Origin of the sequence: Citricoccus sp. (genome assembly GCF_035445025.1) — a bacterium.
Classification (GTDB): domain Bacteria; phylum Actinomycetota; class Actinomycetes; order Actinomycetales; family Micrococcaceae; genus Citricoccus.
Genome location: NZ_DAOMPX010000024.1, coordinates 1 through 46249, shown reverse-complemented (window position 1 = coordinate 46249; position 46249 = coordinate 1). Strand labels below are relative to the sequence as shown.

At 71.5% G+C, this 46249-nt stretch carries 32 protein-coding genes and 2 tRNA genes; 15 read left to right on the top strand and 19 right to left on the bottom strand.

Annotated features, from left to right (window positions below; all coding sequences use genetic code 11):
* Together PLJ28_RS09415 and PLJ28_RS09410 are read left to right on the top strand one after the other, a co-directional pair.
* Nucleotides 1-473: hypothetical protein (locus PLJ28_RS09415; RefSeq protein ID WP_324590058.1), on the top strand; the 473-nt coding region annotated here is incomplete at its 5' end.
* Nucleotides 474-604: 131 nt separating this feature from the next.
* On the top strand, nucleotides 605-2419 hold the full coding sequence (locus PLJ28_RS09410) for a polysaccharide pyruvyl transferase family protein (protein ID WP_298045329.1): 1815 nt from the start codon (nucleotides 605-607) through the stop codon (nucleotides 2417-2419).
* A gap of 93 nt (nucleotides 2420-2512) precedes the next feature.
* Here PLJ28_RS09410 and PLJ28_RS09405 read toward each other — a convergent pair whose 3' ends face one another.
* From PLJ28_RS09405 to ilvD, 8 genes are all read right to left on the bottom strand, one after another.
* Nucleotides 2513-3616 carry a branched-chain amino acid aminotransferase gene (locus PLJ28_RS09405; RefSeq protein ID WP_324590057.1) on the bottom strand — a complete coding sequence of 368 codons (1104 nt, stop codon included), beginning with the start codon at nucleotides 3614-3616 and terminating at the stop codon, nucleotides 2513-2515.
* A 179-nt stretch (nucleotides 3617-3795) separates the two neighbouring features.
* Nucleotides 3796-4923, bottom strand: coding sequence for a 3-isopropylmalate dehydrogenase (locus tag PLJ28_RS09400; protein WP_298045332.1), 1128 nt, complete (start codon nucleotides 4921-4923; stop codon nucleotides 3796-3798).
* A gap of 150 nt (nucleotides 4924-5073) precedes the next feature.
* Nucleotides 5074-6705 carry a methionine--tRNA ligase gene (metG, locus tag PLJ28_RS09395; RefSeq protein WP_298045334.1) on the bottom strand — a complete coding sequence of 544 codons (1632 nt, stop codon included), beginning with the start codon at nucleotides 6703-6705 and terminating at the stop codon, nucleotides 5074-5076.
* A 4-nt stretch (nucleotides 6706-6709) separates the two neighbouring features.
* Nucleotides 6710-8317 (bottom strand): phosphoglycerate dehydrogenase, encoded by a 1608-nt coding sequence (gene serA / locus PLJ28_RS09390; protein WP_010145504.1) that lies wholly within the window; start codon nucleotides 8315-8317, stop codon nucleotides 6710-6712.
* 153 nt (nucleotides 8318-8470) lie between these two features.
* Nucleotides 8471-9499: a ketol-acid reductoisomerase gene (gene ilvC / locus PLJ28_RS09385; RefSeq protein WP_183524726.1), complete on the bottom strand. Its 1029-nt coding sequence runs from the start codon at nucleotides 9497-9499 to the stop codon at nucleotides 8471-8473.
* Between the two features lie 59 nt (nucleotides 9500-9558).
* Nucleotides 9559-10071, bottom strand: coding sequence for an acetolactate synthase small subunit (gene ilvN, locus PLJ28_RS09380; protein ID WP_183524723.1), 513 nt, complete (start codon nucleotides 10069-10071; stop codon nucleotides 9559-9561).
* Between the two features lie 3 nt (nucleotides 10072-10074).
* Nucleotides 10075-11913, bottom strand: coding sequence for an acetolactate synthase large subunit (locus PLJ28_RS09375; RefSeq protein ID WP_370577095.1), 1839 nt, complete (start codon nucleotides 11911-11913; stop codon nucleotides 10075-10077).
* A gap of 466 nt (nucleotides 11914-12379) precedes the next feature.
* Nucleotides 12380-14140 (bottom strand): dihydroxy-acid dehydratase, encoded by a 1761-nt coding sequence (ilvD, locus tag PLJ28_RS09370; RefSeq protein WP_221243339.1) that lies wholly within the window; start codon nucleotides 14138-14140, stop codon nucleotides 12380-12382.
* Between the two features lie 129 nt (nucleotides 14141-14269).
* Here ilvD and PLJ28_RS09365 point away from each other — a divergent pair, with 129 nt between their 5' ends.
* The 8 genes from PLJ28_RS09365 (at nucleotide 14270) to PLJ28_RS09330 (ending at nucleotide 24089) form a co-directional block, all read left to right on the top strand.
* On the top strand, nucleotides 14270-14734 hold the full coding sequence (locus tag PLJ28_RS09365; protein WP_298045337.1) for a hypothetical protein: 465 nt from the start codon (nucleotides 14270-14272) through the stop codon (nucleotides 14732-14734).
* 137 nt (nucleotides 14735-14871) lie between these two features.
* Nucleotides 14872-14947: transfer RNA gene (locus PLJ28_RS09360), tRNA-Lys, on the top strand.
* Nucleotides 14948-15201: 254 nt separating this feature from the next.
* The gene (locus PLJ28_RS09355; protein ID WP_324590056.1) at nucleotides 15202-16875 is read left to right on the top strand and encodes a peptidoglycan DD-metalloendopeptidase family protein; all 1674 of its coding nucleotides are present in this window, start codon (nucleotides 15202-15204) and stop codon (nucleotides 16873-16875) included.
* Nucleotides 16876-16893: 18 nt separating this feature from the next.
* Complete coding sequence (gene bcp / locus PLJ28_RS09350) at nucleotides 16894-17370, top strand: thioredoxin-dependent thiol peroxidase (protein WP_183524700.1); 477 nt, start codon at nucleotides 16894-16896, stop codon at nucleotides 17368-17370.
* A 63-nt stretch (nucleotides 17371-17433) separates the two neighbouring features.
* Nucleotides 17434-17515: transfer RNA gene (locus PLJ28_RS09345), tRNA-Leu, on the top strand.
* 94 nt (nucleotides 17516-17609) lie between these two features.
* Complete coding sequence (locus PLJ28_RS09340; RefSeq protein ID WP_298045340.1) at nucleotides 17610-19310, top strand: ABC transporter substrate-binding protein; 1701 nt, start codon at nucleotides 17610-17612, stop codon at nucleotides 19308-19310.
* Between the two features lie 42 nt (nucleotides 19311-19352).
* The gene (locus tag PLJ28_RS09335; protein ID WP_183524694.1) at nucleotides 19353-20837 is read left to right on the top strand and encodes a malate:quinone oxidoreductase; all 1485 of its coding nucleotides are present in this window, start codon (nucleotides 19353-19355) and stop codon (nucleotides 20835-20837) included.
* A gap of 27 nt (nucleotides 20838-20864) precedes the next feature.
* The gene (locus tag PLJ28_RS09330) at nucleotides 20865-24089 is read left to right on the top strand and encodes an efflux RND transporter permease subunit (RefSeq protein ID WP_298045341.1); all 3225 of its coding nucleotides are present in this window, start codon (nucleotides 20865-20867) and stop codon (nucleotides 24087-24089) included.
* Nucleotides 24090-24158: 69 nt separating this feature from the next.
* Here the strand turns inward: PLJ28_RS09330 and PLJ28_RS09325 are convergent, their stop codons facing one another.
* The 3 genes from PLJ28_RS09325 to PLJ28_RS09315 are packed head-to-tail and all read right to left on the bottom strand — an operon-like array spanning nucleotide 24159 to nucleotide 29448.
* The gene (locus PLJ28_RS09325; protein ID WP_183524688.1) at nucleotides 24159-25028 is read right to left on the bottom strand and encodes a transglutaminase-like domain-containing protein; all 870 of its coding nucleotides are present in this window, start codon (nucleotides 25026-25028) and stop codon (nucleotides 24159-24161) included.
* Nucleotides 25029-25048: 20 nt separating this feature from the next.
* On the bottom strand, nucleotides 25049-28192 hold the full coding sequence (locus tag PLJ28_RS09320; RefSeq protein ID WP_183524685.1) for an AAA family ATPase: 3144 nt from the start codon (nucleotides 28190-28192) through the stop codon (nucleotides 25049-25051).
* Nucleotides 28189-29448 (bottom strand): exonuclease SbcCD subunit D, encoded by a 1260-nt coding sequence (locus PLJ28_RS09315; protein WP_183524682.1) that lies wholly within the window; start codon nucleotides 29446-29448, stop codon nucleotides 28189-28191. Before PLJ28_RS09315 ends, PLJ28_RS09320 begins: the two co-directional genes overlap by 4 nt.
* Nucleotides 29449-29520: 72 nt before the next feature.
* On the opposite strand from PLJ28_RS09315, the gene PLJ28_RS09310 reads away from it, so the two are divergent.
* Nucleotides 29521-30645: an ADP-ribosylglycohydrolase family protein gene (locus tag PLJ28_RS09310; RefSeq protein WP_183524679.1), complete on the top strand. Its 1125-nt coding sequence runs from the start codon at nucleotides 29521-29523 to the stop codon at nucleotides 30643-30645.
* Nucleotides 30646-30759: 114 nt separating this feature from the next.
* Here PLJ28_RS09310 and PLJ28_RS09305 read toward each other — a convergent pair whose 3' ends face one another.
* From PLJ28_RS09305 to clpS, 8 genes are all read right to left on the bottom strand, one after another.
* A complete protein-coding gene (locus PLJ28_RS09305; protein ID WP_324590055.1) occupies nucleotides 30760-35673 on the bottom strand; it encodes a peroxidase family protein in 4914 nt (1637 codons plus the stop codon).
* A 743-nt stretch (nucleotides 35674-36416) separates the two neighbouring features.
* The gene (locus tag PLJ28_RS09300) at nucleotides 36417-37583 is read right to left on the bottom strand and encodes a 3'-5' exonuclease (protein WP_183524673.1); all 1167 of its coding nucleotides are present in this window, start codon (nucleotides 37581-37583) and stop codon (nucleotides 36417-36419) included.
* Nucleotides 37583-38266: an RdgB/HAM1 family non-canonical purine NTP pyrophosphatase gene (rdgB, locus tag PLJ28_RS09295; protein WP_183524670.1), complete on the bottom strand. Its 684-nt coding sequence runs from the start codon at nucleotides 38264-38266 to the stop codon at nucleotides 37583-37585. Before rdgB ends, PLJ28_RS09300 begins: the two co-directional genes overlap by 1 nt.
* Entirely contained in the window at nucleotides 38263-39072 is an 810-nt protein-coding gene (gene rph / locus PLJ28_RS09290) for a ribonuclease PH (protein ID WP_255459406.1), read from the bottom strand. The genes rdgB and rph overlap by 4 nt, the downstream gene beginning before the upstream one ends.
* A gap of 22 nt (nucleotides 39073-39094) precedes the next feature.
* The gene (locus PLJ28_RS09285; protein WP_183524667.1) at nucleotides 39095-39910 is read right to left on the bottom strand and encodes an MBL fold metallo-hydrolase; all 816 of its coding nucleotides are present in this window, start codon (nucleotides 39908-39910) and stop codon (nucleotides 39095-39097) included.
* The gene (murI, locus tag PLJ28_RS09280) at nucleotides 39907-40938 is read right to left on the bottom strand and encodes a glutamate racemase (protein ID WP_298045344.1); all 1032 of its coding nucleotides are present in this window, start codon (nucleotides 40936-40938) and stop codon (nucleotides 39907-39909) included. The genes PLJ28_RS09285 and murI overlap by 4 nt, the downstream gene beginning before the upstream one ends.
* 32 nt (nucleotides 40939-40970) lie before the next feature.
* The gene (locus PLJ28_RS09275; protein WP_298045345.1) at nucleotides 40971-41693 is read right to left on the bottom strand and encodes a DUF2017 family protein; all 723 of its coding nucleotides are present in this window, start codon (nucleotides 41691-41693) and stop codon (nucleotides 40971-40973) included.
* The gene (gene clpS, locus PLJ28_RS09270) at nucleotides 41693-42049 is read right to left on the bottom strand and encodes an ATP-dependent Clp protease adapter ClpS (protein WP_221243338.1); all 357 of its coding nucleotides are present in this window, start codon (nucleotides 42047-42049) and stop codon (nucleotides 41693-41695) included. The genes PLJ28_RS09275 and clpS overlap by 1 nt, the downstream gene beginning before the upstream one ends.
* A gap of 64 nt (nucleotides 42050-42113) precedes the next feature.
* Between clpS and PLJ28_RS09265 the strand changes: the two genes are divergently transcribed.
* From PLJ28_RS09265 to PLJ28_RS09250, 4 genes are all read left to right on the top strand, one after another.
* Nucleotides 42114-43454, top strand: a complete 1341-nt coding sequence (locus tag PLJ28_RS09265; RefSeq protein WP_298045347.1) for a nicotinate phosphoribosyltransferase — start codon at nucleotides 42114-42116, stop codon at nucleotides 43452-43454.
* A gap of 74 nt (nucleotides 43455-43528) precedes the next feature.
* On the top strand, nucleotides 43529-44200 hold the full coding sequence (locus PLJ28_RS09260) for an isochorismatase family protein (protein WP_183524657.1): 672 nt from the start codon (nucleotides 43529-43531) through the stop codon (nucleotides 44198-44200).
* Nucleotides 44201-44469: 269 nt separating this feature from the next.
* The gene (locus tag PLJ28_RS09255; RefSeq protein ID WP_183524654.1) at nucleotides 44470-45816 is read left to right on the top strand and encodes a hemolysin family protein; all 1347 of its coding nucleotides are present in this window, start codon (nucleotides 44470-44472) and stop codon (nucleotides 45814-45816) included.
* The coding region (locus PLJ28_RS09250) for a CNNM domain-containing protein (RefSeq protein ID WP_324590054.1) at nucleotides 45816-46249 on the top strand (434 nt) is incomplete at its 3' end. The genes PLJ28_RS09255 and PLJ28_RS09250, both read left to right, overlap by 1 nt.

Genomic DNA, 46249 nt, shown 5'->3' with positions numbered 1-46249 from the left:
CCGGCGTGGGCATCCCCGTGCCGTCGAACCGGCCGGTGGGCCGCTTCCGGGCGAGCGCGTTCGACATCGCCCTGCACCTGCCGGTGACCAAGCCCCGCAAGGGCATGGAACTGCGCTGGGACGGAGAGCTCCACATCGAGGGCGAGGGCGTCAAGGACCTCGGGTTCACCCTGACCTCGGACTGGTCCAACCCCAAGGCCGTGGGCAAGATCTTCGTGGACATCGAGGTGGCGGGCCGGATCTTCTCCCTGGACCTCGCCCGCGACCACGGGACCGTGGTGCTGCACCTCGTGCACCAGGCCGGCGTGGCCCTGCCGTTCACCTTCCGGCTGCGGGTCGCCAAGACCGCCTTCGCCTCGAAGGCGTGGCCGAAGGCCTCCGCCGTCCAGCTGCAGCTCGTCTCGGTGGCGGACAGCGCCGAGGGCCTCGGGCCGGTCCTGTCCGCCTCGGCGGGCACCATCCAGGCCTCCTGACCCGCCCAGACGTCCCTCCGCCGCCTTCCGCCGCGGCCCGCCCTCGACCGGGGTGGGCCGCGGCGCCGTGTCACGCGCCGGGCGGCACGCCTGACCGGCCCGGGTCTCCCCCATGAGTAGATTGAGGAATTATGAGTGACTTCCCCGCATACGGTCAGCAACCCCTCCCGACGCTGGTGAGCTTCTACGCCGGTGACCAGTACTACCACGACGCCGCCGCCCGCCTCCGGGAGGACTGTGAGCGGTTGGGGATGCCGCACCACATCGAGGAACTGCCTGCGGAGGGCCTGGACTGGGGTGCCATCACCCGAGAGAAGATCGGTTTCTACCGCCGGATGCACGACCGGTTCGGGGCCATCCTGTGGGTGGACGTCGATACCCGCTTGGTCGGCCTGCCGGAGGTGCTTCGAGGTTCTCACTTCGACCTCGTGGGCTTCGGCGGCCGGTTCCGTTACATCCGCGAGTACGACCCGTATCAGACGGCACGCTTCTGGGTGCCGTCTTACCTCTACTTCGGTCCCACGCAGGCCGCGAGCGACTTCCTGGACCTCATGCTCGACATCGAGGGTGAGACCGAGGAACGGGTCACGGATGACTACATCCTCCAGGAGGCGTGGAGCCGTCATGAGCTGCCCCTGTCCGTCGGCCTGCTGCCGCCGGACATGATGCTGCGCCCGACCGAGACGCCGACCCATCGGAGTGTCTTCCTGCACGGGCACAGCGGCAATGTCAGCTCCTTCCGCGACCAGGTGGTGCAGCACCAGAACGCCGCGGACAACCCGGCGGTCCGTTCGCGGGTGCTCGGCGCGGAGGCCGTCGATGCCATGAAGGCCGGGAACCGGTTCGCTGCCATCCGGCTGGCGGAGCGGTCCCTCGACTCCCTGCCCACGGATCCCGACGCGGCGATCCGCCTATCGAGGTACCTCAAGCTGGACCGTCAGCACGAGGAGTCAGTGGCGGTGCTGCGGAGTCAGCTCCAGGAGAACCCGACGCTGGATGCGACGAGGCAGGAGCTCGCCGTCCGCCTCAAGGAGCGCCACGACTTCGCCGGTGCCCGGCGCGAGGCCGAGCACGTCCTGACGGGCGCGAGCAGTGCCGCCGCGGCCCGCGCGGCCGAGCTCCTCGACGAGATCGGGCGGGACGAGCGCGCGCGCGACCTGGGTATCGGACCCGCCCGGCGCCTGAGGATGTGGTGGATGAAGACCCCCTACCCCGGTAACTTCGGCGATGTGCTGAGCCCGTGGGTGGTCGAATGGGTGACCGGTCAGCCGCCGGCCTTCGGCCAGCGGGACCGTAGCCTGCTGGCCATCGGTTCCGTCATCAAGTTCGCGCGGGAACGGTCGACGGTCTGGGGTTCGGGGACCCCGCGCCGCGGGGACGCGATGGACCCCAATGCCCGCTACCTGGCCGTCCGCGGCCCCGTCACCCGCGAGGAGGTCCTGGCCGGAGGCGGCTCGTGCCCGGAGGTCTACGGCGACCCCGCCCTGCTGCTGCCCCGTTTCGTCTCAGGACACCAGGGACCCAAGCAGCACGAGGTGGGCTTCATCAGGCACGTCTCGCAGGACAACCTCGACCTGCACCTGGACGACGTGGCCGACATCCGCCTCAGCGGCGTCGGGGAGGGCTTCCTGCGGTCGGTGGTGGACCAGATCACCTCGTGCGAACGGATCGTCTCGACGTCCCTGCACGGGGTGATCGTGGCCAACGCCTACGGCATCCCGGCTCGCTGGGCGGTCATGGGGGACGCCTCGGAGGCCATCAGCGGCGACGGGACGAAGTTCGAGGACTACTTCCGCTCGGTGGGGCTGGAGCCTCAGGCGCCCCTCGAGGTCTCTCGCCATTCCCCCATCACACCGTCCCTGGCCGATGGCCTGCCGGACACGGTCGAGCTGGACTTCGACGGCGACGCACTCGCCGGCGCCCTGCGCGAGGGCCTGGGGCTCTAGGCAGGACCGCGACGGCCCGCCCCGGTGGCTGCTCCCGCGGGAGCGGCCACCGGGGCGGGCCGTATCTCGTGCGTCCCGGGCGCCCCGGCGTCCTCAGGCCAGCCGGTGGAGCCAGCCGTGGCGGTCCTCGCCGTGGCCGGTCTGCAGGTCCAGGAGTTCACGGCGGATGTCCAGCGCCACGGAGTCACCCGGGGTGACGGCCGGGGAGTCGAAGTGCTCCTCGCCGTCCACCAGGCGGCCGATCGGGGTGATGACGGCCGCCGTGCCACAGGCGAACACCTCGGTGATCTCACCGCCGGCCACCCCGTCGCGCCACTCCTGGAGCGTGATGCGCCGCTCGACGACGTCCAGCCCGCGGCCCCGGCCCAGCTGCAGCACGGAGGATCGCGTGACGCCCTCCAGGATGGTGCCGGTGAGCTCGGGGGTGACGAGGGAGCCGTCCTTGAAGACGAAGAACACGTTCATCCCGCCCAGTTCCTCCACGGCGTTGTCCCGGACGGGGTCGAGGAAGAGGACCTGGTCGCAGCCCTGGGCCGACGCCTCGAGCTGCGCGGCCAGGGACGCGGCGTAGTTGCCGCCGAACTTGGCCGCACCGGTGCCGCCGTGACCGGCGCGGGCGTAGTCCCGGGACACCCAGATGGAGACGGGCTTGAGCTCGCCCCCGAAATAGTTCCCCGCCGGGGAGGCGATGACCTTGTACGCGATCTCGTGGGCCGGGCGCACGCCGAGGAATGCCTCGGAGGCGTACATGAACGGCCGCAGGTACAGGGACTGCCCCTCGCCGTCCGGAACCCAGCCGATGTCCGTGGACACCAGCAGGCGCAATGACTCGAGGAAGTCCTCCTCCGGCAGTTCCGGCAGGGCCAGCCGCCGCGCGGAGCGGTTCAGGCGTGCCGCGTTGGCCCGGGGCCGGAACGTCCACACGGTGCCGTCCGGGTGGCGATAGGCCTTCAGGCCCTCGAAGATCTCCTGGGCGTAGTGGAGGACGGCCGTGGCCGGGGACAGGCTCAGCGGCCCGAACGGCTCGATCCGCGCGTCGTGCCAGGTCCCGCCGCTGTGCTGCCCGTCGCCGCCCCAGGTCCAGTCGATGGAGACCATGTGGTCGGTGAAGTGCTGCCCGAAGCCCGGATCCGCCAGGATCTCACGGCGCCGCTCCTCGGAGACGGGCGAGGACTGGGGATGGACGGCGAATTCCATGGACACGACGGATTCCTTCTCTCGTAGTACCCCGGGTGCCACGCAGGCCGGCGCCGGCCGCGCCCAGGGCATTGCTTCGCGTTCTCGGTGGCCAGCGGGTCCGCTGATGCGCCGGGAAGGTGCATCCATCATATGACCTGCCCGGAGGGCGGTTCAGACGCGGGATGCCTCGACGCCGCTCAGACGGCGGCGGCGATGGCGTCGCCGACCTGCGCCGTGGTGCGCGGTCCCGACTGCGGCGTGCCGGACTGGCCGCGGGCGGCCATGTCCGCCCACACGGCCTCGTTGATGCGCCGGGCGGCATCGGTGCGGCCGGCCTGCTCCAGGAGCAAGGCCCCGGAGAGGATGGCGGCGGTGGGGTCGGCCTTCTGCTGTCCGGCGATGTCCGGGGCCGAACCGTGGACCGGCTCGAACATGGACGGTGCGGTGCCGGAGATGTTCAGGTTCCCGGACGCGGCCAGGCCGATGCCGCCCGTGACGGCGGCGGCGAGGTCGGTGAGGATGTCCCCGAACAGGTTGTCCGTGACGATCACGTCGAACCGCGAGGGGTCGGTGGTCATGTGGATGGTCGCGGCGTCCACGTGCATGTAGTCGTGGGTGACGGACGGGTACTCCGCGGCCACGGCCTCCACCGTCCGCCGCCAGAGGTGCCCGGCGTACACGAGCACGTTGTGCTTGTGCACGAGGGACACGTGCCGGCGCGGCCGGGTGGCGGCCAGCGCGAAGGCGTGGCGGACGACCCGCTCCACGCCGTAGGCGGTGTTGACGGAGACCTCGGTGGCGATCTCCTGGGGCGTGCCGGTCCGGATGGCCCCGCCGTTGCCGACGTAGGGCCCCTCGGTGCCCTCGCGCACGACCACGAAGTCGATGTCACCGGGCTCCGCCAGCGGGCTGGGAACGCCAGGGTAGAGCCGCGCCGGACGCAGGTTCACCCCGTGGTCCAGGCTGAACCGCAGCTTCAGCAGGAGCTCGCGCTCGATCAGCCCGGAGGGGATGCGGGTGTCGTTCGGGGCGGCGCCCACGGCACCGAACAGGATCGCGTCGTGGGCGCGCAGCCGCTGCAGGGTCTCCTCGGTGAGCGTCTCCCCGGTCTGCAGCCAGTGCGCCGCGCCGAGTGAGTAGTCGGTGGTGCGGATCTCCGCGTCACCGGAGGCCTCCGTGGCCGCCCGCATGACCTTGAGCGCCTCGGCGGTGACCTCCGGCCCGATGCCGTCCCCGCCGATGACGGCGATGTCCAGGACGTCCTGGACGGAGCGGGTGGCGGTCTGGGTGCTGGCCGGGCGAACCGTATCGGCGACGTTTTCCATGCTCTCAGGCTAGGCCCGCCCGGGGACACTGGTCCACCATGTGGTCACACTGTCCACCATGCGGACAGGCACCGGTCCCGCCGTGGGACGCGGCCGACCGGCGTCCGGTCCCACGGCGGCCCGCCAGGGAGCGGGGACGAACCGCTGGTCCTAGCCGGCCTCTGGCTCCTCGTGGCGCGGGAAGACCGGGACCGGCGCCGGCAGGGAGGCCCCCGGCACCAGGGCCTCGTCCCAGGCCGCGAAGGACCGCGGCCCGGCACCGGAGGCACCGGTGCGGCCGGCGTCGCCGGAGGCCTCCACCCCGAGCAGGTCCAGCAGGCGCGTGGCCGATCCCGGCATCACCGGCTGGACCAGCAGCGCCACGCGGCGCACCGTCTCCAGCGTCGCGTACAGCACGGTGGCCATCCGCTCCGGGTCGGTCTTGCGCAGCACCCAGGGTTGCTGATCGGCGAAGTAGGCGTTCGCGTCGTTCAGGACGGCCCACGTGGACTCCAGGGCGTGGTGGAAGTCCTGCACGGCGTAGTCCGCCCGCGAGGTCTCCAGCAGGGACGAGACGGACTCCAGCAGGGCGCGGTCGGCGTCGGTGTACTCCCCCGGCTCCGGCACCGTGCCGCCGAGGTTCTTGGCCACCATGGACAGCGAGCGCTGGGCCAGGTTGCCCAGGTTGTTGGCCAGGTCCGCGTTCTTGCGCCCCACCACGGCGTCGTGACTGTACGAACCGTCGGCGCCGAAGGGGAACTCTCGCATCAGGAAGTACCGCACGGCGTCCAGCCCGTAGTGGGCCACCCACTCCGCCGGGGCCACGACGTTGCCCAGCGACTTGGACATCTTCTGGCCCTCGTTGTTCAGGAAACCGTGGATCATCACCCGCCGCGGCAGCTCGAGGCCGGCGCTCATCAGGAAGGCCGGCCAGAAGATGCAGTGGAACCGGGAGATGTCCTTGCCGATGATGTGCAGGTCGGCCGGCCAGTAGCGCGCGAAGCGCTCCGAACCGGTGTCGGGGAATCCGGCACCGGTGAGGTAGTTGGTCAGCGCGTCCACCCACACGTACATCACGTGCTCCAGGGTGGGCTGGACGGGCTGCCCGTCCGGGCCCTTCGCGGTGCCGTCCGCCGGCGCCGGGACGTCGATCCCCCAGTCGAAGGAGGTCCGGGAGATGGACAGGTCCTCCAGCCCGGACTCCACGAACCGGATGACCTCGTTGAACCGGTACTGCGGCGCGGCGAACTGCGGGCGGCTGCGGTAGAGCTCCAGCAGCGGCTCCTGGTACTTCGAGAGGCGGAAGAAGTAGCTCTCCTCCTCCGTCCAGGTCACCTCGGTGCCGGTCTCCGTCGCATAGCGCACGCCGTCCTCGCCCACGTGCGTCTCGTCCTCGCCGAAGAACCGCTCGTCGCGCACCGAGTACCAGCCGGAGTAGCTGCCCAGGTAGATGTCACCGGCGGCCTCCATGCGCCGCCAGATGGCCTGGACGGACTCGCGGTGGTCGGCGTCCGTGGTCCGGATGAACCGGTCGTAGGACACGTCCAGGACCTCGTCGTCCACCTGCTGGAAGGCCGCCGCGTTGCGGGTGGCCAGTTCCAGCGGGGTGATGCCCTCGGCCTCGGCGGTCTGCTGCATCTTCTGGCCGTGCTCGTCCGTGCCGGTGAGGAAGAACACGTCCTTGCCGTCGAGGCGCTGGAACCGGGCCATCACGTCCGCGCCCACGTACTCGTACGCGTGGCCGACGTGCGGCTCGCCGTTCGGGTAGGAGATGGCGGTGGACAGGTAGTAGCTCTGGGCCATGCGCTCAGTGCTCCAGGTCGAGCAGGTCGATCCCGGCGACCCTGGAGGCCCCGATGGACTCGCCCAGCTGCTCGGCGACACCGGCCGGCAGGGCCGCGTCCAGGGTCAGCATGGCCAGGGCCTCGCCGCCCTCGGACTGGCGGGAGACGTCCATGCCGGCGATGTTCACGTCGGCGTCGCCCAGCACGTTGCCGATGGTCCCGATGACGCCGGGACGGTCGGTGTAGCGGAAGACCAGCAGGTGCTCGGCCAGCGGGACCTCGATCTCGTAGCCGTCGATCCCGACCACCTTCTGGACCTGCTTGGGCCCGGTCAGGGTGCCGGACACGGACAGCTGGGTGCCGTTGGAGGTGGCGCCCTTGACGGTGACCGTGTTGCGGTAGGCCGGGGACTCGGAGGTGGTCGTCAGCCGGGTCTCCACGCCCCGCTGCTCGGCCAGGACCGGGGCGTTGACGTAGGAGACGTGGTCGGAGACCACGTCCGTGAACACGCCCTTGAGCGCGGCCAGCTGGAGGGACTTGACGTCCTTGTCCGCGATCTCACCGGCGACCTCGAGCTCCACGACGGTCAGCGAGTCACCGGTGGACAGCGCCGTCAGGATGCGGCCGAGCTTCTCGGCCAGCGGGATGCCCGGGCGGACGTCCTCGTGGATGATGCCGCCGGCCACGTTGACGGCGTCCGGGACGAGCTCGCCGGCCAGGGCCAGTCGCACCGACTTGGCCACGGACACGCCGGCCTTCTCCTGGGCCTCCGAGGTGGAGGCCCCCAGGTGCGGGGTCACCACGGCGTTGTCGTGGGTGAAGAACGGCAGGTCGATGGCCGGCTCGGAGGAGAAGACGTCGATGGCCGCGCCGCCGACGGTGCCGGCCTCGAGGGCGCGGTTCAGCGCGTCCTCGTCGATCAGCCCGCCGCGGGCCACGTTCACCACGTAGGCGGTGTCCTTCATGATCGCGAACTGGTCGTCGGAGATCATCCCGATGGTCTCCGGGGTCTTCGGCATGTGGATGGTGATGAAGTCGGCCTGGGCCAGCAGCTCGTCCAGGTCCAGCAGGCGGGCACCGATCTGCTGGGCCCGCGCGGAGGTGATGTACGGGTCGTAGGCGAGGATCTCCATGCCGAACGAGCGCATCCGCTCGGCCACGAGCGAGCCGATGCGCCCCAGCCCGATGATGCCAAGCTTCTTCTCATACAGCTCGACGCCGGCGTACTTGGAACGCTTCCACTCCCCGCCCTTCAGGGCGCGGTTGGCCGGGGCGATGTTGCGGGCGACGCCGAGGATGTGGCCGCAGGTGAGCTCGGCAGCGGACAGCACGTTCGAGGTCGGGGCGTTGACCACCATGACACCGGCCTGGGTGGCCGCCTTGGTGTCCACGTTGTCCAGCCCGACGCCGGCCCGGGCGATCACCTTGAGCCGGGAGGCGGCCCCGATCGCCTCGGCGTCCATCTTCGTCGCCGAGCGGATCAGCACCGCGTCGGCCTCCGGCAGGGCGGCCAGCAGCTGGGCACGGTCGGCACCATCGGTCGTCCTGATCTCGAAATCCGGACCCAGGGCGTCCACGGTGGCCGGGGAGAGTTCTTCAGCGATGAGGACGACGGGCTTGGTTTCAGACACGGGAGGTTCACCTTCGGATAGACATTGACGCCGGCTCGGAACGTGGGTCGGCCGATCTTGATTCTAGGACCTGGAAGCACGGCGGCCCCCCGTGTGCACGAGGGGCCGCCTTCACGCCCGGGATCACCCCGGGCGCCGGTGGGGTGGTACGGCTCAGCGGGCCGCGGTGCCCTCGGTGTAGTCGTCGTCGGAGTCCTTCAGCCAGGAGAACATCTGGCGCAGCTCGCGGCCGGTCTTCTCGATCGGGTGCGCCTCACCGGCGGCACGCAGCTTCTTGAACTCCGGTGCCCCGGCGGCCTGGTCGTCCATGAAGCGCTTGGCGAAGGTGCCGTCCTGGATGTCGGCCAGCACGGCCTTCATGTTCTCCTTGACGCTCGGGTCGATGACACGCGGGCCGGAGACGTAGTCGCCGTACTCGGCGGTGTCGGAGACGGACCAGCGCTGCTTGGCGATGCCGCCCTCGACCATGAGGTCCACGATCAGCTTGAGCTCGTGGAGCACCTCGAAGTAGGCGACCTCGGGCTGGTAGCCGGCCTCGGTCAGGACCTCGAAGCCGTACTGGATCAGCTGGGAGGCGCCGCCGCACAGCACGGCCTGCTCGCCGAACAGGTCGGACTCGGTCTCCTCGGTGAACGTGGTCTCGATGACGCCGGCGCGGGTGCCGCCGATGCCCTTCGCGTAGGACAGGGCCAGGTTCTTGGCGTTGCCGGTGGCGTCCTGCTCGACGGCGATCAGGGCGGGCACGCCGCGGCCGGCCTCGAACTCACGGCGGACCACGTGGCCCGGGCCCTTCGGGGCCACCAGCGCGACGTCGACGCCGGCCGGGGGCTGGATGTAGCCGTAGCGGATGTTGAAGCCGTGGGCGAAGAACAGGGCGTCACCGTCCTGCAGGTTCGGGGCGATGTGCTCCTGGTAGACGGCGCCCTGGACCTGGTCCGGGGTGAGGATCATGATCAGGTCCGCCTCGGCAGCGGCCTCGGCCACGGAGACGACGCGCAGGCCCTCGGCCTCGGCCTTGGCGCGGGACTTGGAGCCCTCGGCAAGGCCGATGCGGACGTCCACGCCGGAGTCACGCAGGCTCAGCGAGTGGGCGTGGCCCTGGGAGCCGTAGCCGATGACGGCGACGGTGCGTCCCTGGATGATCGAGAGGTCGGCGTCGTCTTCGTAGTACTTGGTGGTCACAGGAGATCTCCTCGGTGTGTTGTTCGGTGGTTGTCGGGAAGTGGGTGGGGACCCGAAGGTCAGTTCCGGGTCAGGGCGCGGTCGGTCATCGACTTGCCGCCCCGCCCGACGGCGATGGTCCCGGAGCGCACGAGCTCGCGGATCCCGAAGGGCTCGAGCACCTCCAGCAGCGCGGCCAGCTTGTCGGCCGCGCCGGTGGCCTCGATGGTCACGGAGTCGGTGGAGACGTCCACCACGGAGGCGCGGAACAGCTCGACGGCCTGGACGACCTGGGACCGGGTGGCCGCGTCCGAACGGACCTTGACCAGCAGGTGGTCGCGCTGGACGGAGTTGTCGGCGCTCAGCTCGACGATCTTGATGACGTTGACGAGCTTGTTGAGCTGCTTGGTCACCTGCTCGAGCAGGTCTCCCTCGGCGTCCACCACCACGGTGATCCGGGACAGTCCCTCGATCTCGGAGGTGCCCACGGCCAGGGAGTGGATGTTGAAGGCGCGGCGGGCGAAGAGGCTGGCGACGCGCGTCAGCACGCCCGGCACGTCCTCGACCAGTACGGACAGCGTGTGTCGTGCCATGGGTCAGTCCTCCTCGTCCCAGTCCGGGGTCATGTCCCGGGCCACCTGGATCTCGTCGTTGCTCACGCCGGCCGGAACCATGGGCCACACCATCGAGTCACGCGAGACCACGAAGTCGACGACGACCGGGCGGTCGTTGACGGCCAGGGCCTGCTCGATGGTGGCGTCCAGGTCCTCCTCCCTCTCGCAGCGCAGCCCGAGGCAGCCGTAGGCCTCGGCGAGCTTGACGAAGTCCGGGACGCGGATGGTGTCGTGGCCGGTGTTCAGGTCGGTGTTGGAGTAGCGGGACTCGTAGAACAGCGTCTGCCACTGCCGGACCATGCCCAGCGAGGAGTTGTTGATGACGGCCACCTTGATCGGGATGTTGTTGATCAGGCAGGTCGCCAGTTCCTGGTTGGTCATCTGGAAACAGCCGTCGCCGTCGATGGCCCAGACCACGCGGTCCGGGTCCCCGACCTTGGCGCCCATGGCGGCCGGCACGGCGAAGCCCATGGTGCCCAGGCCGGCGGAGTTCAGCCACTGGTGGGGACGCTCGTACTTGACGAACTGGCTCGCCCACATCTGGTGCTGGCCCACGCCCGCCACGTACACGGCCTCGGGGCCGGAGTGCGCGTCGAGGCGCTCGATGACCTTCTGCGGGGACATCAGCCCGTCCTCGGTGGGGGCGTAGCCCATCGGGTAGGTCTCGCGCAGCCGGTCCAGCACGGTCCACCACTCGCCCAGGTCCGGGGCACCCGACTCGGCGTGCGCGTCCCGCACGGCGCCGGTGAGCTCCGGGATGATCTCCTTGACCGAGCCGACGATCGGCACGTCCGCCGGACGGTTCTTGGAGATCTCGGCGGGGTCGATGTCCGCGTGGATGACCCGCGCCTTCGGGGCGAACGTGGACAGCTGGCCGGTGACCCGGTCGTCGAAGCGCGCGCCAAGGGTGATGAGCAGGTCGGACATCTGCAGGGCCGAGACGGCGGCCACCGAACCGTGCATCCCGGGCATGCCCAGGTGCTGGCGGTGGGAGTCCGGGAAGACGCCGCGGGCCGTGAGGGTGGTGACCACGGGCGCCCCGGTGAGCTCGGCCAGCTCCCGCAGCTCCGCACTGGCGTGGCCGCGGGAGACGCCGCCGCCCACGTAGAGCACCGGCCGCTCGGCCTGCTGGATCAGCCGGGCTGCCTCGCGGACCTGCTTGGAGTGGCCGCGGACCACCGGACGGTAGCCGGGCAGGTCGATCCTCGGCGGCCAGGAGAACTCCATCTGGGCCTGCTGGGCGTCCTTGGCCACGTCGACCAGCACGGGGCCGGGACGGCCGGTCGTGGCGATGTGGAACGCCTCGGCGAGTGCCTGCGGGATGTCCTGGGCGTCGGTGACCAGCCGCGAGTGCTTGGTGATCGGCATCGTGATGCCCACGATGTCCGCCTCCTGGAAGGCGTCCGAGCCGATCGCCGCGGAGGCGACCTGGCCGGTGATGAACACGCAGGCCTCGGAGTCCATGTGGGCGTCGGCGATCGCCGTGACGAGGTTGGTGGCCCCCGGGCCCGAGGTGGCGATCGCCACGCCCGGACGGCCGGTGGCCAGGTAGTAGCCCTGTGCCGCGTGGCCGGCGCCCTGCTCGTGGCGCACCAGGACGTGACGGATCGTCTGGGAGTCCATCAGGGGGTCGTAGGTGGGCAGGATGGCCCCGCCCGGCAGGCCGAAGATGTCCGTGACGCCCAGTTCCTCCAGGGAACGCACGATCGCCTGCGACCCGGTCATCGTGACCGGTTCGACGACACGGTTCGGCCCGGGGACCAGGCTCTCGCCCGCAGGCTCGTTCCTGTCCCGCGGCTCGCGGGATGCATGTGAGGTCATCACCGCTGGGGTGATCCGGGGTCCGTTACTCATTGCTGTGCCTTCTTGCCTAGCTCTTCTGGCGCTGTACTGGAGCATCCGGGGTACCTGTGCGGTACCCCGGTCACCTCTGGTGCCCGCCGGCGGGTGTCCCCCGCGGCGTCCGCCGGAGTGGCGGAGGAGTCAGTGGCGCTGATGTGGTGGCCAGCGTCATGCTTGCATCTCCAACAAATAAACCCCGACGTCGGCCGGTCGGCCCGCTCGGGGTTTGGCGCGTGGCGGCGGGCGGACCCGCTGATCCGAACCGTAGTTCAGGCCACGCGCTGGATAACGACAACTAGTCGCATGTTGGACATGGTGACCAGTATCCCCGAGGCACGCCGTCCGGCGTCAATCCATCCTCTCACGGTCTCACATCGTGAGACGGGCGTCCGCTCCGTGGACACGCCGGGTCATCCGGCGTGTCCACGGACACGGGGCGCACCGGTCAGCCCAGGTACGCGCCCTCGGCCGCCGAGTGCACGAGCTTGGCGTACTTGCCCAGGACCCCCGTGGTGAACTTCGGGGGCACCGGCTCCCAGCCCTCCCTGCGGCCCTCGAGCTCCTCGGCCGGGACCAGCAGGTCCAGCGTGCGGCCGGCGATGTCCACCCGGATCCGGTCGCCGTCGCGCACCAGGGCGATCGGGCCGCCGTCGGAGGCCTCTGGGGCGATGTGCCCGATGCACAGGCCCGTCGTGCCGCCGGAGAACCGGCCGTCGGTGAGGAGCAGGACGTCCTTGCCCAGCCCGGCCCCCTTGATGGCGCCGGTGATGGCGAGCATCTCGCGCATGCCGGGACCGCCCTTGGGACCCTCGTAGCGGATGACCACCACGTCACCGGCCTTCAGCTCGCCGGCCTCCAGGGCGTCCATGGCCTGGCGCTCGCGCTCGAACACGCGGGCGGTGCCCTCGAACACGTCGGCGTCGAAGCCGGCGGACTTCACCACGGCGCCCTCGGGTGCCAGCGAGCCCTTCAGCACGGCCAGGCCGCCGTTGTGGTGCAGGGGGTTGTCCAGGGCGCGCAGCACCTTGCCGTCCGGGTCCGGCGGGTTGATCCCGGCCAGGTTCTCGGCCACGGTCTTGCCGGTGACGGTCAGGGCGTCACCGTGGACCAGGCCCGCGTCCAGCAGGGCCTTCATGACCACGGGCACGCCGCCGACCTTGTCCACGTCGGTCATCACGTACTGGCCGAAGGGCTTGAGGTCGCCCAGGTGCGGGACCTTGTCACCGATGCGGTTGAAGTCGTCCAGGGTGAGGTCCACGCCGGCCTCACGCGCGATGGCCAGCAGGTGCAGGACCGCGTTGGAGGACCCGCCGAACGCCATGGTCACGGCGATGGCGTTCTCGAAGGCCTTCTTGGTCATGATGTCCCGGGAGGTGATCCCCAGGCGCAGCAGGTTGACCACGGCCTCACCGGACTTGCGGGAGAACGCGTCGCGGCGCCGGTCGGCCGACGGCGGGGCGGCGGAACCGGGCAGGGACATCCCCAGCGCCTCACCGATGCAGGCCATGGTGTTGGCGGTGTACATGCCGCCGCAGGCACCCTCCCCGGGGCAGATCGCCCGCTCGATGGTGTCCAGGTCCTTCTCGCTCATCAGTCCCCGAGCGCAGGCGCCCACGGCCTCGAAGGCGTCGATCAGGGTGACCTGCTTCTCCGTGCCGTCCTCGAGGGTGGCGTAACCGGGCATGGTGGATCCGGCGTAGATGAAGACGCTGGAGACGTCCAGCCGGGCGGCCGCCATCAGCATGCCCGGCAGCGACTTGTCGCAACCGGCCAGCAGCACGGAGCCGTCCAGCCGCTCGGCCTGCATCACGGTCTCCACGGAGTCGGCGATGACCTCGCGGGAGACCAGCGAGTAGTGCATGCCGTCATGGCCCATCGAGATGCCGTCCGAGACGGAGATGGTGCCGAACTCCAGCGGGTACCCGCCACCGGCGTGCACCCCCTCCTTGGAGGCCTGGGCCAGGCGGTCCAGGGAGAGGTTGCACGGGGTGATCTCGTTCCACGAGCTGGCGATGCCGATCTGCGGCTTCGCGAAGTCCTCGTCCCCCATGCCGACGGCGCGCAGCATGCCGCGGGCCGGGGCACGCTCCATGCCGTCGGTCACCGCGCGGGAGCGTGGCTTGATGTCGGGAGCCGCGGCGTCGTCGCCGCCGGCCCCGCCGGCTGCACCGCCGGGAAGGGTCGTGTCTGCGCTGGGGGTGGTCATGGCGACCATCCTAGGACCGCCGCCGGCGTGCCGCGCGGCACGTGACGGCCGGGGCCCGCGAACCTCCCGGCAGGTCACCGGCGTCCGCGAGCCTCCCCGCAGGTCACCGGCGTCCGTAGAATGGGCGTCATGAACGGCGAAGACCTCAAGCGCATGCTCCGGGAGGCCTTCGACGCGAGGGTCTTCAACTACGGGGACTTCAACCTCGTCTACGGCCAGCCCTCCGGCGCCGGCGACCCCTGGGTGATCGGCTACCGGCACCAGCCCCTGGAGCTGTTGCTGTGCCCCGTCGACCTCGAGGCCCTCCCCGAGGTCCCCGTGGGGCCGGACATCGCCACGGTCTCCCTGGGCAACGTCGCCACCCTGGCGGACACCGGCAGCGGGTACCAGGTGGAGACGGTCACCGGCTTCCGCACCTGGTTCGAGGTCAGCGGCACTCCCCGGATCCTGCTGCCGGAGAACCTGCGTCCCACCGGACCCGGGCCGGAGGACGACGGCACGGTCATCCTGGGCCAGGAACCGGACGCCGAGGACTTCCACGAGTTCATGTCCCACTTCATGGACACCCTGGAGTCGTACTACCGGACCTGTTGACCCACCCCCTCGACTCACCCGCGGCGGCGCCGGCCGACCGTGACGGAGATCTCCCGCCCCTCGATTTCGCATCCGCCCCCGACCTCTGCTAAAGTTTTTCCTCGTTGCACGGACCGATTATCGGTCCACGGAACACTGCGCCTCTAGCTCAACTGGCAGAGCAATTGACTCTTAATCAATGGGTTCCGGGTTCGAGTCCCGGGGGGCGCACCACAGCTCGCATCCATCGCAGACGACAAGGCCCCGGTCAGGTGACCGGGGCCTTCTCGTGTCCCCGCGAGGTCCGGGACCACGCGGGTCGTCCGCTGGTCGCACTCGAATCGTACGCACTGCGACGGGACCTGCGTCCCGCCCACTCCCCTCGTACACGTCCAGGCCTACCTCACGTCACCGAAGCGTGCCACGATGTCGCTGTAGCGGCACCGGGTCGGGTGTCGCAGGTCCCCCCGTGAAAGGCCGCCAGCACCGTGTCTCGACGATTCGCGCCCGCACTCGCCACCACCACCGCACTGGTCGTCCTGGCCGCCACGGGCGGGATGGTCCCGAGCGCCGCGGTGCCGGGTGCACACGCCGAGCGCGCCATGACCTACCTGGCCCCGTCGTCACCGCAGCGATCCGCGTATGCGGGCGCCGGCGTCGTGACCGCTCCCGACGCGGTGGTCGAGGCAGCCTCCCGGGCCGGCCTGGCGGAGGGCACGGCGGAGCGGACCCGGGTGCGCCTGGTCCAGTCCTCCTCCGGGCAGGCCGCACTCGACCGCTACGCCGGCGAGGTCCCCCCCTACGTCAACGCCGCGCCCCTGGCCCTGGTCGGGCGAGCCTTCGACCACCCCGTGGCCGGCCCCTTCACCCTGAGCTCGGCCTTCGGCTGGCGGAAGAACCCCACCCACGTCGGCCCGACCGCGCAATTCCACATCGGCCTGGACTACGCGGTGGCCTGCGGAACGCCGGTCCTGGCCGCCGCGGACGGCACGGTCGTCTCCGCCGGGGAACGGGGTACCGGCGGACTGCGCGTCGACATCGACCACGGCGACGGGCTGGTGACCTCCTACCGGCACAACTCCCGGCTCCTGGTCTCCCCGGGTGACCGCGTGGGCCGTGGCGACGCGATCAGCCTGTCCGGGACCACGGGCAACTCGACGGGATGCCACCTGCACTTCGACACCACCCTCGAGGGCCTGTACGTCGACCCGGTGCACCTGCTGCCGGAGGTCGCCGGACAGCCCCGGGCGCTGGACGCGGTGGACCTGGAGCGCATCCGCGCGGCCGCGCGAGAGGACGCGCCCGCCGTCGCACCGGAGCGCAGGGAGGCCGCCCCGCGGACCGGGCAGCCGGCCGCGCCGGGGCCGATCGCCCGGGAGGCCGCCCCGCGGACAGGGACCCGGGGTGATCACGCCCGGGCCCCGGAGGCACCAGCGGCAAAGGACCGGTCACCGCGTCCCCCCTCCGCCGGGCCGTCCGGGACGCCTGCCTCGCCCGGTGCATCCCCCACCACGCCCACGGCGACGCGGCCGGCCGAGCGAGGCCCGAAGCCCTCGGGCACCACGAAGCCGGTGCACCCGAGGCCCACTCCGCCGGCAGTCACCCCGAAACCCAAGCCCACCGCGCCGGGGACCCCCGCCGCCACGGAGCCGGCCGAACCCGCCCAGCCGACACACCCCGGACCGAGCGCACCGGCCACGCCGACGCCGACGAAGCCCTCCACGCCCGACCCCGCCCAGCCCACGCCGTCCACGCCCACCGCGCCCGGCCCCGCCCAGCCCACACCGACCAAGCCCGCCCAGCCCACGCCGTCGCCGTCGCCGACCGAACCCGTCACGCCCACGCCGTCGCCGACCGAGCCCACCGCACCGGAACCGTCGGTGCCGGCCAGTCCCCCTGCTCCCGTCTCGCTGACCGAGGAGGAGGCGGCGCGGTGGTGCCTGCCCCTGGACGACGACACGGAGCAGGCCAGGCCGGACTTCACCACGATCTTCACCGGGGACTTCGCGGACCTCGTCGGACTCGTCGCCGTCCTCGACGACGAGGGTGGACCCGAGCCCGTGACCGAGGAGACCCTCGTGGAGGTCTCGCCCTCGGCCCTGTGGCTGGAGTCCCTCCCCGCCTGCTCCGATGCCGAGTTCCTCGAGACCGCACTCGGCTGAACGCCTACAGTGGACCGCATGACTGCTCCACACCGCCTGGCACCGGGCGACGCCGCTCCCGCCTTCACGCTGACCGACCAGGACGGCACCGCCGTCTCGCTGGCCGACTACGCCGGCCGCACGGTGATCGTGTACTTCTACCCCGCCGCCGCCACGCCCGGCTGCACCACGCAGGCCTGCGACTTCCGCGACAACCTCGCGTCCTTCACCTCCGAGGGCTTCGCCGTCCTCGGCATCTCCCCGGACGGGCCCGCCAAGCTCCGGAAGTTCGCCGCGGACGAGGACCTGACCTTCCCGCTGCTCTCCGACGAGGACCATGCGGTGGCCGAGGCGTACGGCGCATGGGGAGAGAAGAAGAACTACGGCCGCACCTACGAGGGACTCATCCGTTCCACGGTCGTCGTGAACGGAGACGGCGCCGTGGAGCTCGCCCAGTACAACGTGCGGGCCAGCGGTCACGTGGCCAAGTTGCGCAGGGACCTGGGACTGGCCTGACCGGCGGGCGGTGACGGCCCTGCACCGGGTAAGATGGGCCGTTGTCCCCGCCCGCGGGGGCGCGCGGGCGTGGCGAAATTGGCAGACGCGCTGGATTTAGGTTCCAGTGTCTTCGGACGTGGGGGTTCAAGTCCCCCCGCCCGCACGATTCGTGCTCCAGGACAGTCCGGTCCCTGCGCCGGCTCCTCCTCAGGGCGGGTCGCAGCCGGAGGACACGTCAGACGAGGAGGCCCGTCCGGGTGGACATCTCACGCCGCACCGTGCTGAGTTCCCTGGCTGCGGCCCTGGCCCTCCCGCTGACCGGGTGCGCCACCCAGATCCGCGGTGAGTCCTCCCCCCATGACGCCACCGCGCCGGTCCCTCCGGCACCCACTCCCCCGGTGCCGTCGACGGTGCCGGTGACCATCGGGGTCCCGTCCCGGCCGAGGACCCTCGACCCGGCGCTGGCCGTGGACGCCGAGTCGCACCGCAGCACCCGGCAGGTGCTCGAGAACCTCCTCGGCGTGGATCCGGACACCGGTGCGCCGATCCCCCGGCTGGCCAGCGACTGGCAGGTCACCGACGACGGGTTGCGCTACACGTTCTCCCTGCAGCCCGGTGTCGACTTCCAGGATGGCACCCCGCTGGACGCGCAGGCCGTGGTGGCGAACTTCGAGCGCTGGGCCCGCCTGCCCGAACTGCTGGGCGGGCAGCGCATGGCCGCCCTGCCGCAATTGACCTTCCCCTCCGTCTTCGGCGGCTACGCCGGCCAGGACGGATGCCGCTACCGGGCGTGCGAGGCCGTCGGGGAGCGGACCGTCAGCCTGGTCCTCAGCGATCCCATCGTGTTCCTGCCCGCCGCGCTGACGGCCCCCGCCTTCGCCCTCAGCTCCCCGGCGTCCTGGGCGACGTTCGACGATGCCCTGCCCGCCACCCCGGCCGACCGCCTGCCCCCGGCGCGGCCGGCCGGCACCGGCCCGTTCCGCTGGGGTGAGCAGGACGACGGCGACCGGCTGGTGCTGGAGGTGAACGCCGGGTACCGGGGTGAGCCGACCGCCGTCGGGCCCGTGACGCTGGCCGTGGTCCCCGGGGCCGGTCAGCGGCTCCGGGAACTGCGCCGCGGCCGGCTGGACGCCTTCGACTTCGTCGCCCCGGACACCCTGCGTCCCCTGGTCCAGGGCGGGGCACAGGTCCTGCAGCGGGATCCGCTGTCCGTGCTGTACCTGGGGATGAACTCCCGGCACCCGATCCTGGGACAGCTCTACGTGCGCCAGGCGGTGGCCCACGCCGTCGACCGGCGCGCGCTGGTCGAGGAGTACTTCCTGGCCGGCTCGGCCCGGGCCCATGAGTTCGTGCCGCCGTCCCTGGGCGTGGCGAACCCGGAACTGACCACCTACGACTACGACCCGGCGGAGGCCACCCGCCTGCTGGAGCTGGCCGGTTACCGCGGGCAGCCCCTGGACTTCGTCTACCCGGTGCACACCTCGCGGCCCTACCTGCCCGCCCCCGAGGCGGTGTACGCGCGGATCGCCGGTGACCTGGCCGCGGCCGGCTTCGTGCTCAATCCCGTACCGGTGCCGTGGGACGAGGGGTACCTGGACCGGCTCGGGGCGGACCGGACCCGGGCCTTCCACCTGGCCGGGCGCACCGGGGAGTACCGTGATCCGCACCACTTCCTGGCCCCGCTGTTCGGCCACGACTCGGCGGAGTTCGGCTACCGGAACCCGACCGTCATCACGACGCTGGCGGACGCCGTGTCCGCCCGGAACCCGGAGAACCGGACGGCGTTGTACCGCAAGGCCGCGGAGTCACTGGCCCTGGACCTGCCGGCACTGCCCCTGGCCTACCCGATCTCCGCCGTCGCCACGGGCCACACCCTGGTCTCCTACCCGACCTCCCCCGTGCTGGACGAACGGTTCGACCAGATCGTCCCGGTGGACGGACCGGCCCCGGCCCAGTAGTAAAGTCGACTCAGACCACTGTTCGAAAATCGGGAGAGAAACGTGAGCCAGCAGACTGCCCCAACCACCTACGACGTCGTCCTGGTGGGAGGTGGCATCATGAGCGCCACGCTGGGTACGTTCCTCCAGCAGCTCCAGCCCGACTGGTCCATCGCCCTGTACGAGAACCTGAACCAGGCCGGCCTCGAGGCCTCGGACCCGTGGAACAACGCCGGCACCGGTCACGCGGCCCTGTGCGAGCTGAACTACTCGCCGCTCGGACCCGACGGCAGGGTGGACCCCACCAAGGCCATCGGCATCAACGAGCAGTTCCAGGTCTCCCGCCAGTTCTGGTCCCACCTGGTCAACGAGGGCCGGCTCGGTGACCCCAAGACCTTCATCAACCCGCTGCCGCACATGAGCTTCGTGTGGGGTGACGACCACGCGGACTACCTGAAGACCCGCCACGCCTCCCTCAGCGCGCAGCCGCTGTTCGAGACCATGGAGTACACGGAGGACCCGTCCGTCATCCACGACTGGGCCCCGCTGCTGATCGAGGGCCGCACGGACGGCCAGCGCCTGGCGGCCTCCCGCCAGACGAACGGCACGGACGTGGACTTCGGCTCGCTGACCCGCCAGCTCACCACCAACCTGTCCAACTCGGGCGTGGACGTGCGCTTCGGCCACAAGGTGACCTCGGTGGACCGCGGCTCCGACGGCCGCTGGGAGCTCAAGGTCAAGAACAAGGCCGCCGGCGAGACCTTCACCGCCCGCGCACGCTTCGTGTTCCTCGGCGCCGGCGGCGGAGCGCTGCACCTGCTGCAGTCCTCCGGCATCCCCGAGGCCAAGGGCTTCGGCGGTTTCCCGGTCTCCGGCAAGTTCCTCAAGTGCACCGACGAGACCATCGTGAACCAGCACATGGCCAAGGTCTACGGCCAGGCCTCCGTGGGCGCCCCGCCTATGTCCGTGCCGCACCTGGACACCCGTTTCGTGGACGGCCGGCGCTCGCTGCTGTTCGGGCCCTACGGCGGTTTCTCCTCCAACTTCCTCAAGTCCAGCTCCTACCTGGACCTGCCGTTGTCCGTGCGTGCGCACAACCTTCTGCCCATGCTGAACGTGGCCAAGGACAACCTGGGCCTGGTCAAGTACCTCATCACCGAGGTCACCAAGAGCCAGACGAAGAAGGTCGAGACCCTGCAGGACTTCTACCCCGAGGCCGAGGCGGGCGACTGGGAGATGATCACCGCGGGCCAGCGCGTGCAGGTCATGAAGAAGGATCCGAAGAAGGGTGGCGTGCTGCAGTTCGGCACCGAGGTCGTCACCTCTGCCGACGGGACGATCGGCGGCCTGCTGGGTGCCTCCCCGGGCGCCTCCACCGCGGCCCCGATCATGCTCAAGCTCCTGGAGACCTGCTTCCCGGCCCGGATGGACGCCTGGACCCCGAAGCTGAAGGAGATGATCCCCTCGCTGGGCCGCAAGCTCAACGAGGACCGGGTGCTGATGAACGAGGTCGAGCAGGCGACCAGCGCCGCACTCAAGCTGGCCTGAGCGGCCGGCATCTGCGCCTGACGACCGATGGGTGCCCTGGCACGCTTCTCCCTGTCCAACCGCGCCCTCGTCGCCCTCGTCACGGTCCTCACCGCCGTCTTCGGCGTGCTCCTGGCCGGTCAGCTCAAGCAAGAGCTCATCCCCTCCCTCGAGCTGCCCGTGGTCTCGGTGAGCACCGTCATGCAGGGCGCGAGCCCGGAGGTCGTCGACCAACAGGTCGGTGAGCCGCTGGAGACCGCCCTGCAGGCGGTGGAGGACCTGGAGTCCTCCACCTCGACCTCGACCACGGGGCTGAACACGATCGCCCTGCGGTTCGAGTACGGCACGGACCTGAACCGGGCCCGGGCCCAGGTCGACCGAGCGGTGGCGAACGTCTCCGAACGACTGCCGGACGGCACCGAGACGAGCTCGTTCGCGGGATCGATCTCGGACTTCCCGGTGGTCTTCATGGCGGTGGGCTCCACGGACGGGGCCACCGGGCTCAACGAGCTGCGCTCGGAGGCCGAACGCCTCGTCACCCCCCGGCTGCAGAAGCTCGACGGCGTCCGCAGCGCCACGGTGACCGGTGGCACGGACCAGCACATCGCCGTCGTCCCGGACCAGGAGCGACTGGCCGCGGCCGGACTGTCGACCGGGGACATCGTCACCGCCCTGGAGGAGAACGTCGGGCTGTTCCCCATCGGCCAGGTCACCGAGGGGACGCTGACCCTGCCGGTCCAGGCCGGCGCGCCGGTCGAGTCCCTCGACGACGTCCGCGACGTCGTCCTGGTGTCCGCAGAGGACGGTTCCACCCCACCGGCCGCTGCCGGCCCCGCTCCGCAGCAGCCCGGTCAGCGGGCCGACGGGACCGGACCGGGGTCCGCTCCCGCGGTCCCGGCCGAGCCCCCGGCCTCGGCGGCACCGGTGCGCCTGGGCGAGGTGGCCGAGGTCGGGATCCGCGACGACGACGCGACCTCGGTGACCCGCACGAACGGCGTGGACACGCTGGGACTGTCCGTGACGAAGACCCCGGACGCGGACACCGTCGCACTGTCCCACGCGATCGGCGAGCTGATCCCGGAGCTCGAGTCCCTGCTCGGCGACGGGGCCACCATCACGGTGGTCTTCGACCAGGCCCCGTTCATCGAGCAGTCGATCGACACCCTGCTGGTCGAGGGCCTGCTCGGACTGGTGTTCGCCGTGCTGGTGATCCTGGTGTTCCTGGGCTCGATACGCTCCACCCTGGTCACGGCCATCTCCATCCCGCTGTCGCTGCTGGTGACGTTCATCGGGATGCGCGTCTCCGACTACTCGCTCAACATGCTCACTCTCGGGGCGCTGACCATCTCGATCGGCCGGGTGGTGGACGACTCCATCGTGGTGGTGGAGAACATCAAGCGGCACCTGGGCAACGGCGAGGACAAGCGCACCGCGATCCTGTCCGGCACCGGGGAGGTCGCGACCGCCATCACGGCCTCCACGCTCACGACCGTGGCGGTGTTCGCGCCGATCGCCCTGGTGGGCGGGGTCGCCGGTGAGCTGTTCCGTCCCTTCGCGATCACCATGGCCATCGCGCTGCTGGCCTCGCTGCTGGTGGCCCTGACGATCGTCCCCGTGCTGTCCTGGTGGTTCCTGGGCCGCACCCCGGGCGGCAGGCGGCCGGGCAGTCCCGCGGCACGGCACTCCTCCGGCACCGCGCCCGCCGCCGCTCCGGCGGTCGCGGCCCGCGGACCGCTCCAGCGGCTCTACCTGCCCGCGCTGCGGGGCACCCAGCGGCACCCCGTCATCACCCTGGTCGCGTCGGTGCTCCTGCTGGGGGCCACGGTCGCCATGGTCCCCCTCGTGCCGACGAACCTGCTGGGCAACACGGGGCAGAACACCTTCACCGTCACGGCCGCCCAGGAGCCGGGCACCTCACTGGAGACCACGACGGCGGCCGCGGGCCGGGTGGAGGAGGTCCTGGTGGACGTGGACGGGGTCCTGGACGTGCAGTGGACGGCCGGATCGGCCGGGTTCGTGCCGGGACTGCGCGGCAGCGCGGACGAGGCCCGGTTCACGGTCCTCACCGACACGGACGCCGACCAGGAACGCATCCACGACCAGGCCCGCTCCCGGCTGGACCGTCTCGAGGGGGCCGGCTCCGTCACCGTGTCCACCTCCGGCGGGTTCGGCACGTCCTCGGACGTGGAGGTCACCGTCTCGGCCCCGACGCCGGACCTGCTGGCGCAGGCCAGCGACCGGGTGATGGAGGCCATGGCCGGCGTCGAGGGGGCCCGGGAGGTCTCCTCGAACCTCGCGGCGGCCCGCCCGACCTTCCAGGTCGACGTGGACCGGCTGGCCGCGGCGGAGGCCGGGCTGACCGAGGAGGCGGTCGCCGCGCAGGCCGCGGCGGCCCTGAACCCGGTCCCCTCCGGTACGGTCCGGCTGGAGTACACCGACTATCCCGTGCGCATCGGCGAGCCGGAGGAGATCACGACGCTGCAACAGCTGCGGGACGTCGAGGTGCTGACGGCGACAGGCCCGATCGCCCTGTCCGGACTGGCCGAGGTCTCCCGGCAGGAGGTGCTCTCCTCGGTGTCCTCCTCCAACGGCGACCGGGTGGCGATCGTCTCCGTCACCCCGGACGGGGACGACCTCGGTGCGGTCTCCACCGGCGTGGGGAACGCCCTGGAGGACCTGTCCCTGCCCGAGGGGACGTCCGCCGAGCTGGGCGGCGCGGCCACCCAGCAGGCGGAGACGTTCCGGGACCTGTACCTGGCCCTGCTCGCCGCCGTCGCCATCGTGTACGTGATCATGGTCGCGACGTTCAAGTCGCTCATCCAGCCGCTGATCCTGCTGGTCTCCATCCCGTTCGCGGCCACCGGGGCCATCGCCCTGCTGCTGGTCACCGGCACCTCGCTGGGCCTGCCCGCCCTGATCGGCATGCTCATGCTCGTCGGGATCGTGGTGACCAACGCGATCGTGCTCATCGACCTGATCAACCAGTACCGGCGCCGCCCCGGTCACACGCTGGACTCGGCCCTGCAGCAGGGCGCGCTCAACCGGTTGCGCCCGATCGTGATGACGGCCCTGGCCACGATCCTGGCCCTGGTCCCGATGGCCCTGGGCATCACCGGTCACGGCGGGTTCATCTCCCAGCCGCTGGCGGTGGTCGTCATCGGCGGGCTGGTGTCCTCCACCCTGCTCACCCTGTTGCTGGTCCCCGTGCTCTACCGGCTCGTGGAGGGCGCCGTGGAACGGCGGCGGGGCCGGGCGGAGACGGCAGAGGCCTGACCGCGGCGGGCTGACCGCGGCGGCCTGGCCGCTCGGACCCAGACCACTGCGGCCCAGCCGTGGGGGGGGTTAGACCGGCTGGCTGTCGGCGAGCATCGCGTCCACGCTGATCCGGTCCAGGAACAGACCGCCGCGCACGGTGGACAGGAAGGCCGTGTCCGAGGAGTCCGCCCCGGTGGACACCCGCACCAGGGCGCCGGTGTCCGAGAGCCGGGTGGCGTCCAGCGGGTGCCACTGACCGTCCATCCAGGCCTCGGCCACGGCATGGAAGTCCATGGGCCGCAGTCCCGGGGCGTAACCGGCCACCACGCGGGCCGGCACGTTCCGGGCGCGCAGCAGGGCCACCACGAGGTGCGCGAAGTCCCGGCACACGCCCTGGCGGGAGAGGAAGGCGTCCACGGCGCCGTCGGTACCGCGGGAGAACCCGGGCACGTAGCGGAGGTTGGCGTTGACCCACTGCTCCACGGCGTGGAGCAGGTCCATGCCCCCGACGTCCCGGAACAGGCTCGCGGCCAGCGGGTAGAGCTTGTCCGACTCGGCGTACCGGGAGGGGCGCACGTACCGGATCAGGTCGGCCTCGTCGCCGACGGGCTCGGCCTCCCGCCCGGCCACGATGCAGGCGTAGTCGACCCGGACGGTCCCCGGTTCAGGCGGTTCCGAGGAGAAGCCCGCCTCGGCGACCGTGGGCGACTCGTCGTCGTCCTCCCAGCCGATGGCCCCGCTGGACTCGGCGAAGCTGACCGGGACGTCCACCACGTGCAGGCGCCCGCCGTGGTGGTCCTGGACCTCGCGGACGGGCAGCCGTCCGGCGGGGGTGCGGACGTCCAGGCGCTCGGACACCCGCTCCATGCCCTCGGCATCGGCGGCGGCCACCGCCAGGACCATGCGGGTGCCCTCGGAGGGCCGGACGGTCAGGGTGGATCGGACGTGGCGGCGCATGCTTCCACGGTACCGTCCGGTCAGGACTGCTCCGGCACGACCACCCGCAGGTGCGAGCCCCGGCGGGTCTTGAGGACCTCGAGCCGGTAGCCGATGTCCTGCTTCATCCGCTCCACGTGGCTGACCACCCCGATGGTCCGGCCACCGGCCTGCAGGCCGTCCAGGACCCGCATGACGTCCTCCAGGGAGGCGGCGTCCAGCGAGCCGAAGCCCTCGTCCACGAACAGGGTGTCCATGTCCACGCCGCCGGCCTCCGCCTGCACGGTGTCCGCGAGGCCGAGCGCCAGAGCCAGGGACGCCATGAACGTCTCACCCCCGGACAGGGTCCCGGCAGCCCGTTCGTCCTCCGTGTACCGGTCGAAGACGGTGATGTCCAGGCCCCGGACACCCCGCCCCCGGGCGGCGTCGTCATGCCGCAGCTCGTAACGTCCCTGCGTCATGCCCAGGAGCCGTTCGGTGGCCGAGGCCACGACCTCCTCGAGGCGTCCGGCCAGGACGTAGCTGCCCAGCGTCATCCTCAGCGTGTTCTCGCCCTGGCCCCGGACCAGCCTGAGCAACCCCTCGGCGTCCTCCAGGGCCGCCAGCTGGCCGGCCGATCGGGCGGCGACCTCGTCCAGGGCACCCACCTGGCGCCGGACCTGGCGCTGCACCGATTCCAGTCCCCCGGCACGCTCGGCCGCGTCCTCCCGCGCCCTCTCGGCCTCCGCGACCCGTCCGGCCTGCTCTTCCACCTCCTCGTCGGCGGGCGTCTCGGTCCCGGCGGCGAGCAGCTCCCGGCCGCGGACGACGGCCGCGCTGGCCTCCAGTTCCGCCAGGGCGGCCGCCTCGCGGTCCCAGTCCCGGACGCGGACGGACCGGGTCTGCTCGTCCTCCTCGTCCAGCAGGGCCGCCCGCACCTGCTCGACCGAGTCGAAGCCACTGGCCGTGAGCTCCTCGCGCAGGCCGGTCGCGGCCTGCCCGACGAGGGAGCGGGCGGTGGCGGCCCGCCGTGCGGCCTCGATGACCGCGTCCACCAGTCCGCGCGACCGGGTCAGTTCCTGCCGCAGCTCGGCCAGGCTCTCCCGGTCCTCGAGCAGGCCGGCCAGTTCGGTCCGCAGGCGTCCCGCCTCCCGGGAGGCGGTCTCGCACCGGGAGCGGGCCACCGCGGCCTCCTGCCGGGCGGCCCCGACGGTGGCCTGCCGGGCCTGGTGTTCCCGGTCGTTGTCCTCCAGGGCGGCACGCGCCGCGGCGAGGTCATCGGCGGCCCGTTCCGCCGCGTCCAGGGCCGAACGGGCCCGGGCGACGGCGGCCGTGGCCTCCTCCGGGTCCAGCCCACCGGCCGCCAGCCGACTGAGCTCGGCCGCCTCGCGGGCCCGCTCGACGGCGTCCTCGGCCGCCCGGCGCCTGGCGGTCTCCTCCTCCATGGCCCGTCGGGCCCGGTCCTGGGCCTCGGCGGAGATCTCGGTCCCGCCGGTGGCCGCCGGGGCGGGGTGCTCCACCGATCCGCAGACCTGACAGGGTTCGCCCGCCCGGAGTTCCTCGGCGAGCAGGGATGCCGCACCCGCCAGCCGGCGTTCCACCACCCGGTGCCAGGCATCCACCGCCTCCTGGGCGCGGTCCGTGGCGTCCCGTACGGCGTCCTGGGCGGCCTCGAGTCCGGCACGGTGTTCCTGGTGGGCCAGGGCAGCCTCCCGCCGGGCGGTGGCCTCGTCCATCGCGGTCCGGGCCGATTCCATCCCGGCTGCGGGGGCACCAAGGTCCTCGACCCTCTGCTGCAGGGCTCCCCGGGCCTCTGCCAGCGCCTGCCGTTCGCCGTCGGCGGTCTCCGCTCGCTCGGTCAGGGCGCTGATGGAGGACTGCAGGCGCTGGACCTCCGCGCCGAGCTCACGCAGCCTCTCGGCGTCCCGTTCCCGAGCGGACAGTCGGTCGAGTTCGCGCTCGGCCCGTTGGCGCAGGACCTCGAACCGGTCCTCCTCGGCACCGTCCGCCGCATCGGCCGCCCAGGCACGGCAGTGGGTGTCCTCCAGGGCGGTGGCCTGGGCTCCCTCGAGGGTGAGCACGGCGGAACGGCGGGCCTCCTCGGCGGCCTCGGCCTCACGCGCCCTCCGGTCCACGGTCACGGCGACCCCGTGGCGTTCCAGGGCGGCGCGGTCCTCGGCGACCTGTCCGGCACGCTCCCCGTGCCGGACGGACCGTTCCTGCCAGGCCAGGGCCTGACGCAGATCCTGCCGGCGGCGGGTCAGGGCCTCGAGGTGCTCCTGGGCCGCCGTCAGGGCCGCGGCTGCCCGCTGGCGCGCCTCCCGGGACCCGGCCACGGCGGCGTCGATGGCCGCGGCACCGCGAGCGCCCAGGTCCTCGTCCGTCCAGTCCTGCGGCCGGCAGGCCCCGCCGGAGTCCGGGCCGGTCACCGGCACCGTCAGCCCGGCTCCCTCCCCGTCCTCGCGAGAAGCCTCGTCACCAGGCTCGGGGCCGTCGTCGCCGCGTGCCCACCAGTCATCGCCGAGCCCCTCCGCGAGGCAGGAGATGAGGTCCGCGCGGGCGGCGGCCACCTGGTCCCGGTCCCGGCTGACCGCGGACTCGAGGTGCCGGTGCCGGCGGGCCAGGAAGTCCTCGACGCCGTCGAACCTCCCGGTGCCGAAGAGCTTGCGCAGGAGGGTCTCCTTGTCCGCGGACCTCGCCCGCAGGAAGGTGGCGAACTCGCCCTGGGGCAGCAGCACCACCCGCATGAACTGGTCGGCGTCGAGGTGGAGCACCTGGCCCAGCAGCTGCCCGATCTCGTCGGCGCGCACGGACACCTCCCGCCACTGGCCCTCGCGGTGCTCGCGCAGGACGGCACCGGCCTTCTCCTCCGTCAGTCCGGTGCCGTCCTTCAGCTTCCGTCTCGCCGGCCGGCGGTATCTCGGCCAGCGCTGGACCTCGAAGCGACGACCGCCCACGGTGAAGTCGAGCAGCACCTCCGGCCGGGTCCCGACCGGGGCCTGGGTGCTGGCCAGGGACTCGGGGGTGCGGTCCCCCGGGACGGATCCGTACAGCGCGAAGCAGATGCCGGCCAGCACCGTGGACTTGCCGGCACCGGTGGGACCGTCCAGCAGGAACAGTCCGGCGTCGTTGAGGAGGGTGAAGTCCACCTCCTCGCGTTCGGCGAAGGGGCCGAACGCCTGCAGGTGCAGGCAGTGGATCCTCATGCGGCGCCTCCGGTCCGGGTCTCCTCGAGGGCCAGTCGCAACAGGCCGGCCTCCTCCTCGCTGACCGGCCGCTGGCGCACGTGCTCGACGAATCCCGTGCAGACGTCCAGGTCGGTCCTCGCCGCGGCCAACCGGGCGGCGTAGGTGGAGGGCTGCCGGTCCGCGGATCCCTCCGGCTCGAGGATGAAGTTCAGCAGTCCGTCGAAGCGTTCCCTGAGACGCTGGTAGGCCTGCGGAGGGCGGACCGGGTCCGTCACCGTGACCTGGCACCAGCGGTCCTCCGCCCAGGCGTGCGCCGGGTTCCCCAGCAGGTCCTCGATCCTCCCGCGCAGCACGGCCAGCTTCCGGCCGGCGGACCAGTCCACGGTCTCCACCCCGCTGACCTCGCCGCCGGCCGTCGTCACGAGCAGACCGCCCTTGGTGTGGTTCGCCTCGGAGAAGGAATAGGGCAGGGGCGAACCGGAGTAGCGCACGGTCGGAGCCATGGCCTGGCGCCCGTGCAGGTGCCCCAGCGCGACGTAGTCGAGACCGTCGAATACCGTGACGGGGACCTGGCCGAGGGTGCCGACCACCGCCGTGGGATCCTGGTCGTCCCCGGCGCCCTCGCCCCCGCCGTCGGTCGCCGCGGTGCCCGGGCCCGGTGCCGAGGCGCCGATGTCCCGTTCGCTGTCCGATCCGGCCCCACCGGCGGCGAAGAGGTGGGCCATGACGATCACGGCCGTCCCGGCGTCGTGACCGCCCCGGCCGGCGGTGCCGAAGCGCTCGGCGGCGTCCTCACGCACCCGGCGGACGGCCTCGGCCGTCACGGTGGCGTGGTCCGAGGCCACGCCCCAGTCCTGCCCGGCCTGCCGGGGTTCGAGGTAGGGGATCCCGTAGACGGCGACCCGGCCGCCCGCGGGATCCTCCAGCACCACGGGGTCGGTGATCCGGTCCGTGCGGGTGCGCAGGTGCACGCCCGCGGCGTCCAGCAGGTGACCGCCGAAGCCCAGGCGGATCGCGGAGTCGTGGTTGCCGCTCGTGAGGATGACCCGGGCCCCCGTGCGGCTCAGCTCGGCCAGGGTCTGGTCGAGCAGTTCCACGGCGTCCGCCGCGGGCAGGGCGCGGTCGTAGACGTCCCCGGCCACCAGGACCAGGTCCACGCCGCGGTCGGCGACGGTGGCCACGAGCTGTGCGAGCACCTCGCGCTGGGACTCGAGCATGCCGGTGCCGTGGAAGGACCGGCCCAGGTGCCAGTCGGAGGTGTGCAGGATCAGCATGTGACCAACGCTATCGGGCGTCGTGGACGACATTGACCGATCTCCACGGCCGGCATCCCTACGATGGTTCCCATGACCCCGACTCCGTCACCGGCCGGTGCGCCCGGTGAGCCTCAGCCTGCCCCGTCCTATGCCTCCCGCGTCCTGGGCGTGCTCGCCGGCGGGGCCGCCGGCGACGCCCTGGGGTACACGGTCGAGTTCTCGTCCCTGGACGAGATCCGTGCCCGGTTCGGCGACGCCGGGCTGGCACACCGGCTGCAGGTCCCCGAGGTGCGCGACGGAGGCACCCTGCCGGTCAGTGACGACACCCAGATGACGCTGTTCGTGCTGGACGGGCTCCTGGAGTGGATCGAGTGGGCCAATGAGGGGTCGATGGCCGATCCGGCGGCCTGCGTCTGGCTGTCCTGCCTGCGCTGGCTCCGGACCCAGGAGGGAACGCTGCCGGCGGGGGTGCCGGAGCCACCGGCGCGGTGGCTGGACGGGCATCCGGAACTGCGCGTGCGGCGGGCCCCCGGCAACGCCTGCCTGTCCGGTCTGTCCCAGCCGGACATGGGCCTGCCCGAGAAACCCCACAACCCCGGTTCGAAGGGCTGCGGCACGGTCATGCGGTCCGCGCCGTACGGCATGGTGCCCGGGCTGGAGGACGAGTTGGTGGTCTCCCTCGCGCGCCAGGGCGCCGTCCTCACGCACGGCCACCCGGCCGCCTGGACATCGGCCGCCGCCTTCGGGCTGATGGTCTCGCGGCTGATGGCGGGCCAGGGGTTCGGTGCCGCGGTCGCCGATGCCCTGGACTGGCTCCAGACCGTTCCCGACGACGGCGGGACCGCGGACGCGCTCGGCACGGCGGTGGCGATGGCGCAGGACGCGCAGGGGGCGGGCACGCTGCCCACGGTCCTGCCCGCCGAGCTGGGCGAGGGCTGGGTGGCCGAGGAGGCACTGGCGATGGCCGTCTACGCCGTCCTGGTGACGTCCGCCGGACCCGGAGCCGGGACGGAGCCGTCCACCCACTTCCGCTCGGCGCTGCACCTGGCGATCAACCACGACGGTGACTCGGACTCCACGGCCTCCTTGGCCGGCCAGCTGCTCGGGGCCCGCTACGGCACGGCCGTCTTCCCCGGTGCCGAGGTCCCGCGGTGGATCGGTGAACGCGACCTCGTCCTTGAGGCCGCCGAGCGCTGGACCGCCGCCACGAGCTGACCGGACCCCGCACCGGGCAGCGACCGGGCCACCCCCGGTACGCCCACGCGGCGAAGGGGCAGCCAACCGGAGTTGGCTGCCCCTTCCCTTCGTGGTGGGCCTAGCGGACTGTCCTCAGAGCCGGGCACTCCACGTCTGCGTTCCCGCCAGCTTGTAGCCGGTGGTGGACGCCTTCGTGGTCACGGTGACGGCCCCGGTGTAGCGGTGGGTGCCGGCCGGCTTCTTCACCCCGTTGACGTAGTAGACGACGCCCGCCTTCGAGGGGATCTTCACCGTGTTCGCCGCGGCGCTGAACACCGGCTTGGTCGGCGTCACCGCCTGTCGGTTGTCGAACCTCCAGGACGTGGTGCCCGACAGCCTGTACATGCCGCTGGAGGCCTTGGCGGTGACGGTCCCGGCGCCGGAGTACCTGAGCGTACCGGCCGGCTTCTTCACCCCGTTGACGTAGTAGATGACGCCCGCCTTCGAGGGGATCTTCACCGTGTTGGCCGTCGCGCTGAACACCGGCTTGGTCGGCGTCACCGCGTTCCGGTTGTCGAACGTCCAGGACGTGGTGCCCGACAGCGTGTAGCTGTCGCTGGACGCCTTGGCGGTGACGGTTCCGGTGCCCCCGTACTTGTGGGTCCCGGTGGCCTTCCTCGCCCCGTTGACGTAGTAGTCCACACCCGTCTTCGCTGGGATCCTCACCGTGTTGCCCGCGGCGCTGAACACCGGCTTGGTCGGCGTCACCGCGCTCCGGAGGTCGAACGTCCACGTGCGGGCCTCGACGATGTAGTTCTCCGAGGCCGCCTCTGCCTTGACCGTCACCAGCGTGGTGGCCGGGTACGTGCCGGCCGCCTTGCGGGTCCCGTCGATGGAGTACGTGACCCCGGTGACGTCCGGGATGGTCACGGTCTTCTTGGCGGGGTCGTGGCCCGGCGAGGGGGCCGTCACGGTCTCCTTGAGGGTGCTGAGCGTGCCCGCCGTCCGTTCGGAGACGTACTGCGAGGGCGCGCCGTCGGCCGTGGTCACCGTGGCGACGACCTGGACCGGGAACCCGGCCTCGGCCTCCGTGATGGTGAACCTGCCCGTGGTGTTCGACTGGGTCGTCGTCGCGGACTCGGTGCCGTCCGGGGCGAGCCGGATCACCTGGAGTTCAAAGGACATCTCGCTGCCCGCGGTCACCGGACCCTCGACCGTGGCCGTGAGCTGGCCGTCGACCACCGGGACGGTCGTGGGCGACAGCGACACCGACAGCGGGATGCCCGGCTCGGGATCCCCGTCGACACCGTTGGTGATGTCCACGACGGCGTCGTTGAACTGCAGCTGCTCGACGTTGCGCAGCACGTCCACCGCCGGGTCGCGTCCCTCCGTCTCGACCCGGACCATGCCGTCGGGCAGGGTCGTCAACGTCGCGTCCGCACGGTCCACCGAGTAGACCACGGTGTCCGCTCCGCCGGAGGCCGTCTGGATCCGACGTTCGATCTTCAGGTCCTTCGGGTTGATGGTCCGGTCGAAGATGCGCTCGACGAACGGCTCGAGCTTGTCCGAGCGTTCCTCGCCGTAGACGATGTTCGTGTCGAGCCAGGCGTCGCCGTCGATGAAGTTCTCGCCCGCGCGGGGTTCGATCAGGTCGCTGCCCCCGCCGCCGAGGATCACGTTGTTGTTCATGTCCTCGGCCTCGAACGGCTCTCCGTCGAGGAACGGCAACGCGTAGACCGGCTTCTCGCCGCCGCCGAGCAGCTCGCGCAGACCCTCGACGCGGTCCAGCTGCGCCTGGGTCAACCGGTGGCCGTACCCGATCTTGTCCTCCTCGGGGTTGTCGAACGCGTCCCGGTTCTGGACGCCGCGGACGATGTCGTCGCCGTCGAACCCGGAGAAGGCCTCGACCTCGTCGTACCGGTCGACGATGGCGCTCTCGACGCCGGGCACGATCTGGACGGGGTCCAGGTCGGCCCGGATGAGGTGGTTCGTCTTGTCGTACGTGACCCAGTCGAACCCGAGCATGCCCGCGAAGCGGTCGGTGCCCGGACCGCCGATCATGACGTCGTCGCCGGCTTCGGCGTCGTGGTCGTTGTTGCCGGTGCGGCCCACCAGGACGTCGTGGCCGCCGTGGTACAGGCCGGCGTCATTCTGCGCGGTGTTGCTCAGGTCGCCGACGAGGAGGTCGGCGTTGGTGCCGCCGTCGATCCAGTCGTCGCCCTCGTCGCCGCGGGCGTTGTCACGTCCGGTACCGCCGAGGATGAAGTCGTTGCCGAGGCCGCCGAAGGTGGTCGAGGCGTCGTGCCCGCCGACGATGAAGTCCTGGCCGGAGCCGCCGAACAACAGGTCCCCGAGGCCCGGCCCGCCGTTGAGGGCGTCATTGCCGCCCTCGCCCTGCAGGCGGTCGTCGCCGAAGATGTCGGTGATCACGTCGTCGCCGTTGCCACCCATGAGCGCGTCGGCGCCGTCGTCACCCTCGATGGTGTCGTTGCCGCCCTTGCCCCACACGGAGTCGTCACCGAGGCCCGTGCGGATGGTGCTGTCCTGGTCGGTGTCCTGCACCACGATGTGGTCCTCGCCGCTGAAGCGCCAGCCCGAGTCCTGTGCGCCCGTGAGGCCCGCCGCGTTGAGCTCGGCCTGCCGCGTGACGCTGTCGTCGAGGTTGAACGTGAGCTGCGGTGCCGCGAACACGTCGTGCGGTACGCGGTCCGCTGTGGTGTTGCGCTGCACGATCTGGGACAGCGAGTTCGCCTCCAGCGCGTGGAACAGCGAGTTGCCCAGGTTGCGCGACAGGTAGTAGAACCGGTCGCCGTTCTGCAGGTCCTCGAGCTGCTTCTCGAAGACATGGTTGAACGTGGCGCCGAGCATGCCGCCGAAGACGTACGGCTTCTCGGCGAGGCCACCCATCCACAGGTCGATCCCGTCCAGCCCGGTCTCGGCCGCGGGGGCCTCCATGAACGCCTTGTCCTTGGACAGCTCGACGCCGGCGGCCCGCTTGGCTGCCAGGGTCTCGGCCCCGGTGACGCTGGGGTGGTTGCCGTAGGCGGCGATGAAGTTGACGATGGACTCCGGGTTCTTCATCGAGAGCCGGAAGTCCTCCCAGCTCGTGTAGGGCTTCAGCTGCGGATCGCGGGTCTCGGCGAAGAACGCCTTGCGCGCCGCCTGCAGTCCCGGCGTGCCGGTCTCCCTCGCCCGCGCCATGTTGATGGTCGCCAGGTCCAGCGGCAGTCCGAGGAGCTGGTTGCGGAGCGTGTCGGTGACGAACTCGTCCACCCCGTTGGCGGTCTGGTTCGCGAGGCCCTTGAGGATGTTGCCCGCGGCGTCGTCGGCGTTCGCGCCGGACTCAGCGAACAGGGTCGGCTTCAGGAAGGCATCCAGCAGCTTGATGTCCTTCATGGTTCCGTCAGCCTGCTGGACGGGAATGTTCTCCCGCAGCATGGAGTGCCCGAACCGGTACACGGAGTGGGCGAACTCGGCGCGGATCGAGGAGTTCACGTCCGGCTGGTAGGAGTTCTCGTTCAGCACCACCGGATCGATCTCGGGCTGGATCCGACGGGCGAACTCCTCGAAGACGAGGTGCTGGTACTGCATCTCCGCCAGGAAGCGCGCGGCCTGGAACGACCGTTCGCCCTCGTCCCAGAATCCGTCCGCGGCGAAGCGGGCCCGCAACTCGGCCGGCATGTCGACGAGTTCCGCCTCGATCTGCGCCTGGAGGCGGTTGTGCTCGGAGTGGAACACGTGGTGCACGGCGGTCAGGCCGATGTTCTCGTTGACGCGCCCGTCGCCCGCGACGTAGTGGGCGTCCAGCGCATCGTTGTCGTACCCGGGGATGACCACGCCGTCGGTGCCGGTGGTGTCGGGCTTCGGCGTGGCACCGTGGGCGATGTCGTCCAGGAACGAGGCGTTGGCCGTGAGGCCGTTGGTGGCGACCGGGGCGGTCCGGTTGCCCTGGACGAGCCCGTCCTGGGTGGCGAGCTGGGCGTTCCCGTCGGCGCTGAGGAGCAGGTGACCGTACGGGTCCGTCGCCAGCAGCGGCACGTCCAGGACGTCGAAGTCGTCGAGCTCGATGCCGAGGACCGTGCGCGCCTGGTCCTTGACGTCCTTCCAGGTGGGGAGGCCGCCGTCGGCGCCATCGAGCATCCGTCCCGTCGGAACCGGCTTGCCGTCGATCACCTCGTACTCGCGCATGAACGCGTGGTGGGAGGCGTGCGAGCCGTAGGTCTGGTTCAGGTCCACGAACGGGGTGGTGCGGTTGACGTGCTCGCGGGCACTGCCGTCCTTGCCGGTGTCGATCGTGGCGCGGGTCAGGGTCAGGAAGTTGGTGCGCCCGCCCGGGGTGTACAGCGGATCGTCCTCCTTGAGCGGAACGACGACGGTGCCGTTGCCGCCCTTGGACACCAGGTCCAGTCCGTGGTCGAAGAACTGGCCGAAGATGGTGAACAGGCTCGTGGCGGAGGCCGACAGGCCCTCGTCCGTGGCGATGTCCGGGATGACGGTGTTCGTCTCACCCTCCGGCCCGGCTCCCTCGACGCGCTCCGCCACCTGGGCGGCGGCCGGATTGGCCGTGGTCTGGTCGACGATCAGGTTGCTGATCGTGCGCGGGGCGGAGTCGTAGACGAAGCCGTCCGTCTGCTTGTAGCTCGTCGCCGCCCCGGGCGCGCTGGTGTTGTTGCCGGGGGCGAACGGCGGGGTGACCTCGGCGTCCGCGTACTGGGCGGGTACGAGACGGGGGAAGGTCTCCTGCGCCGTGCCGAATCCGTCCTGGCCGGTCATGAGGTTGTTCCACCGCCCGTCGACCGTGCGCAGCCCGTGCGGCAGGAGCGGATTGCCCACGCACGGCTTGTTGGCGGCGTTGAAGAACGTCTGGGACGCGACGTCGAACCGCTTGTCGTTGCCGCAGAGCGGCGAGGCGTCGGGGTCCTTCAGCGTCCGCTCGGCATGTGCCTCGGCGATCTCGACCTGCTTGATGATGTATTCGAGATCGCCCTGCGTGATGTTGAAGTCCTGGCCGGGTGGTGGTGCGGCGGACGCCGCCGGCATCGGCACGAGGACGCTCGTGGCGAGCAAGGCGGCCCCAACCGCCATGGTCCCTAACTTCTTGCCCGGTCGCCCGGACGTGGCCCCAGTGTTCTTCATGTTCTTTCACTCCCAAGGTGATGACGGCGCGGCAGAGCACCCGGCCCGTCGGACAAAACGGTGATGCCCCCATGAGGCTGCTCCTCGTGGGCCGCCGGGGACTGGCGGGACTCGAGGTGTCGCGACGTCTGGGTCACCGGGGGCGGTGACTTGGGACGATGCGACTACGCCGAATCTAGAAGCATGGGGATCCACCGGGAACACGAAGCGGTACTCGCCCACCGCTTCCCGCACCCCTGGGCCGCTGCGGTCAACCGGTCAGTGCTCCGACGCCGGGTGGCGGGAACCACGAGTTTGTACTCGCTCACTGCTTGTTCGCCCCTGGAGACCGTGTCGACGGACCGGGCCGATCGCCCGCCGCGGGGTGGCCGGAGGCAGGGTCCGGGAGGGTGGTCGCGGGTGCGACGGCGCGCATCGCGCGCCGTCACCGTGGCCCGGGCGTGCCGAGGCCGCGCCCGACGACGGTGCGACGGCGCTGACGGGCGCACTGTCCGTGGCCGGAGCGGACCGGTCGGCCGGGCCCCTGGGGCGGGACGCGACCTGGTCATCCCGTGCGGGAACCGCCGGGGAGATGCCGCGGTGACGCGGCCAGTCCGGTTCGCCCGGGAGGGGCGGCCCGGGACGGGGAGCGCCCGCCCCGGCCGGACCACCGCCGTCCTCGTGGCCGGCTACGCCTAAGCGGCCGTCTCGGGCCAGTTGCCGTCCAGCATCTGCAGGAACTCGGGCTCGGAGACCAGCTCGACGTGCTGGCCGTTGCGCCGGCGGGTCAGAGCGTCCCGCGTCTTGCGGTGTCCCAGGGCTCCCCCGCGCGCGCCGGTGGCCAGGTCCGCCGGCCGGAAGCCGTCGCCCACCACGAGCATCGTCGTCTGGCCGTTGATCCTGCTGGACGGCTGGGCCCCGCACTCGGCGGCACGGTTCTTGGCGTCCTGCCGGGACATGCCCAGGTTGCCGGTGAAGACCACCGTGTGGCCGAACAACGGGTGGGCGGGGTCGGCATCGGGCGCCGGGGCGGCGTTGGTGCCCTCGTCCGGCCAGTGCATCAGGTCGGGCATGGCGGAGGAACGGGGCAATGCCGCCTCGGCGTCGAACACCGGGCCCAGGCCCCGCGCCTGGCGGGTCGCCCGGGACTCCGGGCCCTGCCCGGCGCGCCGCGGCTCGAGCCGGCGCAGGTGGATCCCCTCGGCGGCCAGCACACGGGCCAGGCCCCGCTCCAGGACGGCCGTCGCCCCCGTCACCCCTGTCGCTTCCGGTGCCCCGCCCCCGTCGAGCGTCGCCGCCGTCCCGGGGCCGAACGGCACCGCCGCGGACGCCGGTGTGCTCGTCCTGCGGGACACCACGTCGATCATGATCCGCGCGCAGGCCTCGGCGTCGGCGAGCGCGTCGTGGTGGTTCCTCAACTCGTAACCGGCCTCCCGGGCCGCCACGGGCAGGGCGTACGAGGGCAGGTCGTAGGTGCGCCGGGCCATCACGAGCGAGCAGGCGTAGTCGATCTGTGGGATGTCCATCCCCGAGACCTCGAGCGCGGACTCGATCACGCCGATGTCGAACCCGGCGTTGTGGGCCACCACGGGGTCCTCCCCGATGAAGCCGGCCAGGTCGGGGAACAGGTCCCCGAAGCGCGGTGCCGAGGCCACCTGGCCGGCGGTGATGCCATGGATGCGCACGTTGCGGGCGTCGAAACGGTCGAAACCCGCCGGCGGCCGCATCAGCCAGTACGCCCGCTCGACCGGTTGCCCGCCCCGGACGCGGACCAGCCCGACCGAGCACGGGGAGCCGCGGAAGCCGTTGGCGGTCTCGAAGTCGAGGGCGGTGAAGTCCAGTGCGGTGTCCTCCCCTGTCATCAGCGGTCCTCGACCGGCGCGGTCGCCCCCGCGGCGGTGGAACCGGCGCCCAGCACCCGGATGAGCTCGGGCAGCAGCTGGCGGAAGGCCATGCCCCGATGGCTGATCGAGTTCTTCTCGGCCGCGGAGAGCTCGGCCACGGATTCCGACCGCCCGTGCGGCCTCAGGATCGGGTCGTAGCCGAATCCCCCGTCTCCGCGCGGTTCCGTGAGCAGGGCCCCCGTGAGGAACCCCGTCTCGACGAGTTCCTCACCCGTGGGCGTCACCATCGCGGCGGCGCAGACGAAGGCCGCCTGGCGGTGTTCGGGCCCCACGTCCGCCAGCTGGTCCAGCAGCAGCCGCAGGTTCGCCGCGTCGTCACCGTGCCGTCCGGCCCAGCGGGCCGAGAAGATCCCGGGAGCACCCCCCAGCACCTCCACGGCCAGGCCGGAGTCGTCGGCCACGGCCACCAGCCCCGTGTGGGCCGACACGGCACGGGCCTTCTTCAGGGAATTCTCCTCGAACGTGACGCCGTCCTCGACCACGTCCGGAGCGCCTGCCGCCTCGGCATCGATGACCTGGGTGTCCACGTCCAGGCCGGGGACCTTCCCGCGCAGGAGTTCGCGCAGTTCACGCAGCTTGCCCTGGTTGCGGGTCGCCAGGACCAGCCGCGGCCCGGCGCCGGGGCTCTCGACCCCGCTCACCGGTCACCGGCGAGGGTCTCGCGCTGGATCCGGGTCAGCTCGGCCGTGCCCTCCACCGCCAGGTCGAGCAGCGCGTCGAGTTCGGCCCGCCGGAACGGCGCACCCTCGGCGGTGCCCTGGACCTCCACGAAGTCCCCGGCCCCGGTGACCACGACGTTCATGTCCGTCTCCGCGCGCACGTCCTCGACGTACGGCAGGTCCAGCATGGGCACGCCGTCGATGATCCCGACGGACACGGCCGCCACGGAGTCCTTCAGCGGCTGCGCCGCGGCCGGGATGATGCCCTGGCCCTTGGCCCACGTGATGGCGTCCGCGAGGGCCACGTACGCGCCCGTGATGGCGGCCGTGCGGGTGCCGCCGTCGGCCTCCAGCACGTCGCAGTCCAGCACGATGGTGTTCTCCCCGAGGACCTTGAGGTCGATGATGGCGCGCAGGGACCGGCCGATCAACCGGGAGATCTCATGGGTCCTGCCCCCGATCCTGCCCTTGACCGACTCGCGCTGGGAACGGGTGTTCGTGGCCCGCGGCAGCATGGCGTACTCGGCGGTGACCCAGCCCGTGCCCTCGCCCTTGAGCCACCGGGGCACCCCCTCGGTGAAGGACGCGGTGCACAGTACCCGGGTGTTGCCGAACTCGATCAACGCCGAGCCCTCGGCCTGACGGGACCAGCCCCGGGTGATGCTGATGGGCCGCAGGGCGTTGACGGCCCGGCCGTCCTGCCGGGCCGCGGCGCCACCGGTCCCGGGGGCGGGGCTGGTCGTGGGCAGGACAGGGCTTCCGGGGTTCCCGGACGTCGATGAGGTCATGACCGCCATCCTACCGAGCGGCTCAGACCCGATAGGTGACCCCCGAGACCGCCACGGCCAGGTCGCCGTCGAACGCCTCGCGTGCCTCGACCGACGCCGTCAGCGGATCCGTCCACACGGGCAGGTGGGTCAGCAGCAGCCGTCGCGCACCGGCGTCGGAGGCCATCTGGCCGGCGCGGCGGCCGGTCAGATGCACGCCGTCGATGCCGTCGTCACGGCCCTCCTGGAAGGCCGCCTCGCACAGGAACAGGTCGGCGTCCCGCGCGGCCTCCACGAGGCCCTCGCAGGTGTCCGTGTCCCCGGAGTAGGTCAGCACCCGGCGCACGTCCTCGCCGTCCGGCCCGGGCCCGGTGGTCTCCACCCGCAGGGCGTAGGCCTCCTCGATGGGGTGGCGCACGGGGACCGGGGTGACGGTGAACGGGCCGATGGTCACCGGCTCGTGGGACCGCCAGTGCCGGAAGTCGAAGTCGGGGTGCATCCCCGGGTCCGGGTCCAGCCCGTAGGCGATGGCCATCCGGTCCGCGGTGTCCGCCGGCCCGTAGACCGGGACGTGGACGCCCTTCCAGCCGTAGGGGTTCCAGCGGATCGCCACGTGCAGCCCGCACAGGTCCATGCAGTGGTCCGGGTGCAGGTGGGAGAGCAGCACGGCATCGATGTCGTCCAGGCTCATGTACCGCTGCAGGGTGCCCAGGGCACCGTTGCCCAGGTCCATCAGGATGCGCCAGGTCTTGGGCGCGGATCCGTCCTCGGTACGCCCCTCGGCCGTGACCAGGTAGCACGATGCCGGGGAGCCCGGCCCGGGGAAGGACCCGGAGGCACCGATGATCGTGAGCTTCACCCTGTTGCTGGCCTTCCCTGCGTGGTGGTCGACGGCGAGGTCGCGAGGTTTCCGTCCACTGTACTGGTCACCGGCCGCCGGCCGTCGCGTGCGGCCGCGAGCATCTCCGGGGTGATCCGGGCGAGCACGCCGGTGGGATAGCGCTCCGAGATGTGGTCCACGTGCTGCACGCCGCCGACCTCCGGTCCGAGGAAGCGCCGGGCCAGCCGCTCGAACTGCTGCGGGTCACCCGTCGCCATGAACCGGTGCCCCGTCGCCTCGTCCACCCCGGCCGGGCGTTCCAGGCCGTGCCGGACCAGGGCCCGGTACACGTCCTTCGCCGTCTCCTCCGCGGAGGAGACCAGGGTGACGTCCTCACCCATGACCAGGGAGATCACGCCGGTCAGCAGGGGGTAGTGTGTGCAGCCCAGCACGAGGGTGTCCACGCCGGCGGCCTTCAGCGGCGCCAGGTATTCCTCGGCCGTGGCCAGCAGCTCGGCACCGGTGGTGATCCCCGCCTCCACGAATTCCACGAAGCGGGGGCAGGCCACCGAGGTGATCCGCAATTGGGGGGCGGCGGCGAACGTGTCCTCGTAGGCCCTCGAGCCCACCGTCGCCTCCGTGCCGATCACCCCGACGTGCCCGTTGCGCGTGGCCGCGACCGCGCGCCGGACGGCCGGCTGGATGACCTCGACCACGGGGATCCCGTACCGGGCCGTGTACCGCTCCCGGGCGTCACGCAGCACGGCCGCCGAGGCGGAGTTGCACGCGATGACCAGGACCTTGACGCCCGCGTCCACCAGTTCGTCCATGATCCCGAGCGCGAAGGCCCGCACCTGGGCGATGCTGCGCGGGCCGTAGGGTCCGTGGGCCGTGTCCCCCACGTAGGCGATCTCCTCGCCGGGCAACTGGTCGATGATCGCCCGGGCGACCGTCAGTCCGCCCACCCCGGAGTCGAACACCCCGATCGGTGCCAGGCCGGCCGGCGTGGGGTCAGCGTCCGCGGGGGCCGGTCCGGGGCGCACGAAGGTCTGGGAGTTCTGGGTCATGGTCCTTCAGAGGATAGGCGCAGAGCGACGCGTCAGTCGGGAAGGCGCGTGGACAGGGCCACCATGAGCGTCTCCAGCAGCCACGTGGTGAAGTTGTACAGCAGGGCCATGTAGGACTCCACGTCCGTGGCCTCGGACCAGTCGTCCACCTCGTGGACCCTCTCGGCGTCCTCCTCGGTCTCGATGCCCAGCCGGGACGAGAGCACCAGGCGCACGTCGTTCAGGGCACGGCTGAAGGAGACCGCCTCGGGCTCGGTCAGCACGACGGGGTTGGCCTGCAGTGCGGCCACCGCCCGCTGCAGGTCCTGGGTCTTGGACCGGCGCACGGCGTCCTCGGTGAGGGCGCGGAACTCCCCCGCCGCCCGGTCCGCCGCGCCGGAGTCCCCCTCGTCGCCGTCGTCGCGGTCGTCACCCACGACGCCGTCCGGCAGCAGGCGCGCCAGCGCCGGGTCCTCGGGAGCGGGACGGTACGGGGCCGCCGTCGGGACCGTTCCGGCTCCGGGCCCGGCACCGTCCGAGACTCCGGGCAGCCCACCGTCCCGCAGCGGTCCGAGGCCGGCCACGATGTCCCAGAAGGCGTCCCCGTCCGGACCCTCGGTGTCGGGCCGGTCGGCCATCACGGCGGCGGGATTCCCGGGCCGGTCCCTGTCGAGGAGCTGGATGACGTCCTGGAACAGGGTGCGCAGCAACCGGCGTTCGGCACGCTCGAGGTCGGCCACGAACCCCTTCGGCGTGGACTTGAAGGCACGCGCCATCAGGCGCCCTCGCCCGTCTCGTGCTGAAGGGTGGCCCACAGGCCGTACCCGTGCATTGCCTGCACGTGCCGCTCGGCCTCCTCGCGCTGGCCCGAGGCCACGATCGCCCTGCCCTCCTGGTGGACCTGCAGCATCAGCCGGTCGGCCTTCTCCCGGCTGAACCCGAAGTAGGACCGGAACACGTAGGAGACGTAGCTCATGAGATTGACCGGGTCGTTCCACACGATCACCTGCCAGGGACGGTCCAGCAGGGTGAGCCGCGCGGGGTCCGGACGTTCGAGCAGGCCGGTGGACCCGCCGGGCACCTGGTCGGGCGAGGCGCCGGGCGGCACGGGAACCTGACTGCACCACACCATGGCGCCCATTCTACGCGGCCGCCGGTCCACGGACCGGGTGGTCACTGGCTGTAGGGTGACTGGCGTGACCGAGCTGACTTCGACGCGGGACACGGGCTGGCTGCTGCCCACCTCGCTGTTCACGGACCACTACGAACTGACCATGCTGCAGGCCGCCCTGAGGTCCGGGGCGGCGCACCGCCGCAGCGTCTTCGAGGTGTTCTCCCGCCGGCTGGCCGAGGGCCGCCGGTACGGCGTCGTCGCCGGGACCGGGCGGTTGCTCGAGGGACTGGCCACGTTCCGGTTCGGCGCCGGCGAGCTCGACTTCCTGGCGGACCACCGCGTGGTGGATGACGCCACGCTGCAGTGGCTGGCGGACTTCCACTTCTCGGGCAACATCTTCGGCTACGCCGAGGGCGAGGCCTACTTCCCCTACTCCCCCATCCTGCAGGTGGAGTCCTCCTTCGCCGAGGCCTGCATCCTGGAGACCTACCTGCTCTCCGTGCTCAACTACGACTCGGCGGTGGCCTCGGCCGCCTCGCGGATGACCTCCGTGGCGGCGGACCGTCCGTGCATCGAGATGGGTGCCCGCCGCATCAACGAGGAGGCCGCCGTCGCGGCCGCCCGCGCCGCCGTCATCGCCGGGTTCGACTCGACCTCGAACCTGGCGGCCGGCGAGCGCTACGGGGTGAAGACCGTCGGCACGGCGGCCCACTCGTTCACGCTGCTGCACGACTCGGAGCGCGAGGCCTTCGAGGCGCAGGTCACGGCCCTCGGGCGGGACACCACGCTGCTGGTGGACACCTATGACGTCGAGCAGGGTGTGCGGACGGCCGTCGAGGTCGCCGGCACCGCGCTGCGCAATGTCCGGCTCGACTCCGGTGACCTCGTCGAGCAGGCCCACCGGGTGCGGAGGCTGCTGGACGACCTCGGCAACACCAGCACCGGCATCATGGTCACCTCCGACCTGGACGAGTACGCCATCGCCTACCTGCGGTCGGCGCCGGTGGACTCCTACGGCGTGGGCACCCGGCTGGTCACCGGTTCCGGCGCGCCGACGGCCTCCATGGTCTACAAGCTGGTCAGCCGCCAGGACGACGACGGCACCTGGGTGGACGTGGCCAAGGCCTCCTCCGGCAAGGGTTCGATGGGCGGCCGCAAGTTCGCCGCGCGCCAGCTCGACGCCCCCGGCCGGGCCACCGCCGAGCTGGTCGGCGTCAACGAGCCGCCGGACGCGGACTCCAACGACCGCCCGCTGCAGCACGCGCTGGTGCTGGACGGCGAGCTGCAACCCGGATGGACGGGACCGGAGGCGGTGGTCCGGGCCGCCCGGCGGCACCAGGACTCCCGTTCCGAGCTGCCCGCCGCGGTGCGTAGACTTCAGCCCGGCGAGCCGGCCATACCCACCGTCTTCACCGAGGCCTGACTCACCGGTCCAACCCGCGGTGGCGCCTCGCCACCACCCGTCTCCCCACGCACAGAACAGGAAAGAATCCCACCATGCGTGCCTTGGTCATCGTGGACGTACAGAACGACTTCTGTGAGGGCGGCTCCCTGGCCGTCGAGGGCGGCGCCGAGACCGCCGCGAGGATCACCGCCTTCCTGGACGAGCGCGGTTCCGAGTTCGACGCCGTCGTGGCCACCCGCGACTGGCACGTCGATCCCGGCCCGCACTTCGCCGCCGAGGACGCCGAGCCGGACTACACCGAGTCCTGGCCGGTGCACTGCGTGGCCGGCACGGCAGGCGCCGAGCTGCACCCGGCCCTGGACTCCGAATACCTCGACGCCCAGTTCCTCAAGGGCCGCTTCGACAGCTCCTACTCGGGCTTCGACGCCCAGCTCGGCAGCCCCGACATGGTCCGCTCCGGCGCCCCCGAGGGCACCGCGGGTCCCTTCGGCGCCACCGCCGCCGCGGCCACGGCCGTCGAGGACGGCGCCCCCGGCCTGGACGACTGGCTGCGCCAGCAGGGCGTGAACTCGGTGGTGGTCGTAGGGATCGCCACGGACCACTGCGTCAAGGCCACCGTGCTGGACGCTATCGACGCCGGCTATGACACGTTCGTCTACACCGACCTGGTCGCCGGGGTGGACGCCGAGCGCTCCGAGGAGGCCCTCCAGCTGATGGAGGAGAACGGCGCCGTCCTGCAGGCCTGGGGCGGATCGGCCGAGTAGTCGCCCTGCCCTCGAGGCGACTGCGGTCGCCGGGTCCGGCCACCCGGTGATCTTTCGGCGCGCCACCGGGGCGCAGGGGCATAACCCCTGGTTTGCGCCCGGGTTTTCCCTGCTGGCAGGATGGTGCCGATCCGTGGCAGTGGGCCGCGGATCTCCCTGACTCGTGAGAGGAAACCGATGTCTACTCCCGGTGACAGTCCGGGGCACAGTCTGTGCCCCCCGCTGACACGCGCGCAGGCGCGCACGACGTGTGGTGGGGGGTGTAAGAAGTGGAAGTAGTCTCGATCCTCATCGGCCTGGTCCTGATCGGTGCGTGCGCCCTGTTCGTGGCGGCGGAGTTCTCCCTGATCACGGTCAACAAGAACGACGTGCGGGACGCCGCCGCGACCGGGGACAGGAAGTCCGCCGGTGTGCTCACGGCGATGAACACGCTCTCCACCCAGCTCTCGGGTGCCCAGCTGGGCATCACGCTGACCAACCTGGGCATCGGCTTCCTGGCCGAGCCGGCCATCGCAGCCCTCGTGGTGGGTCCGCTGGAGCAGGCCGGGCTGGCGGAGCCGCTGGCGCGGTCCGTCTCCGTGGCCCTGGCCCTGGTGATCGCGACGCTGCTGACCATGGTGTTCGGTGAGCTGGTGCCCAAGAACCTGGCGATCGCCCGGCCGCTGGCCACCGCGCGCGCAGTGTCCGGGTTCCAGCGTGCCTTCAGCACGGTCACCGGGCCGCTGCTGACGTTCTTCAACGGGACGGCCAACCGGATCGTGCGGGCGCTGGGCATCGAGCCGCAGGAGGAGCTGGCCTCGGCCCGTTCTCCCGAGGAATTGACGGTACTGGTAGGACATTCGGCCCGCCAGGGCGTGCTGCCCGAACAGACCGCCCAGCTCGTCCAGCGCTCCTTCGCGTTCGGCACGCGGCGGGCCCACGACGCGATGACCCCCGGGACCCGCATCGTCAGTCTCACTCCGGGGCAGAGCGTGCAGGACATGCTCTCCACGGCGGCGGCGACCGGCCACTCCCGGTTCCCGGTCATGGAACCCGGATCGCCCGAGGTGCAGGGCATCGTCCACGTCCGCCGGGGCCTGGCCGTGCCGTTCCCTGACCGCGGGCACACCCCGGTCGCCACCGTCATGGACGAGCCGACCTTGATGCCGGACACCGTGGAGTTGGACGACCTGATGGACACCCTGCGCGCCGGTGGGCTGCAGATGGCCGTGCTGATCGACGAGACCGGTGACGTGGCCGGGCTAATCACCCTGGAGGACCTGGTCGAGGAGCTCGTGGGTGAGGTCGTGGACGAGCACGACCCGGACGAGGGGACCAGTGAGCACCTGCCCGACGGGACCTGGCGGCTCGACGGGGCCCTGCGCCCCGATGAGGTCAGCACGCTGCTGGGGCACCACATCCCGGAAGGCTCCGACTATGACACCCTCGCCGGGTTCCTGACCCTGCACCTGGGGTCGATCGCCACAGTCGGGGACGAGGTCGAGATCGACACCGAACCGGCCCACGGGTATCGGGCCGCACGGATCACCCTGCGCGTGGAAGAGATGGACGGGGCACGCATTGCCCAGATCAGCGCCTCCGCCACCCCCCTCGAGACGGAAGAGAGTGCCCGCTAGTGGATACCGTGGGAATCATCCTGACCATCGTGCTGCTCGCGGCCAACTTCTTCTTCGTCGGCGCCGAGTTCTCCCTGATCGCCGCCCGGCGGTCCATCATCGAACCCCGGGCCCAGGAGGGCGGCCGGGCCGCCCGGATGACCCTGTGGGCGATCGAGAACGTCTCGCTGATGATGGCGGGCGCCCAATTGGGCATCACCGTGTGTTCCCTGGCCCTGGGGTACGTCACCAAGCCGATGGTCGTCTACGCCCTGCAGGGACCGTTCGAGGCCCTGGGCGTACCAGAGGCGGCGATCGACACCATCGCCTACGTCATCGCCTACGCCCTGGTGACCTACCTGCACGTCGTGCTCGGCGAGATGGTGCCCAAGAACATCGCCCTGGCCGGACCGGAGCGGATGGCCCTGGTGCTCGGACCGGCACTGGTCGTCGT

Bases quoted from the DNA above. Each gene is read 5' to 3' on its own strand.
- PLJ28_RS09410 (WP_298045329.1), top strand. From the start codon at position 605: ATGAGTGACTTCCCCGCATACGGTCAGCAACCCCTCCCGACGCTGGTG.
- PLJ28_RS09405 (WP_324590057.1), bottom strand. From the start codon at position 3,616: ATGGAATTCGCCGTCCATCCCCAGTCCTCGCCCGTCTCCGAGGAGCGG.
- PLJ28_RS09400 (WP_298045332.1), bottom strand. From the start codon at position 4,923: ATGGAAAACGTCGCCGATACGGTTCGCCCGGCCAGCACCCAGACCGCC.
- metG (WP_298045334.1), bottom strand. From the start codon at position 6,705: ATGGCCCAGAGCTACTACCTGTCCACCGCCATCTCCTACCCGAACGGC.
- ilvN (WP_183524723.1), bottom strand. From the start codon at position 10,071: ATGGCACGACACACGCTGTCCGTACTGGTCGAGGACGTGCCGGGCGTG.
- PLJ28_RS09375 (WP_370577095.1), bottom strand. From the start codon at position 11,913: ATGACCTCACATGCATCCCGCGAGCCGCGGGACAGGAACGAGCCTGCG.
- ilvD (WP_221243339.1), bottom strand. From the start codon at position 14,140: ATGACCACCCCCAGCGCAGACACGACCCTTCCCGGCGGTGCAGCCGGC.
- PLJ28_RS09365 (WP_298045337.1), top strand. From the start codon at position 14,270: ATGAACGGCGAAGACCTCAAGCGCATGCTCCGGGAGGCCTTCGACGCG.
- bcp (WP_183524700.1), top strand. From the start codon at position 16,894: ATGACTGCTCCACACCGCCTGGCACCGGGCGACGCCGCTCCCGCCTTC.
- PLJ28_RS09330 (WP_298045341.1), top strand. From the start codon at position 20,865: ATGGGTGCCCTGGCACGCTTCTCCCTGTCCAACCGCGCCCTCGTCGCC.
- PLJ28_RS09325 (WP_183524688.1), bottom strand. From the start codon at position 25,028: ATGCGCCGCCACGTCCGATCCACCCTGACCGTCCGGCCCTCCGAGGGC.
- PLJ28_RS09320 (WP_183524685.1), bottom strand. From the start codon at position 28,192: ATGAGGATCCACTGCCTGCACCTGCAGGCGTTCGGCCCCTTCGCCGAA.
- PLJ28_RS09315 (WP_183524682.1), bottom strand. From the start codon at position 29,448: ATGCTGATCCTGCACACCTCCGACTGGCACCTGGGCCGGTCCTTCCAC.
- PLJ28_RS09310 (WP_183524679.1), top strand. From the start codon at position 29,521: ATGACCCCGACTCCGTCACCGGCCGGTGCGCCCGGTGAGCCTCAGCCT.
- PLJ28_RS09300 (WP_183524673.1), bottom strand. From the start codon at position 37,583: ATGACAGGGGAGGACACCGCACTGGACTTCACCGCCCTCGACTTCGAG.
- rph (WP_255459406.1), bottom strand. From the start codon at position 39,072: ATGACCTCATCGACGTCCGGGAACCCCGGAAGCCCTGTCCTGCCCACG.
- murI (WP_298045344.1), bottom strand. From the start codon at position 40,938: ATGACCCAGAACTCCCAGACCTTCGTGCGCCCCGGACCGGCCCCCGCG.
- PLJ28_RS09275 (WP_298045345.1), bottom strand. From the start codon at position 41,693: ATGGCGCGTGCCTTCAAGTCCACGCCGAAGGGGTTCGTGGCCGACCTC.
- clpS (WP_221243338.1), bottom strand. From the start codon at position 42,049: ATGGTGTGGTGCAGTCAGGTTCCCGTGCCGCCCGGCGCCTCGCCCGAC.
- PLJ28_RS09260 (WP_183524657.1), top strand. From the start codon at position 43,529: ATGCGTGCCTTGGTCATCGTGGACGTACAGAACGACTTCTGTGAGGGC.